Annotated in this window: 63 protein-coding genes and 3 pseudogenes; 33 read left to right on the forward strand and 33 right to left on the reverse strand. The window is 44.9% G+C overall.

The window, feature by feature from the left end:
• Positions 1–56: 56 nt before the first annotated feature.
• From ACOGW3_RS07985 to ACOGW3_RS07995, 3 genes and pseudogenes are all read left to right on the forward strand, one after another.
• Positions 57–191 (forward strand): hypothetical protein, encoded by a 135-nt coding sequence (locus ACOGW3_RS07985; RefSeq protein ID WP_419902484.1) that lies wholly within the window; start codon positions 57–59, stop codon positions 189–191.
• A pseudogene (locus ACOGW3_RS07990) lies at positions 154–861 on the forward strand (hypothetical protein); the annotation flags it as partial. The gene ACOGW3_RS07985 and the pseudogene ACOGW3_RS07990, both read left to right, overlap by 38 nt.
• On the forward strand, positions 858–1,286 hold the full coding sequence (locus ACOGW3_RS07995; RefSeq protein ID WP_419902485.1) for a hypothetical protein: 429 nt from the start codon (positions 858–860) through the stop codon (positions 1,284–1,286). The pseudogene ACOGW3_RS07990 and the gene ACOGW3_RS07995, both read left to right, overlap by 4 nt.
• 38 nt (positions 1,287–1,324) lie before the next feature.
• Here the strand turns inward: ACOGW3_RS07995 and ACOGW3_RS08000 are convergent, their stop codons facing one another.
• The 6 genes from ACOGW3_RS08000 to ACOGW3_RS08025 form a co-directional block, all read right to left on the reverse strand.
• Positions 1,325–2,638 (reverse strand): hypothetical protein, encoded by a 1,314-nt coding sequence (locus ACOGW3_RS08000; protein ID WP_419902486.1) that lies wholly within the window; start codon positions 2,636–2,638, stop codon positions 1,325–1,327.
• Between the two features lie 163 nt (positions 2,639–2,801).
• The gene (locus ACOGW3_RS08005) at positions 2,802–3,596 is read right to left on the reverse strand and encodes a MinD/ParA family protein (RefSeq protein WP_419902487.1); all 795 of its coding nucleotides are present in this window, start codon (positions 3,594–3,596) and stop codon (positions 2,802–2,804) included.
• Positions 3,596–4,576, reverse strand: a complete 981-nt coding sequence (locus ACOGW3_RS08010; protein ID WP_419902488.1) for a GTP-binding protein — start codon at positions 4,574–4,576, stop codon at positions 3,596–3,598. Before ACOGW3_RS08010 ends, ACOGW3_RS08005 begins: the two co-directional genes overlap by 1 nt.
• 61 nt (positions 4,577–4,637) lie before the next feature.
• Positions 4,638–6,755, reverse strand: coding sequence for a flagellar biosynthesis protein FlhA (gene flhA / locus ACOGW3_RS08015; RefSeq protein WP_419902489.1), 2,118 nt, complete (start codon positions 6,753–6,755; stop codon positions 4,638–4,640).
• A 35-nt stretch (positions 6,756–6,790) separates the two neighbouring features.
• Entirely contained in the window at positions 6,791–7,276 is a 486-nt protein-coding gene (locus ACOGW3_RS08020; RefSeq protein WP_419902490.1) for a helix-turn-helix domain-containing protein, read from the reverse strand.
• A 165-nt stretch (positions 7,277–7,441) separates the two neighbouring features.
• Complete coding sequence (locus tag ACOGW3_RS08025) at positions 7,442–8,674, reverse strand: ISL3 family transposase (protein WP_419901077.1); 1,233 nt, start codon at positions 8,672–8,674, stop codon at positions 7,442–7,444.
• Here ACOGW3_RS08025 and ACOGW3_RS08030 point away from each other — a divergent pair.
• A complete protein-coding gene (locus ACOGW3_RS08030) occupies positions 8,661–8,795 on the forward strand; it encodes a hypothetical protein (RefSeq protein WP_419902491.1) in 135 nt (44 codons plus the stop codon). The two genes, ACOGW3_RS08025 and ACOGW3_RS08030, sit on opposite strands and share 14 nt — an antisense overlap.
• A gap of 6 nt (positions 8,796–8,801) precedes the next feature.
• Here the strand turns inward: ACOGW3_RS08030 and ACOGW3_RS08035 are convergent, their stop codons facing one another.
• The gene (locus tag ACOGW3_RS08035; protein WP_419901077.1) at positions 8,802–10,034 is read right to left on the reverse strand and encodes an ISL3 family transposase; all 1,233 of its coding nucleotides are present in this window, start codon (positions 10,032–10,034) and stop codon (positions 8,802–8,804) included.
• On the opposite strand from ACOGW3_RS08035, the gene ACOGW3_RS08040 reads away from it, so the two are divergent.
• Positions 10,021–10,209, forward strand: coding sequence for a hypothetical protein (locus ACOGW3_RS08040; RefSeq protein WP_419902492.1), 189 nt, complete (start codon positions 10,021–10,023; stop codon positions 10,207–10,209). The genes ACOGW3_RS08035 and ACOGW3_RS08040 overlap by 14 nt on opposite strands.
• Positions 10,210–10,286: 77 nt before the next feature.
• Here the strand turns inward: ACOGW3_RS08040 and ACOGW3_RS08045 are convergent, their stop codons facing one another.
• Complete coding sequence (locus ACOGW3_RS08045) at positions 10,287–10,610, reverse strand: rod-binding protein (RefSeq protein WP_419902493.1); 324 nt, start codon at positions 10,608–10,610, stop codon at positions 10,287–10,289.
• Entirely contained in the window at positions 10,610–11,752 is a 1,143-nt protein-coding gene (locus tag ACOGW3_RS08050; protein WP_419902494.1) for a flagellar basal body P-ring protein FlgI, read from the reverse strand. The genes ACOGW3_RS08045 and ACOGW3_RS08050 overlap by 1 nt, the downstream gene beginning before the upstream one ends.
• A gap of 270 nt (positions 11,753–12,022) precedes the next feature.
• Between ACOGW3_RS08050 and ACOGW3_RS08055 the strand changes: the two genes are divergently transcribed.
• Both ACOGW3_RS08055 and dksA read left to right on the forward strand, forming a co-directional pair.
• Entirely contained in the window at positions 12,023–12,439 is a 417-nt protein-coding gene (locus tag ACOGW3_RS08055; protein WP_419902495.1) for a flagellar assembly protein FliX, read from the forward strand.
• A 115-nt stretch (positions 12,440–12,554) separates the two neighbouring features.
• A complete protein-coding gene (gene dksA, locus ACOGW3_RS08060; RefSeq protein ID WP_419902496.1) occupies positions 12,555–12,971 on the forward strand; it encodes an RNA polymerase-binding protein DksA in 417 nt (138 codons plus the stop codon).
• 125 nt (positions 12,972–13,096) lie between these two features.
• Here the strand turns inward: dksA and flgH are convergent, their stop codons facing one another.
• From flgH to ACOGW3_RS08080, 4 genes and pseudogenes are all read right to left on the reverse strand, one after another.
• Positions 13,097–13,849, reverse strand: a complete 753-nt coding sequence (gene flgH, locus ACOGW3_RS08065; RefSeq protein ID WP_419902497.1) for a flagellar basal body L-ring protein FlgH — start codon at positions 13,847–13,849, stop codon at positions 13,097–13,099.
• 11 nt (positions 13,850–13,860) lie between these two features.
• Positions 13,861–14,838, reverse strand: a complete 978-nt coding sequence (gene flgA / locus ACOGW3_RS08070; protein WP_419902498.1) for a flagellar basal body P-ring formation chaperone FlgA — start codon at positions 14,836–14,838, stop codon at positions 13,861–13,863.
• A gap of 22 nt (positions 14,839–14,860) precedes the next feature.
• Positions 14,861–15,118: pseudogene (locus ACOGW3_RS08075) on the reverse strand (flagellar hook-basal body complex protein); the annotation flags it as partial.
• Positions 15,094–15,228 (reverse strand): hypothetical protein, encoded by a 135-nt coding sequence (locus ACOGW3_RS08080; protein ID WP_419902560.1) that lies wholly within the window; start codon positions 15,226–15,228, stop codon positions 15,094–15,096. The pseudogene ACOGW3_RS08075 and the gene ACOGW3_RS08080, both read right to left, overlap by 25 nt.
• Here ACOGW3_RS08080 and ACOGW3_RS08085 point away from each other — a divergent pair.
• Positions 15,215–16,447, forward strand: a complete 1,233-nt coding sequence (locus ACOGW3_RS08085; protein WP_419901077.1) for an ISL3 family transposase — start codon at positions 15,215–15,217, stop codon at positions 16,445–16,447. The genes ACOGW3_RS08080 and ACOGW3_RS08085 overlap by 14 nt on opposite strands.
• 10 nt (positions 16,448–16,457) lie before the next feature.
• On the opposite strand, the pseudogene ACOGW3_RS08090 reads toward ACOGW3_RS08085, so the two are convergent.
• Positions 16,458–17,009 (reverse strand): annotated as a pseudogene (locus tag ACOGW3_RS08090) (flagellar hook-basal body complex protein); the annotation flags it as partial.
• 12 nt (positions 17,010–17,021) lie between these two features.
• Positions 17,022–17,750: a flagellar basal-body rod protein FlgF gene (gene flgF / locus ACOGW3_RS08095; protein WP_419902499.1), complete on the reverse strand. Its 729-nt coding sequence runs from the start codon at positions 17,748–17,750 to the stop codon at positions 17,022–17,024.
• Positions 17,751–18,255: 505 nt separating this feature from the next.
• Here flgF and ACOGW3_RS08100 point away from each other — a divergent pair.
• The 4 genes from ACOGW3_RS08100 to ACOGW3_RS08115 are packed head-to-tail and all read left to right on the forward strand — an operon-like array spanning position 18,256 to position 20,917.
• Complete coding sequence (locus ACOGW3_RS08100; RefSeq protein ID WP_419902500.1) at positions 18,256–18,783, forward strand: flagellar basal body-associated FliL family protein; 528 nt, start codon at positions 18,256–18,258, stop codon at positions 18,781–18,783.
• Between the two features lie 15 nt (positions 18,784–18,798).
• Entirely contained in the window at positions 18,799–19,887 is a 1,089-nt protein-coding gene (fliM, locus tag ACOGW3_RS08105; RefSeq protein ID WP_419902501.1) for a flagellar motor switch protein FliM, read from the forward strand.
• A 3-nt stretch (positions 19,888–19,890) separates the two neighbouring features.
• Positions 19,891–20,394, forward strand: a complete 504-nt coding sequence (locus ACOGW3_RS08110; RefSeq protein ID WP_419902502.1) for a DUF6468 domain-containing protein — start codon at positions 19,891–19,893, stop codon at positions 20,392–20,394.
• 13 nt (positions 20,395–20,407) lie between these two features.
• Positions 20,408–20,917 carry a hypothetical protein gene (locus ACOGW3_RS08115; protein WP_419902503.1) on the forward strand — a complete coding sequence of 170 codons (510 nt, stop codon included), beginning with the start codon at positions 20,408–20,410 and terminating at the stop codon, positions 20,915–20,917.
• Between the two features lie 26 nt (positions 20,918–20,943).
• Here the strand turns inward: ACOGW3_RS08115 and ACOGW3_RS08120 are convergent, their stop codons facing one another.
• Entirely contained in the window at positions 20,944–22,176 is a 1,233-nt protein-coding gene (locus ACOGW3_RS08120; protein WP_419901077.1) for an ISL3 family transposase, read from the reverse strand.
• A 110-nt stretch (positions 22,177–22,286) separates the two neighbouring features.
• On the opposite strand from ACOGW3_RS08120, the gene ACOGW3_RS08125 reads away from it, so the two are divergent.
• The 6 genes from ACOGW3_RS08125 to ACOGW3_RS08150 all read left to right on the forward strand — a co-directional run bounded on the left by ACOGW3_RS08125 (position 22,287) and on the right by ACOGW3_RS08150 (position 25,815).
• A complete protein-coding gene (locus ACOGW3_RS08125) occupies positions 22,287–22,469 on the forward strand; it encodes a magnesium transporter MgtE N-terminal domain-containing protein (protein ID WP_419902504.1) in 183 nt (60 codons plus the stop codon).
• Between the two features lie 239 nt (positions 22,470–22,708).
• Complete coding sequence (locus tag ACOGW3_RS08130; RefSeq protein ID WP_419902505.1) at positions 22,709–23,098, forward strand: response regulator; 390 nt, start codon at positions 22,709–22,711, stop codon at positions 23,096–23,098.
• Positions 23,099–23,109: 11 nt separating this feature from the next.
• Positions 23,110–23,757, forward strand: a complete 648-nt coding sequence (locus ACOGW3_RS08135) for a protein phosphatase CheZ (protein ID WP_419902506.1) — start codon at positions 23,110–23,112, stop codon at positions 23,755–23,757.
• Positions 23,758–23,762: 5 nt separating this feature from the next.
• Positions 23,763–24,452 (forward strand): flagellar motor protein MotB, encoded by a 690-nt coding sequence (locus ACOGW3_RS08140; RefSeq protein WP_419902507.1) that lies wholly within the window; start codon positions 23,763–23,765, stop codon positions 24,450–24,452.
• Complete coding sequence (locus tag ACOGW3_RS08145) at positions 24,452–25,354, forward strand: flagellar motor protein MotB (RefSeq protein WP_419902508.1); 903 nt, start codon at positions 24,452–24,454, stop codon at positions 25,352–25,354. Before ACOGW3_RS08140 ends, ACOGW3_RS08145 begins: the two co-directional genes overlap by 1 nt.
• Positions 25,351–25,815 (forward strand): hypothetical protein, encoded by a 465-nt coding sequence (locus ACOGW3_RS08150; protein ID WP_419902509.1) that lies wholly within the window; start codon positions 25,351–25,353, stop codon positions 25,813–25,815. Before ACOGW3_RS08145 ends, ACOGW3_RS08150 begins: the two co-directional genes overlap by 4 nt.
• A 177-nt stretch (positions 25,816–25,992) precedes the next feature.
• On the opposite strand, the gene ACOGW3_RS08155 is transcribed toward ACOGW3_RS08150, so the two are convergent.
• From ACOGW3_RS08155 to ACOGW3_RS08170, 4 genes are read right to left on the reverse strand one after another with little or no spacing between them, the layout of a single operon-like run.
• Positions 25,993–26,148: a hypothetical protein gene (locus ACOGW3_RS08155; protein ID WP_419902510.1), complete on the reverse strand. Its 156-nt coding sequence runs from the start codon at positions 26,146–26,148 to the stop codon at positions 25,993–25,995.
• Positions 26,148–26,663: a type II toxin-antitoxin system VapC family toxin gene (locus ACOGW3_RS08160; protein WP_419902511.1), complete on the reverse strand. Its 516-nt coding sequence runs from the start codon at positions 26,661–26,663 to the stop codon at positions 26,148–26,150. Before ACOGW3_RS08160 ends, ACOGW3_RS08155 begins: the two co-directional genes overlap by 1 nt.
• The gene (locus tag ACOGW3_RS08165; RefSeq protein WP_419902512.1) at positions 26,656–27,516 is read right to left on the reverse strand and encodes a hypothetical protein; all 861 of its coding nucleotides are present in this window, start codon (positions 27,514–27,516) and stop codon (positions 26,656–26,658) included. Before ACOGW3_RS08165 ends, ACOGW3_RS08160 begins: the two co-directional genes overlap by 8 nt.
• Positions 27,517–27,542: 26 nt before the next feature.
• A complete protein-coding gene (locus ACOGW3_RS08170) occupies positions 27,543–28,493 on the reverse strand; it encodes an IS1595 family transposase (RefSeq protein WP_419902513.1) in 951 nt (316 codons plus the stop codon).
• A gap of 199 nt (positions 28,494–28,692) precedes the next feature.
• On the opposite strand from ACOGW3_RS08170, the gene ACOGW3_RS08175 reads away from it, so the two are divergent.
• Positions 28,693–31,659 (forward strand): tetratricopeptide repeat protein, encoded by a 2,967-nt coding sequence (locus ACOGW3_RS08175; RefSeq protein ID WP_419902514.1) that lies wholly within the window; start codon positions 28,693–28,695, stop codon positions 31,657–31,659.
• A gap of 95 nt (positions 31,660–31,754) precedes the next feature.
• On the opposite strand, the gene fliP is transcribed toward ACOGW3_RS08175, so the two are convergent.
• Genes fliP through ACOGW3_RS08195 form a run of 4 tightly spaced genes read right to left on the reverse strand, consistent with a single transcriptional unit; the run spans position 31,755 to position 33,588 of the window.
• Positions 31,755–32,495, reverse strand: coding sequence for a flagellar type III secretion system pore protein FliP (gene fliP / locus ACOGW3_RS08180; RefSeq protein ID WP_419902515.1), 741 nt, complete (start codon positions 32,493–32,495; stop codon positions 31,755–31,757).
• A gap of 20 nt (positions 32,496–32,515) precedes the next feature.
• Positions 32,516–32,854: a FliO/MopB family protein gene (locus tag ACOGW3_RS08185; protein WP_419902516.1), complete on the reverse strand. Its 339-nt coding sequence runs from the start codon at positions 32,852–32,854 to the stop codon at positions 32,516–32,518.
• A gap of 3 nt (positions 32,855–32,857) precedes the next feature.
• Positions 32,858–33,187, reverse strand: a complete 330-nt coding sequence (locus ACOGW3_RS08190; protein ID WP_419902517.1) for a hypothetical protein — start codon at positions 33,185–33,187, stop codon at positions 32,858–32,860.
• A gap of 5 nt (positions 33,188–33,192) precedes the next feature.
• The gene (locus ACOGW3_RS08195; RefSeq protein WP_419902518.1) at positions 33,193–33,588 is read right to left on the reverse strand and encodes an EscU/YscU/HrcU family type III secretion system export apparatus switch protein; all 396 of its coding nucleotides are present in this window, start codon (positions 33,586–33,588) and stop codon (positions 33,193–33,195) included.
• Between the two features lie 228 nt (positions 33,589–33,816).
• On the opposite strand from ACOGW3_RS08195, the gene tnpA reads away from it, so the two are divergent.
• Positions 33,817–34,251 (forward strand): IS200/IS605 family transposase, encoded by a 435-nt coding sequence (tnpA, locus tag ACOGW3_RS08200; protein ID WP_419901154.1) that lies wholly within the window; start codon positions 33,817–33,819, stop codon positions 34,249–34,251.
• Between the two features lie 122 nt (positions 34,252–34,373).
• Here tnpA and csrA read toward each other — a convergent pair whose 3' ends face one another.
• Positions 34,374–34,619, reverse strand: coding sequence for a carbon storage regulator CsrA (gene csrA, locus ACOGW3_RS08205; RefSeq protein ID WP_419902519.1), 246 nt, complete (start codon positions 34,617–34,619; stop codon positions 34,374–34,376).
• A 220-nt stretch (positions 34,620–34,839) separates the two neighbouring features.
• Here csrA and flgB point away from each other — a divergent pair, with 220 nt between their 5' ends.
• The 7 genes from flgB to ACOGW3_RS08240 all read left to right on the forward strand — a co-directional run bounded on the left by flgB (position 34,840) and on the right by ACOGW3_RS08240 (position 39,695).
• On the forward strand, positions 34,840–35,247 hold the full coding sequence (flgB, locus tag ACOGW3_RS08210; protein WP_419902520.1) for a flagellar basal body rod protein FlgB: 408 nt from the start codon (positions 34,840–34,842) through the stop codon (positions 35,245–35,247).
• Between the two features lie 43 nt (positions 35,248–35,290).
• Positions 35,291–35,701, forward strand: a complete 411-nt coding sequence (gene flgC / locus ACOGW3_RS08215; protein WP_419902521.1) for a flagellar basal body rod protein FlgC — start codon at positions 35,291–35,293, stop codon at positions 35,699–35,701.
• A gap of 28 nt (positions 35,702–35,729) precedes the next feature.
• Complete coding sequence (gene fliE / locus ACOGW3_RS08220) at positions 35,730–36,038, forward strand: flagellar hook-basal body complex protein FliE (RefSeq protein WP_419902522.1); 309 nt, start codon at positions 35,730–35,732, stop codon at positions 36,036–36,038.
• A gap of 68 nt (positions 36,039–36,106) precedes the next feature.
• Positions 36,107–36,373, forward strand: coding sequence for a flagellar biosynthesis protein FliQ (fliQ, locus tag ACOGW3_RS08225; RefSeq protein ID WP_419902523.1), 267 nt, complete (start codon positions 36,107–36,109; stop codon positions 36,371–36,373).
• Between the two features lie 3 nt (positions 36,374–36,376).
• A complete protein-coding gene (fliR, locus tag ACOGW3_RS08230; protein WP_419902524.1) occupies positions 36,377–37,135 on the forward strand; it encodes a flagellar biosynthetic protein FliR in 759 nt (252 codons plus the stop codon).
• 39 nt (positions 37,136–37,174) lie between these two features.
• Entirely contained in the window at positions 37,175–38,239 is a 1,065-nt protein-coding gene (flhB, locus tag ACOGW3_RS08235; protein ID WP_419902525.1) for a flagellar biosynthesis protein FlhB, read from the forward strand.
• Between the two features lie 157 nt (positions 38,240–38,396).
• Entirely contained in the window at positions 38,397–39,695 is a 1,299-nt protein-coding gene (locus ACOGW3_RS08240; RefSeq protein ID WP_419902526.1) for a PAS domain S-box protein, read from the forward strand.
• Here the strand turns inward: ACOGW3_RS08240 and ACOGW3_RS08245 are convergent.
• Positions 39,661–39,783, reverse strand: a complete 123-nt coding sequence (locus ACOGW3_RS08245; RefSeq protein WP_419902527.1) for a hypothetical protein — start codon at positions 39,781–39,783, stop codon at positions 39,661–39,663. The genes ACOGW3_RS08240 and ACOGW3_RS08245 overlap by 35 nt on opposite strands.
• Between ACOGW3_RS08245 and ACOGW3_RS08250 the strand changes: the two genes are divergently transcribed.
• The 3 genes from ACOGW3_RS08250 to recA all read left to right on the forward strand — a co-directional run bounded on the left by ACOGW3_RS08250 (position 39,770) and on the right by recA (position 43,358).
• A complete protein-coding gene (locus ACOGW3_RS08250; RefSeq protein ID WP_419901077.1) occupies positions 39,770–41,002 on the forward strand; it encodes an ISL3 family transposase in 1,233 nt (410 codons plus the stop codon). The genes ACOGW3_RS08245 and ACOGW3_RS08250 overlap by 14 nt on opposite strands.
• A gap of 41 nt (positions 41,003–41,043) precedes the next feature.
• Entirely contained in the window at positions 41,044–42,111 is a 1,068-nt protein-coding gene (locus ACOGW3_RS08255) for a response regulator (protein WP_419902558.1), read from the forward strand.
• A gap of 173 nt (positions 42,112–42,284) precedes the next feature.
• On the forward strand, positions 42,285–43,358 hold the full coding sequence (recA, locus tag ACOGW3_RS08260) for a recombinase RecA (protein ID WP_419902528.1): 1,074 nt from the start codon (positions 42,285–42,287) through the stop codon (positions 43,356–43,358).
• A gap of 59 nt (positions 43,359–43,417) precedes the next feature.
• Here the strand turns inward: recA and ACOGW3_RS08265 are convergent, their stop codons facing one another.
• Positions 43,418–43,945 (reverse strand): invasion associated locus B family protein, encoded by a 528-nt coding sequence (locus ACOGW3_RS08265; RefSeq protein WP_419902529.1) that lies wholly within the window; start codon positions 43,943–43,945, stop codon positions 43,418–43,420.
• Between the two features lie 264 nt (positions 43,946–44,209).
• On the opposite strand from ACOGW3_RS08265, the gene alaS reads away from it, so the two are divergent.
• Complete coding sequence (gene alaS, locus ACOGW3_RS08270; protein WP_419902530.1) at positions 44,210–46,864, forward strand: alanine--tRNA ligase; 2,655 nt, start codon at positions 44,210–44,212, stop codon at positions 46,862–46,864.
• Between the two features lie 69 nt (positions 46,865–46,933).
• Here alaS and ACOGW3_RS08275 read toward each other — a convergent pair whose 3' ends face one another.
• Complete coding sequence (locus ACOGW3_RS08275) at positions 46,934–48,148, reverse strand: MFS transporter (protein ID WP_419902531.1); 1,215 nt, start codon at positions 48,146–48,148, stop codon at positions 46,934–46,936.
• Positions 48,149–48,280: 132 nt separating this feature from the next.
• On the opposite strand from ACOGW3_RS08275, the gene ACOGW3_RS08280 reads away from it, so the two are divergent.
• Positions 48,281–48,784 (forward strand): methylated-DNA--[protein]-cysteine S-methyltransferase, encoded by a 504-nt coding sequence (locus ACOGW3_RS08280; RefSeq protein WP_419902532.1) that lies wholly within the window; start codon positions 48,281–48,283, stop codon positions 48,782–48,784.
• A gap of 87 nt (positions 48,785–48,871) precedes the next feature.
• Here ACOGW3_RS08280 and ACOGW3_RS08285 read toward each other — a convergent pair whose 3' ends face one another.
• The 5 genes from ACOGW3_RS08285 to ACOGW3_RS08305 form a co-directional block, all read right to left on the reverse strand.
• Positions 48,872–49,711, reverse strand: a complete 840-nt coding sequence (locus ACOGW3_RS08285) for a mechanosensitive ion channel family protein (protein ID WP_419902533.1) — start codon at positions 49,709–49,711, stop codon at positions 48,872–48,874.
• A gap of 150 nt (positions 49,712–49,861) precedes the next feature.
• Positions 49,862–50,356, reverse strand: a complete 495-nt coding sequence (locus ACOGW3_RS08290; protein WP_419902534.1) for a peptidylprolyl isomerase — start codon at positions 50,354–50,356, stop codon at positions 49,862–49,864.
• A gap of 193 nt (positions 50,357–50,549) precedes the next feature.
• Entirely contained in the window at positions 50,550–51,095 is a 546-nt protein-coding gene (locus tag ACOGW3_RS08295) for a peptidylprolyl isomerase (RefSeq protein WP_419902535.1), read from the reverse strand.
• Positions 51,096–51,100: 5 nt separating this feature from the next.
• A complete protein-coding gene (locus tag ACOGW3_RS08300; RefSeq protein WP_419902536.1) occupies positions 51,101–52,315 on the reverse strand; it encodes an NADP-dependent isocitrate dehydrogenase in 1,215 nt (404 codons plus the stop codon).
• A 106-nt stretch (positions 52,316–52,421) separates the two neighbouring features.
• Entirely contained in the window at positions 52,422–53,006 is a 585-nt protein-coding gene (locus tag ACOGW3_RS08305; protein WP_419902537.1) for a TIGR00730 family Rossman fold protein, read from the reverse strand.
• A gap of 327 nt (positions 53,007–53,333) precedes the next feature.
• On the opposite strand from ACOGW3_RS08305, the gene ACOGW3_RS08310 reads away from it, so the two are divergent.
• Complete coding sequence (locus ACOGW3_RS08310; protein ID WP_419902538.1) at positions 53,334–54,560, forward strand: LysM peptidoglycan-binding domain-containing protein; 1,227 nt, start codon at positions 53,334–53,336, stop codon at positions 54,558–54,560.
• Positions 54,561–54,663 lie beyond the last annotated feature (103 nt).

The following is a 54,663-nucleotide window of genomic DNA, read 5'->3' on the forward strand; positions in this document are numbered from 1 at the left end:
CATCCAGTTTAATTTCATTTACACGTTGCCCTTTGAGGCCTAAAATATGCTGCGAGATGTTGATTGTCATATACCTGCTCTATGTAAAGTTATCAGAAACCATACATATCAACAGGTTACTTGGCGGTCGGCATCTTTTTCTACTCAACAAAGCGGAGAAGAGCCACGATGGCTTTATCAGAATACTTTAGAGACAACGGCCGTGATGTTCTCTGTTTGATGGATTCTGTGACCCGCTTTGCGATGTCGATGCGTGAAATTGGTTTATCAGCAGGTGAGCCCCCTGCCAGTAAAGGGTACACCCCATCCGTGTTTGCAGAGCTTCCTCAACTCTTGGAGAGAGCAGGCCCTGGGGTCAAACAACAGGGATCAATTACCGGATTGTTTACCGTATTGGTAGAAGGTGACGATCATAATGAGCCGATTGCAGATGCTGTACGCGGAATTCTTGATGGGCATATTATTCTTGATCGTGCGATAGCAGAACGAAATCGATTTCCGGCCATTAACTTACTAAGAAGTGTCTCTCGGACCATGCCAGGATGTAATAATGATCATGAAAATAATCTTGTTACCCGAGGAAGGCAGTTGTTGTCGACTTACGACAACATGGCGGAGTTAATTCGAATTGGTGCCTATAATGAAGGGTCCGATCCGCTTATCGACGAAGCGATTGCTCACAATGGATCCCTGGAGGATTTTCTTGCTCAAGGAAAATATGAGCAAAGCACACTTGCTCTTGGGTACGAACAACTCGCTGCTGCTATTGGAATAAACTGGGAGGAATTTACTTCAGAAGTGGATGACTCTCAGAACCAAACAGAAAATGTTGGTCCAGATAATGTAGGACTTGAACAATGAAAACTCCAATTGATAGTTTGGTTCGCGTACATAGTTGGAAGCTTGATGAAGCGCAGCAAAAGTTGTCAGATCTTGAGGCCTTATCGTTAAAATTAGAGCAAGACCTGGTCAAACTTGATCAAGAAGTATTGAAAGAGCAGACATTTGCTTCTCAACATCCGGACGTCGCGCAAACATATCCAGCATATGCTGAAGCAGCACGTGAACGTCGCAAGCGTCTTGAAACTTCAATCGAAGAGGTCATGACTTTAAAGGCAATTGCTCAACAAGAGTTACATGAAACATATCAGGCATTGAAAAAATACGAAGAAGCTCAAGCCAATGATATCAGGCGCCAACAAGACGTAATAAAGAAAAAAGAACAAGCCGCTGATGATGAAATGGGTATACAGCAATATCGTCGACGTAAAGCTTCCGAGAACTAATACCGCTATTTAAGGCAAAATTTAATACTGAAACCGGATCAAGCAACAGTACTGTTGTGGGTGCCTGCAATCAATTTGTCAGCAACAGTAGACAGCTTTTCCCAATCAAGAGATGCTTCAAATGAGAGGCGCCCGGAAAAGCCTGTTGCTTCGTTAGCACCATAAAATAAATCTGAAATTTTACTTTGCATTTGAGAAGGCAGGTTTCCCCGTGAACGAATGACGAGATCAAATCTGTTCCTTTTAACCAAACCATCGAATTGCATATCGCCATCTCGGCTCATTTCAACCTCTAGCTTGAAGCGGGTGGCATCTTCACGGTCGAGCTTGCCTTCTCCCTGTGAGCCAGCCTCTCTATCTCTTACAAACAGATTGGCTTTTTGTAGGGAACCCTCGTGAAGGATCGGTAATTGAGTCATCCGCCAATCACCTTGATTGGTTTCGACGGGTCTATTGAAAATTGCATTCTCATTGCTAAGCTGTTGCGCTAATTCAGAGTTTCCTGTTGCTCTTAAAATGGATAAAGTGTCTTGGCCTACCCAGGGCTTGTTTGATCCAGATTTAATAGCGTTTAAAAAAAGAAGTATACCGGATGTCAGGGCTGAGCCTTGATGAGGAATATGGTTTACGAGAGGATTCCCTTGCCCTTGCTGACTTAACGTACTGAGTGCGGATTGTAATGATAGGTTATAGTTTTCTGTCGAGCGAAGTGCCATCATAGGATTATTGCTATTGCGCAGGGGGCCATCTCCTGTCGCGATAACAGAATCATCCATGTTCATAGGTGAGAAGGTCAAAGTCATCTGAGTGCCAATTGGAATAGGGGCCTTTAAAGAGAGCTGTATATTTCCAAGTGATGTTTGCACAATTGGTTGTCCCTTGCTCAATCCTATTACGGTTGCGTTAAGGGTGTTTGCATTTAACGCAGGTGAAGTTACTGGGGCATTGCGGGTAGGTGCCACGGATTGAGTTGTGGGATTGGTCGGGCTCGTAGTCGTTTGCCCCTGAACGGGCTTTGAAGCCGTTTCCGGCCGCAGAGAAAGAGGGAGGATTTCAACTCTTAATTGGAAGCTTTTCCCAGCAGGTAATTTCAAAACGTCATTTGGGAGAGGGCTTTTACCTTGGTCTGAGGATTTATTCAGGAACATGCCCTGGATGTTGTGTCCTAAGCTAAGTTTGTCTTTTGGGTCGTGTGCTGTATGTGAAGCCTGGGTCTTTGATTGTTGATTGTGTTGGGGAACGAGCAGTACTTCAAATGGAGGGCGGTGAGTTCTGAATTGAATGAGAATTTCAGTGCCTGGTGACAATTTGATATTAGTATTTACAGCAATGTTACCCAGCAGGGTTTGCACGATTAACTGGCCAGTTTTATTTTGGCCTTGAATTGTACCCGGGATTTGCTCTTGGACTGGCCGAGAAGATACTGAGGAAGGATAACTTGAGAGTGTACTTACTTGTGCTGTCTGTGTCGTGCTTGTTTGCCCAGAGGGGGTCGTGGCTAAGGGGAGCCGAACTTTATTCATTTCTCGATAGCAAATTCCTCGCAATCTGTTCAACGCGTTCGGCTGCTGAAGAGGTGGGATACCTTACCAGCAGAGGCGTTTGATTGCGAATTGCTTCCTTTACTTTATTATCTCGAACAATAATTCCAGCGAGGGGTGGAGTGATCTTCAGGAAAGATTCACAGGCCTTTCTAATGGTATTGTAGGTTTTATGACCGTCATGTTCCGTCTCAGCCATATTTACTATGACACGTAAATCTGCATCAGGCCGTTGCATTTTAGTTAGTTTGATGAAGGCATAGGCATCGGTCAGTGAGGTGGGTTCATCTGTGGTAATCACCAGGCAAACTTGTGCCTGTGATGCGAGCTGTCGGACTGTGCGATCAATCCCAGCACCAAGATCTAAGATAATGCGGTCATACGAATCAGATAAAGCTGCAAGGTCTGTGGTCAGATTGTTTAAGCGTTGTGCTGGTAAGTTTGCAAGATTACCAGAGCCAGATCTGCCGGCAACAACATCAAAGCCACCATCAGGGTACCGTACGGCGGCATCTTTTAACGGGTAACGGCCCATTAAAACACCCCCCATGTCTTTGTTCGGTGCCAAGCCTAGTTGTATATCTACGTTAGCTAATCCTAAATCACCATCGAATAACAAGGTTCGGCATCCCAAGCTTGATAGCGCGTGGGAGAGTGTAATGGACAGCCAGGTTTTGCCTACTCCGCCTTTGCCAGAAGCAATCGCTATCATATTATGACAACGTAATTTGTTGTGTAGAGCCTGAACGTTGTTTTTGGCTTGGTTCATCAGCGTGTACCTGTTGCAAGAGTGTGCTGTTTGGGTTCTTCTAACCTTGTCGGTAGCAATAGTCGTGCCAGAGAGACTGGATTTATGGGCGATAGCCCATCCGCAATTTGCGGAGAGGTCCCCGCAGCCATGAAGGTTAGGTTGGCACTATGTGCTGCAGTTAGAAGTCCACCAAACCGTCGCGTCATATCCAGTTTTGTCGGTATGATATACTTAGGGCCAATTTCAAGGAATGCTGCCGCTTTATCTGCTGCTTCATAAACATCTCCACCAGCTGGGATGATTAGTGTGGATTCCGCATTCGATGCCTGGGCGAAATCGCCGAGATAATGTACGGCGTCTTCGTCAAAAGGATTTACCCCCATCGTGTCGATAAGGATCATTCTTTTTTTCGCTATCTTATCAATGCATTCACCGAGCTTTTCAGGTGTTTCAGCTATGTCGAGATCAATTTGTAAGCGATGACAGAAAGTAGAAATCTGTTCAACGCCACCCGTTTTTTCTGAATCAATGGTGATAACGGTGGTTGGTATATCTGAAATCCTTGCCTTTGCGCAAAGCTTAGCAATGGTAGATGTCTTTCCATCACCAGGTGACCCAATGAGCATCAGAGGTCTTGTCATTGGACCCGTGGGTATTTGAGCAAAGTGAAAATGGTTGTCGAGGGCACCGGCGAGAGAGATATGCCATTCTGAAGCAGGTATACCAATCGCATGTCCAACAAGAGTGTCGATCATTTGAGGCGGGAGGTGATGAAAATCCAAAACTTCGGTAATTTCATCGACAATATCGACGTCTTCACCTGGATCGGTGATGGAGAAATCTGTTGCGGGCTCGTCATCCAGACCGGCAGTTACACGTACGCCATCACCCGGGCCTAATTCATCAGTGGCCAGAATGATAGCGTCTTCACCCAAATCCTCTCGGACTTGATCCATTGCTTCTGGAAAGCTGTTAGCAATGTAATGCTTCAAGCGCATCTTAACTGCTCCCTAGCCTGATTTTTTGCTTCATATTCATCACATAAGCACGTCATTAACTCTAAATAACCCCCAGAGTCTTAATTTTTGCTTTGGGGTGTACTTCATTTTGAGACATCACAACTGTAGCCGGGCGGAAACGTTCGACGATTGAGCGAACATAAGGCCTTATTACGGGGCTGCTTAATAAAACCGGTGCCTCCCCCATCATCGCATGGCGTTCAAAAGTCTGTCTGACAGCAGTAATGAACTCCTGGAGTTGTGTGGGCGGCATTGAAAGTTGTTTTTCTTCACCTTCTCCAACAAGAGCTTGAGCAAAAGCCTGTTCCCATTGAGGGGAAAGGGTGATCATGGGAATGAACCCTTGTTCATTCTGATTGCTGTTGGAAATCTGTCTGGCTAACCGTGATCTAACATGTTCGGTGATAAATGTAGCGTTGCGGGTATAGGCACAAGCTTCCGAAATGCCTTCGAGGATTGTTGGCAGGTCTCGAATAGATATTCTCTCACCCAATAGATTTTGTAATACGCGTTGGAGTGCTCCGACTGAAATTTGAGCAGGAATTAGATCTGCAATTAGCTTTTGGTGCTCTTCAGATAGTTCATCCAGAAGTTTTTGAGTTTCTGAATAGGATAGCAATTCTGAAATATTATCTTTCACGACTTCAGTGATATGCGTGGTAATGACAGTAGAAGCATCGACCACCGTATAACCGCGGAACAAGGCTTCTTCTCTTTGGCTTTCATCCACCCACATAGCGGGAAGACCAAAGGTAGGTTCGATAGTTTCTTCACCGGAAAGCTGAATTTTATCGCCACGTGGATCCATGATCAAAAGCATATTGGGGCGAAGTTCCCCTTCACCTGCAGAGATTTCTTTGATCCGAATGATGTAGCTATTGGCACCAAGTTGAAGGTTGTCTTGTATGCGAACGGAAGGCAACACAAACCCTAGTTCCTGAGCAAGTTGGCGTCGTAACCCTTTAATTTGATCTGTAAGCCGTTCCCCACCTTGCCCATTGATCATGGGTAAGAGGGCGTAACCCAGTTCAAGTCGAAGGTTATCAATCTGCAGAGAAGAAGAGATTGGCTCTTCTGCTACAGGTGCTGGTTGAGCCTCTTCAATTTGCTTTTGTTCATCAATTTGGGATCGTTCCAATGATTTTTTGTTTGATAACCAAGCAAGCCCACCTGTCGTTCCTGCGAGAAGTAAGAAAGGAAAAGCAGGGGTTCCAGGAACAAGAGCAAGCCCTATCATTAAGGCTGATGATAAGCCTAGAGCACGAGGATAACCACCAAGTTGTGCAAAAATAGCTTTATCTGCAGATCCTGTCGTCGTCGTTTTAGATACGAGAATACCCGCTGCTGTCGAAACAATGATCGCGGGAATTTGAGATACCAACCCATCGCCAACCGTTAGTAGGGTATAAGAAGTTGCAGCATCGCCAATGGGCATGTCTCTTTGAGCGACACCAATGATAATACCGCCAATGACATTAATGAATGTGATCAAAAGCCCTGCGATAGCATCCCCACGGACGAATTTGGAAGCACCATCCATCGCGCCAAAAAAGTTACTTTCGTCTTCTAGGTTTTTACGGCGTTCGCGGGCATCTGTTTCATCGATGAGACCACTGGATAGGTCTGCATCAATCGCCATTTGCTTACCTGGCATGGCATCCAAACTGAAACGAGCTGATACTTCGGCAATCCTTCCGGCACCTTTGGTGATAACGATGAAGTTCACAATGACAAGGATACCAAAGACAATCATACCAATGACAAAGTTGCCGCCCATGACAAAGTTACCAAAAGATTCAATTACCTGTCCTGCTGCTCCTGATCCTTCATGTCCTTTGGCCAGTATAAGTCGGGTAGAAGCCAAGTTGAGAGACAACCGAAGCATCGTTGCAATCAGCAAAATGGTCGGAAAAGATCCAAATTCCAACGGTCCTTGGATGAAGAGGGCCGTCATAAGAATAAGTACGGATAATGTTATGGAAAGAGCCAATGAGATATCGAGTAACCAACTCGGCATCGGCAAGATCAGCACAACCAAAATAGCCATAACACCAAGTGCTAGTGCAATATCTCCACGCTTAAGAGCCTCTAAGGCCGAAGCCACAGAGGGGGGTAATCCCAGGTTTTTGCCTTCTTGTTGCGGGCTGGTGTCAGACATAAATTTACTACTGTTTTGTTATAATTAAACTGCTTTTATACGGAGGGGCTGAAATTTTCAGTGCCGCCACCAGGGCTTGTGACTTCTGTTCCATCATCGCTATATATTTTTAACTTATTGCGTAGTGTTCTAATTGAGATTCCAAGAATAGTTGCTGCGTGAGTTCTATTGCCGAGGCAATGTTGAAGGGTATTGAGGATGAGATCTTTTTCAACATCCGCAACAGTTCTCCCCACCAAAGCTTTATCAGGTTCATCTGCTCCGGGTGTTAATGGTTGAGCTGCCGGTTGAGCCGGTTGTTGTGGCGTTTGCGGCACAGGATACCCCCGAGCAATAGGAGCAGGCTTTGGTATCGGAGCAAAGCTTGCTCCTGTTAACAATATTGCTTCTGGCCCCACGACATTATCTCTGGATAGCAGAACCGCTCGATGCATTGTATTTTCCAATTCACGCACATTGCCGCGCCAATGGTGTTGCAGTAATTGTGTCATGGCTTCCGGTGTAATGGTTGGCTTCGCCATTGCATTAGATTCTGCATATTTCGTAAGGAAATGGTCTGCTAGTATTTCAATGTCGAGAGGTCTGTCTCGAAGGGAAGGGATGTCGATGGTGACAACATTCAGGCGAAAATAGAGATCTTCTCTAAAGTTCCCTTTTTTGGCTCTTCTCCGCTTTGTTGAGTAGATTTAGGATTTCAAATAGAGCATAGATTGATTATCTGGAATGGATGATTGTCTAATTTTGAGTTTGAAGTATTCGGTATCCTTGATGCCTCTGGCTCGCTTACGGATCATTCCTATACTGACATTACCAGCCTCTATCCTGGCGCTTGTGAGCTTGTGTTTGGCGTAGTTGCAGATGCCCACACAATGTTTCCGTAGGGATTTCGCGAACTTTTTTAGATAGAGCATCTGTGACTGATCTGCTATCAGGCACCAACGTTCCAGTTGCTCCGCCATCGCCTCAAATGAAGCGGCACTCCACAGCAGCTGAAGCTGTTCTTTCAAGACGTAAAGTGCATTCAGGTTGCTATTGCTCTCCAGCAACCTTTGCAGCTTGTCACTTTGTTTTTCACTCAACTTATCCGCATTTTTGAGCAACAGATAATGCGTCCCTTTCATCAACTCTTTACCACTTGGATCGGCCTTTCTGAACTCAAGTCGACGCTGATTATGGATAGCTTTGCTGTAGTTTTTCATGACGTGGAAACGGTCAAATACTATGTCGGCCAACGGCAAGGACTCTCTGACAGCCTTTTGGTAGGCAGGCCCCATATCCATCGCTACGGCCTTTATTTTGCAGGCTGTATCTGGTTGCAGTTGTTTCAAAAACCTTGAAAAAACCTCGGCAGTTCGGCCTGCTTCAACCCAGATCAGATGACCGCCAACCATATCGTAGACCACCGTCATGTAGTCATGACCTTTCGCCCGGGCAACTTCATCTACACCAATATATTCCAAGCCAGTTAGCTCTGCAGGATCAAGCGTAGGGAGAGTTTCAATAAGGTATGCCCTGTCGATATTCTTGACCGTTTCCCATCGTATATCCAAATGTCTGGAAACCGCTTGAATAGACATATGCCGACATAATCCACTGATCAGTCGGCAAAATCGGTGAGTGAAACGGCACCCTTTATCAACAAAATCACACCCCTCAATGCGGCGTTCGCCCTTGTTAATATAAACCTGCGCCAGCTCAATCTCGACCACACAAGGATACCCAAAAAGGGGGATGTCGTTTACTTGTCGGCGGACATGCTGGTTGATGCTTCCCTTCTGGCCTGTAGCAGGGTCTATAGCCCTCCTACGCGCGTCTCGGCTGCAGTGAATGACAATCTTAACACCGCCGTCATCCAGTTTAATTTCATTTACACGTTGCCCTTTGAGGCCTAAAATATGCTGCGAGATGTTGATTGTCATATACCTGCTCTATGTAAAGTTATCAGAAACCATACATATCAACAGGTTACTTGGCGGTCGGCATCTTTTTCTACTCAACAAAGCGGAGAAGAGCCCCTTTGGCACTTCTCCGCTTTGTTGAGTAGATTTAGGATTTCAAATAGAGCATAGATTGATTATCTGGAATGGATGATTGTCTAATTTTGAGTTTGAAGTATTCGGTATCCTTGATGCCTCTGGCTCGCTTACGGATCATTCCTATACTGACATTACCAGCCTCTATCCTGGCGCTTGTGAGCTTGTGTTTGGCGTAGTTGCAGATGCCCACACAATGTTTCCGTAGGGATTTCGCGAACTTTTTTAGATAGAGCATCTGTGACTGATCTGCTATCAGGCACCAACGTTCCAGTTGCTCCGCCATCGCCTCAAATGAAGCGGCACTCCACAGCAGCTGAAGCTGTTCTTTCAAGACGTAAAGTGCATTCAGGTTGCTATTGCTCTCCAGCAACCTTTGCAGCTTGTCACTTTGTTTTTCACTCAACTTATCCGCATTTTTGAGCAACAGATAATGTGTCCCTTTCATCAACTCTTTACCACTTGGATCGGCCTTTCTGAACTCAAGTCGACGCTGATTATGGATAGCTTTGCTGTAGTTTTTCATGACGTGGAAACGGTCAAATACTATGTCGGCCAACGGCAAGGACTCTCTGACAGCCTTTTGGTAGGCAGGCCCCATATCCATCGCTACGGCCTTTATTTTGCAGGCTGTATCTGGTTGCAGTTGTTTCAAAAACCTTGAAAAAACCTCGGCAGTTCGGCCTGCTTCAACCCAGATCAGATGACCGCCAACCATATCGTAGACCACCGTCATGTAGTCATGACCTTTCGCCCGGGCAACTTCATCTACACCAATATATTCCAAGCCAGTTAGCTCTGCAGGATCAAGCGTAGGGAGAGTTTCAATAAGGTATGCCCTGTCGATATTCTTGACCGTTTCCCATCGTATATCCAAATGTCTGGAAACCGCTTGAATAGACATATGCCGACATAATCCACTGATCAGTCGGCAAAATCGGTGAGTGAAACGGCACCCTTTATCAACAAAATCACACCCCTCAATGCGGCGTTCGCCCTTGTTAATATAAACCTGCGCCAGCTCAATCTCGACCACACAAGGATACCCAAAAAGGGGGATGTCGTTTACTTGTCGGCGGACATGCTGGTTGATGCTTCCCTTCTGGCCTGTAGCAGGGTCTATAGCCCTCCTACGCGCGTCTCGGCTGCAGTGAATGACAATCTTAACACCGCCGTCATCCAGTTTAATTTCATTTACACGTTGCCCTTTGAGGCCTAAAATATGCTGCGAGATGTTGATTGTCATATACCTGCTCTATGTAAAGTTATCAGAAACCATACATATCAACAGGTTACTTGGCGGTCGGCATCTTTTTCTACTCAACAAAGCGGAGAAGAGCCCTATTTTTGTTCTTTTGTTGCTGTACAGCTTCAACAACAGCTTGCATGAGGCGTTCATTACTCGTTTTCGCCGCAAGTAGAGCTGTCTCATTCTCTTTTACGGTTGCGTTGAGCAGTTGGATAACATCACGCAATTCGTTTTTAATGCTGTAGACATTTAAACCTCCTGCAGCTTGATAATTTCGCGATATACGGCATTGGATATTCCAATGCCACCTGATTCTGAGAGGGTTTTGCCGTACTCTTGAACCATGAGAGAGCGAAACATTCTCTCACCTTGTCCACCACCCATAGGACCATCGGTCGGGAGGCTTTCAAACATTGGGGAAAGCATTTGAGAAATGAAGACAGCTTCGAATTCTTTCGCTGCTGCCATTGCGGATTTCTCATCTTTTGGATTAACGCTTGCAAGAGAGCTCGCTTTAGCTGCAAGCGAATTGCCCAGGGCGCCGTCCATATATGTGCTTGAATCTACATTCATTATAGTAACTCGATATCAGCTTGAAGCGCGCCAGCTGCCTTTATGCTCTGCAGAATTGCAATCATGTCTCTAGGACCAACACCAAGTGCATTTAAACCACTTACAACTTCTTGAAGTGTTACGCCTGTTGGGAGAACCGCGAGGCGACGATCGCTGTCGTCTTCGACCTGAATGTCAGTTCGATCTACGACTTCTGTGTTACCTGTATTTGAGAAAGCATTGGGTTGGCTGACTTGAGGTGTCTCGGTAATACGAATAGTCAAATTGCCCTGGGCAATAGCCACGGTGCTGATCCGGACATCGTTACCAATAACAATGACACCGGATTTTTCATCAATGACGACCTTGGCTGGAGTATCTACGTTTATGGGGAGCAATTCGATATCTGCCAGCATTGCAACAGTATTGCCATTGTACCGTTCAGGCACGTCTACTTGAACGGTTGAAGGGTCTGTACTTACTGCAGGGTTGCCACCAAGTTGGGCGTTAATGGCCTGTGCAACACGACGGGCGGTTGTGAGGTCAGGGTTTTTCAAGGCAACCTTGATGCTTTGCAATTCTTTCAAATCGAAATCGATTTCTCTCTCGACGATGGCTCCATTTGAAATTCTGCCAACAGTAGGGACGCCGCGAGTAATGGTCTCTGCATTTCCTACTGCACTGAAACCGTTAATAGCGATTGCCCCTTGACCAACAGCGTAGACTTCTCCGTCAGCTCCCATAAGAGGGGTAACGAGTAGCGTTCCGCCTTGAAGGCTTTCTGCTGTGCCGATTGCAGATACGTTTAAGTCAATTCTTGTGCCTTGACGCGCAAACGCAGGTAAATTAGCGGTAATCATGACGGCAGCAACATTCTCTGTATCTAGATTGTCGTCACGTGCATTTACGCCAAGCCGTTGAAGAACACCAATCAGACTTTCTCGAGTGAATACCGCGTCATCAATGTCATCGCCTGTACCATTAAGGCCGACAACTAATCCGTAACCGACGAGATGGTTTTCTCTTATACCTTCAAAGTTTGTAATGTCTTTAATGCGTGATTGAGCAGATGCTTCCCCAGCCAAAACGACATGAACCAAAAACAGCGTGCTTATCAAAGCGACTGTTTGGGCCAAGGCGTTTAGGTTGTTGAATAAGCGCATTATACATCTCACTGTTCTGTTCGGCTTATGTGAAAAGACTTTTTTCGAAGCCATTACTAATGTTCTGTATACGTTATGCGAATTTCGTGCCAATATAGATATGACTTGACGAATGGCCTAGAACAGCCAATTTTTAAGCGAAATAGTTTTGCTTCTGTTTGCTAGCTGGGTAACAATGTATGGGCTGACTTGGTAAAACTTGCCGAGAGATAGTCACATTGTTCAGACAGTTGTCGCTTTTGCGAAAACGGAAAATAAAATGGACACAATATGAAGATAAGAACGGGTTCTTCCGTAACACCGACATCGGGTGCACGCTCAAAACGAAAAGCGAGTGGTGCCTCTGGTAGTTTTAGTGATGCCTTGGAAGCTGGCGCTGGTGAAGCAGCATCAGATACTGCCGGGGTCGCTTCTGCTACAGGATTAGGAGGCCTGTTATCTATCCAAGAAGTACCTGATGCCTTAACGGGGAAACAAAAAGCCAAACGCGATGCTGAAGATATTCTTGATGAATTAGAAGAATTGCGAATAGGACTTCTTATGGGATCAATCCCAGTTTGGCGATTGGAGAAAATCGAATCGCTCGTTGCCCGGAAAAAAGAGCAGATCCAGGATCCTCGACTCCTTGAAGTCTTAAATGAGGTCGAGGTCCGCGCCGCTGTAGAGCTGGCAAAACTTGGGCGCTAATCTGTTGTTTTTTAAATAATTAATCGTTAATTGAATTAATTTTGCAGGACAAACTTGTCGTTGCACTTAAATCGCCTATACTGCACCGCGAAATTGCCAATTTATGGGGGTTACCATGACTATACCTCTTCCGCTCGACTATCGCCCAAAAGAAGGCGAGGAGTTTATGAATCCAGTCATGCAGGAGTTTTTCAAACAAAAGCTTCTGGCCTGGAGGGAAGAACTACTTGTTGAATCTTCTGCAACGTTACAGACGCTTCAGAACGAAACGCTTCAAGAGCCCGATCTTGCAGATCGCGCTTCATCGGAAACAGAGCGAGCTCTCGAGCTCCGTACCCGTGACAGAGAGCGTAAGTTAATTGGGAAAATTGATGAAGCTTTACGCCGTATTGATGAGAATGAATACGGATTTTGTGAAATCACAGGAGATCCAATTAATATAAAAAGACTTGAAGCGCGTCCTATTGCAACGATGACGTTGGAAGCGCAAGAACAGCACGAACGTATGGAAAAAGTCCACAGAGACGATTAGTCTGATGGTGGGGCTTTCAATCGACTGAATACTGTTTGTTGTTGAGATCTTAATAAAGAAAAGGCCAGCTAAAAATACTAGCTGGCCTTTTCTTTATCTGTTCTGTCCCCATTGGAACGGTGTAATTAGAATGGGAAGATGATGTCGTAGAGCTGTTGGCCGTAACGTGGTTGTTGAACATCACTCAGTTGACCTCGGCCACCGTAGGCAATTCGGGCCTCTGCAATTTGATCGTAGCTGATTGTGTTGGTCGAGGTGATATCTTCCGGGCGGATCATGCCTGATACAAGAAGCTCTCGCATTTCAAAGTTCACACGAACTTCCTGACGTCCAGATATTATCAGATTTCCGTTCGGCATAACTTGAGTAACTAAGGCGGCAACCCGTAAATTAATCGTCTCTTCTCTATCTACTGTACCAACACCCTTGGAAGCACTGGTGCTTTCTCCATCTACAAGAGAGCCAACATCTAGGTTGTCATTGAAAATTCCACCAAGTTCGGTTTCGTAACCGAGAAAGTTCGTAAGGCCCGCACCTTCTGCATTGGCGCGTGTTCTCTCCGTTGTGTTTGAAACTTCTGCTTTGTCGTCAATCTGGATGACAACTGTGAGTAGGTCACCTATTTCATCAGCTCTTTGATCCTTTAGAAAGGCACGAGAGCCAGGTCGCCATAGTGAATTTGGTTTTCGTGTGGCTATCTGTGGAGCCGGCATCGGCAAGGCGATTGGTTGTGGTGGTGCCGGGCTTTCAATCTTACTTAATTGCGGAGCTTCCCCAATTTCAGAGATGCGGGTTATGGCATTACAGGCGGTTAGAGATAGACCCAAGAGGCCGACAATGGTGAACCTACTTATTGAAGATTTCAAAATATGTGACATACCCGAACTCCTTAATTGCCATTAATGGTTTTGCTAATGAGGGAAACTTTGACTAGTCCCGCCCCGGTTACCGTGCCATTGACGACGGTGTTTGACTGTGTGTTAACAAGACGTATTACTTCACCCATTGCACCATTTTCTAATGCTCTGCCTTGAGCTCTTAAAATAAGAGTGCCGCTGTGTAGCAACATGGTTACCAAACCATTTTTGGTTACGGCTTTTGGGGTGTCCAAATCACTTGTTCTTATTATAGCCTTGTCTTTGATAGAGTGTTTGGGGGTCATGCCTATCAATTCTTCAAGGTCAGTGATTGCATTTTTGTTCAGTTTTGATTCTTCGAGAGTAATCCAATGGATGTCTCTATTGGAAATCACATCACCTTTAGAAAGGCGCCGATTGAGTACTGGTACGTTAACCATCGCAATCAGGTTACCGGATATTGCTTTATTCATATAAGGCTTGCCGGTTGCCGGTATGACAATTTGAGCGGTAAAACGTTTTCTGCCAGGTCGATAACTGACGTTTTCGACACGCATCGTTGCATCAATTTCGGCAGGGATCTTTAGATCTCTATCTTTGCGATCAAATTCGATTTTCTTACCATCGGTAAGGCCGCGCTCGAGTAGGGCGCTTTCAATTGAATTACGCAAGTCGGTTGCACTAATGATTTGACTGGCGCGAGAAACAAATGCTGTGTCCAAATGAGAACTTGGTTGCCAATTGACTTCATACTGTCGCGCAAGAGCCCATAACCATCTAGCCGAAAGCTCTACATTTCTACCCAGTTCAGGTGAACGTGCAATTGGTTTTTGCTGTTCGTTGTTTATGCCGTTGAAGATATCGCTTAGATATACAATGTCGCCTTTGATAACGATATCTTTGTTTAAGTTCACGATAGATGGGATCGACGCAACCTCTGTTTCGGCATGACTGGCCTGCCCGATTATAGATAGGCTAGCAACGAGTAGAAGAGATTTTAATATATGCATTATTTTTCTCCTAATCCCGCGATTATCTAATGTTGGTGACAGAGCGCATCATTTCGTCAGATGCTGTGATGATTTTTGAATTCATCTCGTAGGCTCTTTGGGCCGTAATCAGGTTTGTGATTTCTGAAACAGCATTGACGTTGGATGATTCGAGAGATCCTTGAAGAATGCTACCAAACCCCGTTGAATCAGCGGAGCCCGTTGTCGCCGTTCCTGAAGCAGGGGTTTCTAGAAAATAGTTATCCCCAATTGCTTCTAAGCCAGCTTCGTTAGGAAATGTTGGCTCTTCTCCGCTTTGTTGAGTAGAAAAAGATGCCGACCGCCAAGTAACCTGTTGATATGTATGGTTTCTGATAACTTTACATAGAGCAGGTATATGACAATCAACATCTCGCAGCATATTTTAGGCCTCAAAGGGCAACGTGTAAATGAAATTAAACTGGATGACGGCGGTGTTAAGATTGTCATTCACTGCAGCCGAGACGCGCGTAGGAGGGCTATAGACCCTGCTACAGGCCAGAAGGGAAGCATCAACCAGCATGTCCGCCGACAAGTAAACGACATCCCCCTTTTTGGGTATCCTTGTGTGGTCGAGATTGAGCTGGCGCAGGTTTATATTAACAAGGGCGAACGCCGCATTGAGGGGTGTGATTTTGTTGATAAAGGGTGCCGTTTCACTCACCGATTTTGCCGACTGATCAGTGGATTATGTCGGCATATGTCTATTCAAGCGGTTTCCAGACATTTGGATATACGATGGGAAACGGTCAAGAATATCGACAGGGCATACCTTATTGAAACTCTCCCTACGCTTGATCCTGCAGAGCTAACTGGCTTGGAATATATTGGTGTAGATGAAGTTGCCCGGGCGAAAGGTCATGACTACATGACGGTGGTCTACGATATGGTTGGCGGTCATCTGATCTGGGTTGAAGCAGGCCGAACTGCCGAGGTTTTTTCAAGGTTTTTGAAACAACTGCAACCAGATACAGCCTGCAAAATAAAGGCCGTAGCGATGGATATGGGGCCTGCCTACCAAAAGGCTGTCAGAGAGTCCTTGCCGTTGGCCGACATAGTATTTGACCGTTTCCACGTCATGAAAAACTACAGCAAAGCTATCCATAATCAGCGTCGACTTGAGTTCAGAAAGGCCGATCCAAGTGGTAAAGAGTTGATGAAAGGGACACATTATCTGTTGCTCAAAAATGCGGATAAGTTGAGTGAAAAACAAAGTGACAAGCTGCAAAGGTTGCTGGAGAGCAATAGCAACCTGAATGCACTTTACGTCTTGAAAGAACAGCTTCAGCTGCTGTGGAGTGCCGCTTCATTTGAGGCGATGGCGGAGCAACTGGAACGTTGGTGCCTGATAGCAGATCAGTCACAGATGCTCTATCTAAAAAAGTTCGCGAAATCCCTACGGAAACATTGTGTGGGCATCTGCAACTACGCCAAACACAAGCTCACAAGCGCCAGGATAGAGGCTGGTAATGTCAGTATAGGAATGATCCGTAAGCGAGCCAGAGGCATCAAGGATACCGAATACTTCAAACTCAAAATTAGACAATCATCCATTCCAGATAATCAATCTATGCTCTATTTGAAATCCTAAATCTACTCAACAAAGCGGAGAAGTGCCGAAATGTTGCTAGGTCGAATTGGCCTGCGAGACTAGAGGTTACCTGTCCATCAAGTTTCACATACACTTCGCCCGAAGCATTGATCGAGACAGAAACTGCGTTTGTGGGAATATTAATGCCAGGCTGAACGGTATAACCATCTGGCGTTACAATGTCGCCATCTGGTGATAATTGGAACGCACCCGCACGGGTATAGCCCGTTTCACCACTTGGCAGCTCAATGTTAAAATAGCCTTCGCCATTAATCGCAACATCAAGAGAGTTGTCGGTAATCAGCATCGCACCTTGCCCAGTAATACGGTAGGTTGCCGTTGGCTTCACACCCAAACCGAGCTGAATCCCTGTTGGAACAATAGTTCCTGTATCAGAAGAGTTTGTCCCAACCCTGCGAAGGTTTTGATACAGGAGATCACTGAACTCTGCCCGTTGGCGTTTAAAGGCAGTTGTGTTCAAGTTGGCAATGTTGTTTGAAATAACTTCGACGTTTAGCTGTTGGGCCAGCATTCCAGTTGCGCCAATGCTTAAAGATCTCATTTTTCTGCTCCCTTAGCCTTTAACGTTTGCAAGGCTTTGGATCGCCTTCATTTGTCGTTCATGTTCTTGCTTGATAAATTTAGCTGTTGCTTCGTAGCCTCGAGTTGAATCTATCATTCGTGTGATTTCAATAATCCCCTGAACATTAGATCCCTCAATCGCTCCTTGGATAATTTCTCCCGGAGCCTCATCGAGTGCTTCTTGATCTTCTGCAGCGCTGAAGACGCCACCAGCTTCTTTGACGAGAAGCTGTTCGTTCTCAAAAGTAACCAGTTTTAATTTACCGGCAGTTCCGGCGCTGGATGTGATCGTTCCATCCCGGGTTATGGAGATATCTGTCGCATCAGCCGGAAAAGATATCGGTGCATCGCCATCACTCATGACGAGGAAACCTTCCGAGGTGATCAGCTCACCTTCTGTATTTAACTTAAAGGCCCCATTCCGGGTGTATTTGGTCGCGCCATCATTATCGACGACAAAATAGCCATCTCCGGTGATCGCTGTGTCGAGGGGATTGTTTGTTGTATGTAACTGACCTTCGGCAAGGTTGCGTACCATACGCAAATCCTGGGTGAAGCTAAGTCTTTCACCTGTTTTGGTTTTGCTTAAGTGCTCTACAAACATCATGCCTTCATTCTTGTAGGCATTTGTGTTCATGTTCGCGACATTATTGGCAATGATCGACATTTGCCGACCGAGGGCCATCTGCCTTGAGAGAGCTATATAACTGGGGTTTTCCATCCTGGATACATCCTTGCCATCTTGGTTTCCTCAGTATCATTGCAAGATAGATGCCAATATGGAATTCTTTGATTTTGTTGGGTTTTTCGCATTGTTCGTCGGAATTGAAAGGCGGAACTAGTAAACTATTACCTCACATAGGTAACTTTACATGGGTAACTTTTTCCGAGAAATTCCGGGCATGATTTCCAAACGGCATTCGTTATTCGTTTATATAATAGAATTTCAAGAGGGTACGAGTTCGTGTCTTGGTTTAGTCATGAGGTTTGCAATTAAGATTGTATATCTGAAGAAACAAAGGAGAGCGGAAGGAATTGAGTAGATATTAACACTTTTCGTCTAGACTGTATTCGGATACAAATCAGTTGGTTAGGGATCTATATTTTTACTTCGGGCTTTTTTACTCTTAAGTATCTGATTTACAGCGCTTACTGCTTAACGACTTTTTAACCATCTTGGCCCCTTATTAAGGGGGAATATACCAACTGGAGGCGTAAAATAATATATGGCTGATGAATCTGTCAGTGAAGAAGAAGAACTCGAGGTAGAGGCTCGCCCGAAAGGCGGGATGTCTGGGAAAAAGCTCGTTCTATTCTTCATCTTGCCTTTATTGCTTATTATTATAGCAGGAGCAGGTGCTTATTTTACCGGAATGTTGGACTCAGTTCTTGGCAAGGAAGAGGCTGAACAAGAAGCGGCCGTTGAAGAGGTCATTCCGGCGCACGGTCCTGCCGCTTTTTATGACGTGCCAGAATTACTTGTTAATTTGAATTCATCAGGTAACAAAAATCACTTCTTGAAAATTACGATTAGCCTGGAACTTGAGTTACAAACGGATATTCCTGCGATTGAGGCTGTCATGCCGCGTATTGTAGATAATTTCCAGGTGTATCTCAGAGAGTTGAGAATTGAAGATCTGAGTGGGTCTGCAGGGATCCAGCGTTTGAGAGAAGAGTTGTTGCTCAGGGTTAATGCTGCAGCAGCTCCAGTAAAGGTAAAGGATGTATTGTTCCAGGAAATGCTGGTGCAGTAACCCGTAAGGTAGGAAATGGCTGACGAAACGGAAGAAGAAGTCGATCAGGAAGCCATGATGGCCGAATGGGAGGCCATGGCAGATGAAGACGCTGATGAGGAGGAGGATGTTTTCGACGCTGTCGATGACAACCCCGGGGGAACCCGTGTCCTAGATCAGAATGAAATCGATAGTCTGCTCGGGGTTGATGCTGGCGATGATGACGGGGGCGATAATTCGGGAATTCAGGCAATTCTCAATTCGGCCCTTGTTTCTTATGAACGCTTACCCATGTTGGATATCGTCTTTGACCGATTGGTCAGGATGATGTCGACCTCCTTGCGTAACTTTACCTCGGACAATGTTGAAGTCAGTCTTGATAATATTACATCAGCTCGTTTTGGTGATTACCTAAACTCGATTCCCCTTCCGGCCATGTTGACTGTCTTTAAGGCCGAGGAATGGGATAACTATGGTCTTATGACCGTAGATTCTGCCTTAATTTACTCAATCGTGGATGTTCTGCTTGGTGGTCGTAGAGGCACTGCGGCCATGAGAATTGAAGGACGGCCTTATACCACGATTGAACGCAACTTAATTCAACGCCTTGCCCATGTTGTGCTGGCTGATCTTTCTAGTGCATTTGACCCTCTTTCGCCCGTAACTTTTAGATTTGATCGTCTGGAGACAAATCCTCGGTTCGCGACAATTGCCCGGCATGAAAATGCTGCGATTGTGATTACTCTTCGCGTGGATATGGAAGATCGTGGAGGGCGGATTGAGTTGCTCATACCTTATGCTACTCTCGAGCCTGTCCGCGAGTTGTTGCTTCAAATGTTCATGGGGGAGAAATTCGGCCGTGATTCCATTTGGGAGGGACACTTAACCGCGGAGTTATGGCAAACGGAGGTTTCTATTCTCGCAGTACTTGAACAAGTAAATATTTCCCTTGGGGATGTGATGAATTGGAAAGTTGGTGATACAATGGACCTTACGGTCACTCCTGAATCGCTAGTAGAGTTACGGTGTGGTGATGTGTCGATGTTCAAGGGAAACATGGGCCGGAAAAGCGGCAATATTGCAGTCAAAATAGCGAACAAAATTGTTCGTGATGATGGCGAGTAGAAAATGCTAGATCTATCCAATATTGAACTTGGCTTTAATATACTGGTTGCGATTTTACTGATTGCTACGATTGTTTATGCAGCCATTTTGAACAAGAAGCTGGATGCTCTTCGTGAAGCAAAGGCTGAAATGGAGGGGCTTATTCACTCTTTTGCCGAGACAACGATGAAGGCAGAACAGAGTTTGGCCGAATTTAAAGCTCACGCTTCTAATACGGGTGTCGGTTTAGAAAAAAATACTTCTAAGGCTGATGGAATATTATCTGACCTTAGCTATCTCGTCGATCGAGCCGAAGTCGTAGCAGATCGTCTTGAAGGTGACCTGGGATTAGCCCGCAAGCAATCACCCAATACCCTTTTACCTAAAGGGATCCAAAATAGTGATGCTAAACCTTCTAAAGAAAGTTCTTCGAATATCGAACAAAACATAGAAGAGAAAAGCAAAAAAACGAAAGAATTATCACCAGCTGCTGAAGATCTTCTCAAGACCCTAAAGGGCATGCGCTAAAGGAGAATATACTATGCGTTTATTACCAGTACTTATTGCCGTTTCTTCTATGGCACTGCTTGTAAAAGCTGGGGGAGTTTGGGAGGGGGTTAACCAATCTGGTGAAGCATTTGCGCAGGCTGCTGAAGAACCCAAGGTTGAAGACACTCAAGCAGAAAATGATGAGGGGGCAGAGGTTAAACCTACAGAAGATACCGCGGATTCTACTGCTCCTGGTACAGAGCAAACTGCTGCAGTTGATCAGGCTAATTCCGATATGCCTAAAGTTAAGGGACTTGAAGCTGATCCTTTCTCTATGACGGATGAAGAAGTTGAACTTTTACAGTCTCTTTCTGCTCGCCGGGAACAGCTTGAAGCAAGAGAGAGAGAGTTTGAGCAAAGAGAGGTTCTTCTTCTCGCTGCAGAACGACGGATAGATGAAAAAATCGTCGAACTTGGGAAATTGCAAAATACGATCGAGGGACTTATCGTTCAGCACGATGAACAAAGTGACAAGCAAATGACCAGCTTGGTGAAAATTTAGGCACTTCTCCGCTTTGTTGAGTAGATTTAGGATTTCAAATAGAGCATAGATTGATTATCTGGAATGGATGATTGTCTAATTTTGAGTTTGAAGTATTCGGTATCCTTGATGCCTCTGGCTCGCTTACGGATCATTCCTATACTGACATTACCAGCCTCTATCCTGGCGCTTGTGAGCTTGTGTTTGGCGTAGTTGCAGATGCCCACACAATGTTTCCGTAGGGATTTCGCGAACTTTTTTAGATAGAGCATCTGTGACTGATCTGCTATCAGGCACCAACGTTCCAGTTGCTCCGCCATCGCCTCAAATGAAGCGGCACTCCACAGCAGCTGAAGCTGTTCTTTCAAGACGTAAAGTGCATTCAGGTTGCTATTGCTCTCCAGCAACCTTTGCAGCTTGTCACTTTGTTTTTCACTCAACTTATCCGCATTTTTGAGCAACAGATAATGTGTCCCTTTCATCAACTCTTTACCACTTGGATCGGCCTTTCTGAACTCAAGTCGACGCTGATTATGGATAGCTTTGCTGTAGTTTTTCATGACGTGGAAACGGTCAAATACTATGTCGGCCAACGGCAAGGACTCTCTGACAGCCTTTTGGTAGGCAGGCCCCATATCCATCGCTACGGCCTTTATTTTGCAGGCTGTATCTGGTTGCAGTTGTTTCAAAAACCTTGAAAAAACCTCGGCAGTTCGGCCTGCTTCAACCCAGATCAGATGACCGCCAACCATATCGTAGACCACCGTCATGTAGTCATGACCTTTTGCCCGGGCAACTTCATCTACACCAATATATTCCAAGCCAGTTAGCTCTGCAGGATCAAGCGTAGGGAGAGTTTCAATAAGGTATGCCCTGTCGATATTCTTGACCGTTTCCCATCGTATATCCAAATGTCTGGAAACCGCTTGAATAGACATATGCCGACATAATCCACTGATCAGTCGGCAAAATCGGTGAGTGAAACGGCACCCTTTATCAACAAAATCACACCCCTCAATGCGGCGTTCGCCCTTGTTAATATAAACCTGCGCCAGCTCAATCTCGACCACACAAGGATACCCAAAAAGGGGGATGTCGTTTACTTGTCGGCGGACATGCTGGTTGATGCTTCCCTTCTGGCCTGTAGCAGGGTCTATAGCCCTCCTACGCGCGTCTCGGCTGCAGTGAATGACAATCTTAACACCGCCGTCATCCAGTTTAATTTCATTTACACGTTGCCCTTTGAGGCCTAAAATATGCTGCGAGATGTTGATTGTCATATACCTGCTCTATGTAAAGTTATCAGAAACCATACATATCAACAGGTTACTTGGCGGTCGGCATCTTTTTCTACTCAACAAAGCGGAGAAGAGCCAAAATTTATGAGAGTATGAAGCCAAAGGATGCGGCTAGAATTTTCGAAGAGTTGGATATGGTTGTTCTTCTGGATGTTGTCGAGAGAATGAAGGAGCGTAAAACGGCTCCAATATTGGCAAGTATGAATCCTAAGCGGGCTAAAGAAATTACTTTAGAGCTCGCACAAAGGCGTGATTTACCCCTATCAAAAGAATAACCGAATCCTATTTGGTATTTATGGTTAACAAACAGAAAAATAAAATGCCATACACTAATTAGCCCTGTAACCTTTGTGTTATAGGGCTTTTTTGTTTTTGAAGGACGAATAAACTTAAAGAAAAACTCTAAGATCTTGAAAAATGGCACTTTGTTTACACTGCGTTAATTCTATGCTGATAGCTTAAAATCACAATATTAGTGTTATCGTGTGTAAGAGAGATAGTTAAGGAGTTGCCGATGTCGGATGTCGACATGAATATGCCAATCCTCATCGTGGATGATTATAAAACCATGTTGCGTATTGTACGCAATTTGCTCAAACAACTTGGTTTCAACAATGTTGATGAAGCTACAGATGGGAGTAGTGCTCTACAAAAATTACGCGGCAAGCAGTACAGTCTTATCATCTCTGATTGGAATATGGAGCCGATGAGTGGGCTTCAGCTTCTGAAGGAATGTAGAGCTGATGCACATCTCAAAGACTTATCCTTTATTATGGTCACAGCTGAAAGCAAGACTGAAAATGTCATTGCTGCTAAACAGGCAGGTGTTAACAACTATATTGTTAAGCCTTTTAACGCTGCGACCCTCAAAAAGAAGTTGATTGCAGTATTAGGTAACTTCTAGAGGATAGTGGTATGGCCAACTTGGTCAGGGAAGAGTTACTCAACAAACTACAGGCTTTCGATAGCAGCAAAGAAAATGCTGATTTAGAAGGGCTTGTAGACAGTCTTATGCTAAATATCGGTGATGAAGCCGTTGAAACTAACCATAAAATCTTAACAGAGATTGGTTCAGTCGCGAGCTACATCCACGATACAAAAAGGCAACTTGCCTCGCTGAGGCCGGATGAGATCAAGAGTGACTATCTTCCAACTGCTGCAGACGAACTTGATGCTATTGTGGGGGCCACTGAACAGGCTACCCACAATATCCTCTCTGCAATGGAGTTGTTAGAGGAGCTTGCTGATACTTTAGATAACTCTTCTACGGCTGAAAAAATAAACGGTGCTGTTACACAGGTTTACGAAGCTTGTAGCTTTCAAGATATCACGGGGCAGAGAATATCACGGGTTGTGAATGCACTGCAGCATGTTGAGCAAAAAGTTGACAAGTTACTTCAAGCTTTTGGTGACGGTATTGCTTCTGATGCAGACCCAGAAAAACCAACTCCCAAACGCGCGGATGGGGTCAATCGACCTGACGAAGATCTATGTAATGGTCCGCAACTGGAAGGAGAGGGGGTGAGCCAAGATGATATCGATGCTCTTCTTGGGTTTGATTAGTTGAGATGCTTGGACCCTTATTTAAGCAACACCAGGACGGTGGTGACAGAAATTACGTTGCCCTATTAAGCCTTAAGCTATTGCTTTTGGCTTTTTTCATTATGCTCAATGCCATGTCATCGTTTGAAGAAGAAAAAGCTAGGGCTGTTCTTGATTCTGTAAACGATACTTTTAGAGGTGATGCGAACCAGCTTGAGCGCCATGCGACTTTTTCCAATTCACTTGGTGATCTTGATGATAAAGCTGAGCTGGTGGCTGAAATTGAACGTCTCTTTGAAAGCACCATTCCCGCAGTGGAGCGGGAAAAAGGGAGTACTCAAGACTATTTGCGTCTTCGGTTGCCAGTTGAAGCGATGTTTCTTGGAGAGGAAATTGATCTTGCTTCCGGCCGGGAACTATTGCTTAAGCGTATAGCTTCTTCTCTAAATGGTTATAGTGATGGGGGAGGGCATTATGAATTTGAATTTGCATATGGTGTGTCTCGAAATGATACTTCGAAAGTTATACCTAACCTCGAGATGATTCTTAAGAGAAGCGGGGTTGTCGCTCATGAAATGCAATCCGCTGGTTTACCACCAAATAAGGTCGTAATTGGATTACAGCCTGAATCCGAAGGTTTCGTTTATTTTGTCATCCGCATTTATGATTCAGCTATTCAGGACATCACTTTCGACACTTATCAGGAAGTCGAATGATGGCTGAAGAACGACGTGGAAAATTGCCAAAGTCTGAGGGTGAGAGCAGAGATGGTAAGGCGAAAAATGCGGATGAACTATATGATGAAAATGCCGTAGATATTAACGATGAACCTAACGAAGAAGCATCTGAGGATGATAAAGAGGCCGCTGTAGAAAAGCACTATTTTGAAAGATTATCCCGAGAGAATTCCCAAAAAGATACAGTAGTGGCCGTCAATTATGGTTCTAATTGGATGGTCACTTTTACGGACCTTGTCGCTCTTATGCTGACATTTTTTGTTCTCTTATATTCGATGTCAGTCATGGAAGAAAAAAAGTGGAGAAACCTTGTTGATTCACTATCCAGTTCTCTGAAAATTGAGAGAATGGTATTAGAGCCGAAGCCTATGAAAAGTCTTACGATGGAACCCGTTGATTTTATTCCGGGTGAGGATTTGGATTATTTGACAACATTAATAGGCGAGAAATTAAAAGATGACCCTGTACTTTCTAAGGCAATATTAACAAGGCTTGAGGATCGGTTGGTCATCTCTCTTCCTGGTGATTTGTTGTTTCTACCGGGTCAAGTGAAACCACTTGATAAAGCTGAGGCCATTCTCGTTCGTCTGGGCCGTGTATTAAGCTTTATCAGTAATAAGATTGAAATAGCCGGACACGCAGACCCCTCAGGTAAACAAAATGAGGGATCTTATTCTTCAAATTGGCCTTTATCATTGGCGAGAGCTGACTATGTCGCTGGTTTATTGGAAAAAACAGGATATAAAAATACAATTCTATCGCGTGGTTATGGTGATTCGCGTTATGATAAAATCACGGATAGATTGTCTGAAACTTTAAAGATTAAATTAGCTCGTCGTGTTGATATTGTTGTGCATCCTTATGCCGGAGAAAATGGTTGAATAAAACGTTGCGCCGAATTTTTCTGGCAGGAGCGTTATTGATATCCTTTCCCCTCGCTCTTACCGCTCAGGAAGTAGCCGTCCGATCCGGCATACACCCTGGCTATGGGCGCATTGTGTTCGATTGGACCAGGCAAGTTCCCTTTGAAGCTAAAATCGAAGGCCGTCAGTTGATTTTGGAATTTGACGAGCCTTCTAATTACAAGTTTGGCGCCATAAACAATGGTGTGAAGGGGTTTACCGAGAGGCCCGTATTGGACCAATCCCGCAAGCGAATCGTATTTCCTCTTCTCGATGATTTTGCATTAAAGAGTTCACGATCTGGAACAAAGATAATAGTCGACTTACTTGTTAAGGAAGAGAGTGCTTCATCAAGTTCTCAAATTCCTCCTCAAGCTTCGCCCCCTGTCGTTGGCTTTAGATATGCAGAGCATCAAAATTATAGGCGATTGTATACTTGACAAACCCACTTGTTGCCTGTCACCTGCTCTTGTCAATCCAGGCTATACAAGCAAGCGCAGCCAATACGGCACCGATTGATACAACAAACGTCGGTGCTCCAAAATACCCCGATATGAATCCCCCAAACGCCGCCGACCAGTAATATCATCACTGTATCAAGTGTCGCCTTTAGCCATTTACGCATTGTGACCCTCTATTATTTTTTTCTTATCCTTCGCCTTTTTCAAGTCCACCACACGCTTTAGCTTATCGTCAAACCGCGCTTCATCTTCGTTGCAGTCCAATTCTTTTGCGGCTTCTTTGAATTTGTCGTGTTGGGTTTTATTGGTCATTAGTTACCAGTCTCTCGAAACAAACCGCCTAGTGGTTCAGCTTCGCTTGGATTGCAAATTTTAATAGCTTTTCCATTTATCCCAGCGATCTTTCCGTCAAGATTTAATAAATCCACATCAAAGCTATGTATTTCAGCCACATTTGCCCTTTGCGCCGATGCAATATGTACAGCATCTGCTGGCTTTAGTCCGAATAGACCAGAAGTTTGTAGTGCCTGAGCCTTCAAGCCAATATCCTTATCAACTGGCATTACTAAGATATATTCATGGTCTAAAAATAACGGTAACTTAGACGGATTCTCACTTGTTGCAGTCCTACTCTTACAAACCTCTGCGAGAGTAAATGCTGATACGACTATTTCGTACTCATCTCTCTCCGCACCCTCTATAATTGATTGGCACATTGCAAAGCGGTTCTCATTGGGCTTTCCTTCGCCCATAGGCACGTCACGCTCCTCATTTACGATAGCAAGCCATGTACAAGCATCCCAATAAATTCGCATACGTTTAGACATCAGCTCTTGTCCGCTTCATATATTCGACGGAATCTAAGCCGCCTGTGAAACCATGATCAATCAAATCAAATAGTTTTGGAAGGGTAGACCAATCCTGAAATAATTCAGTTCGTTCAACATCAATATGATCTAAAACCATGGGGGATTTATAGTAAAGCATCCCATGCAATCGGACTCTCACCCCCTTTATGACGTGATTAACTTCCAAGTGACCTATTTTATCAAGGCCAGAATCATTGGATATACATTTGACATCGGCTTTATCTAAACGTGTTACTATGTGTATGATAGGCCTACCATAACCATCTCGACCAACAGTCTTCACATACCCTTCGATGCTCCCAAGCTCCCTATGGGGCTGCAACGCTGGTTTTTTGATAATTGCAATTTTGGTCAAGGTTGCTTGCGCTGTTACTGTATCAACATCAAATTCTGGGGAATTACCATAATTGGAAAAGTCAATCGTAGTTCCCGCTAAACCGTTTGTTACACGCTTATTAAATGTTTCAACTTTCTTTAAAACCTTATCTGTAAAGTGTATTGGTCTACTGCCGCCTTTTGCAATATCAGACAGTCCTTCGGCGGTAGCTTTCACAACAGTATTGGCTCTTATTTCAATGTCCATTCCGTAGTTTTTTGGGTAAGGCGTTATTTCAAAAGTAATCGGGGAGTTTTTTGTGACGTCAGTAACTCGCCATACCAATTGATTGTCACCATCGCTAGAAATAGCACCTTCAACTTCTTCTAATATTTCTACATGATCTTGAATTTGAGACAAAAGATCCTTTACCGTTGGGGCATCATCCCCACGGTTACTTGTGCCTTTTACTATAATTCGAATAGGCTTAGCCATCTTACTCTCTTCTCTATGGAAAGATGCTACGCCAGAGACGAGTCCCTGTACATAACTCTTTTTCCAACAATTCCGTGAAGTGCTTTATTTGCACGGGCTATATCATCAAATCCGTTACCAATCCGATAATTGTAACGAAACTCAAATTCAGTCGCATAACGATGTAAGTGTCTCTTATTGCAGTGTTGATAAACACCCTTCATGCCACGCTTAAAGATGCTGAAATATCCTTCAAGCGTGTTGGTGTGCACATCACCTTTCACGTATTGTCCTTTGCTGTGCGTTGTGAAATCATGTTCTGCAAACTCTGCACCAACCTTGGTGTATTGCTTGGCTTCATCCGTATATACGATTGCCTCTTTGGCGATATTTTCACGTAGGATAGGCAATAATGTAGATGCTTTGACATCCTCAACAACAAAAGACTTAGATTGGCCTGTCGTACGATCCACTAGAGAAAGCATTGCGTTTTTATGAGCATAACCCCGCGCGCCTTCTGCTTTCTTGTGTTTGTGACCAATGAATGTTTCGTCAACTTCAACAACGCCTCCGCCAGAACCGTAGTTCACAGCGTTGTCGTTACGCATAACTTCGCGGATACGATGAGATAAAAACCATGCAGATTTGTAGGTTATTTCAAGAACGCGGTGCAATTGGTGGCTGGAAATGCCTTTCTTGCTACTGGTCATAAGGTAAATGGCTTGTAACCACTTGTGCAGTGGAATGTGGCTTTCCTCAAAGATAGTGCCAATGCGTACTGTGAACTGCTTACGGCATTCAGCACACTTCTTGAGGCCATGACGCTCAATACCCTTTGGGTTCTTCTTGGAAGGCTTGGAACGTACACCCTTAAGAGCATACACTTTACCACAGTTGCCACAGTGTGGACATGTGGGGCCGTCTGCCCAAAGCATACCCTCAACGTGAGCAAAAGCAGCCGCTTCATCGTGCATGTATGGTTTGGACAGTACAGACATTGTGTTTTCCTTTAACTATATGAATTAAATATATGAAATTATCTTGGGTTTGTCAAGTATACAATCGCCAAATTATAACCGTCTGGTATTTGATTGGCCTGAAAAAGTTAATGGGGACATTAATCAGAGTGGGAATAAGCTGACGGTTAATTTTAACCGTCCAGCAGATGTGGATTTATCTAAATTTAATAGGCAGTCGATGCCTTTTGTTAAGGATGGGAAGGTTATCAAGAAAACGCCAGGTTTGAGCGTAGAATTTACGTTAAAACCTGGCATGAGTGCCCGATTGTTTTCGGTGGGGCCAAAGTCAGTTGTCGATGTCAAAGTTGCAGATAAAAAAGAACAACCGACTGTCGTCGAGGCTTCAAAAAGCAAACCAGCACCGGCGACACCAACAGTCACAACAAAACCCGCTCCACCAAAAGTGGCTCCTGGGGATCCTGTTGCAGATGAAAATAATACAGTTGCAGCCGTAAAGTTACCAAAGTTGGAAGAATTAGCAGGGCCTGGGCCCTTATCTCTTCTTCCCAAACCAGATGCGGATGAAAAAAAAGAATCAGCTTCAGTCAAAGGCCCGGTAGAAACGCAAAAAACTGAAAGCCAGGTAGAAAACAAGCCCCTTAAAAAGGAAAGTAAACCAGCGCGCAAAAAGCGGTTAGAAAAGATTTCTCGCTCAGGAGAAGGAGCGACGAGATTATCTGACTTTAAGTTGGTTGATGATGATGGAGTTGACAGTGGAGCTTCTACGAATGCTTTGGCACAAGATTTGGTAACTTTAACTGAACCAATTGAAATTCCAGCCTTAGTACCTCCACCTGGACGTTCCGCAGATTTGTTGCCGCCAACGATATTAAATTTTAATTGGAAAGAGCCCACTGGTGCTGTTGTCTTTCGGCGTGGTGAGTACCTGTGGCTTGTTTTTGATCGCGAAGGGCCAGAAAACCTTGCTAATGCGGTCGAGGCGATGGCTCCTCAATTCGCCCCGGTGAATACTCTTCCTCTCGCTGGAGGAACTGTTCTACGTTTATCTGCTCCTGTTACACAGGTCCCTCGTTTAAGCAAAGATGGCAATAAATGGATTGTGGATATCCGGCGGCGCTCCCCTTTACCTGTTCAGGTGATTTCGAATGTGCTTGGAAAGGGCAAAGATGGACCAGAAGTCCGGTTTCTAGTTAAGTCAGTTAGCCGACTTCTTTCCATATCCCATCCAGAACTTGGTGACAGGTTAATTGTTGCACCCATCAGAGAGCCTAACCTTGGTTCTGCAAAGATAGATGAGTTCCCGCAATTTAGAGCCCTGCCCTCTTTTCAAGGGGTTGTACTACAGCCTACTTCTGAAGGTTTGGTTGTTGCTTTGACCCCTCGAGCTGTAGTTGTTCGAAGCCGTGAAGAGCTAATCGTATCTGGTGATACTGAGCGTTCATTGCCAAGAGGGGTGGAGGGAGCTGCGATCCCCACAGTGGAGATGTTGGACCTGAATTCTGATCGCAGGGGAGGTGCAGATAGATATCTACAAAACCTGCAAGCGCTACAAAAATCTGTTGTCAATTCAACGGGATTACAACAAGGGCTAGCCCGATTTGATCTTGCGCGTTTCTTCTTTGCTCATGGGAGAATAACTGAAGCACTCGGAATTTTACACTTGATTGAGCAAGAGAACCGTCGCTTAAGTGATGGACCATCATTTAAGCTGTTGCTTGGTGCAAGCCAGTTCTTGAGTGACAATTTTATTGATGCTCAAAAAACATTATCAAACTCTGCACTGGCCGGAGAAAGAGAGGCAAATCTCTGGCAGGCTGCCCTGGCAGCTTCCGGTCAAGACTGGGGGCCTGCGGCTATAGGGTTTTCTGAAACCTCTTCTTTGATTGAGGATTTCCCCCAAAACGTTCGTAATAAGCTTTATCTTTTGGCCGCGGATGCAAGTCTACACGTGGGAGATACAGGAGCTGCGAGCCTTTATCTTGGAAAAATACTCGCGAGTGAAATGACAGATTTCGAAAAGGCACAGGCTGATTTTCTCGAAGGGCAAAGGTTGCTTCAAGATGGGCAGGTCGAAGAAGCTCGGGTTATATGGAAAGGGCTAAAGTATAACCGGCACCGTCCAACGAGCGCTCGTGCGCGTCATGCTTTGACAAAGTTGGGAATAGAGGAGGGAGCCTTTACCAAAGAAGAAGGAATTGAACAACTTGAACAGCTCAGATTTGCGTGGCGTGGAGATAAATTTGAATTTGCCATACTGAGCGAACTCGGTGATCGATATGCTGATGCCCTTGATTATCGCAATAGCTTACATTCCCTACGTCAAGCTGCATCTTATTTTCCCCATTCAGAGCGTGCAGATAATATTGCCCGGCGAATGAAGGAATTGTTCGAGAGCATGTATATCGAGGATGGTGGAAGAAAGATACCGCCCCTTTCTTCAATTGCTCTCTACGAGGAATTTAAGGAATTAACCCCTCTTGGTGATAAAGGGGATACGATGATTGCTAAGCTCGCGGATAGGTTGGTTGATGTCGATTTACTTGAGCAGGCAGGTAATCTGTTGGATGAGCAGGTTGAGTTTCGTTTAGAAGGCCAAGAGAAGGCTCGTGTCGGTAACCGACTGTCATTAATACGATTGTTGGATCGTGATCCAGAAGGAAGTCTTGCCGCGCTCGATAAGACAGAAGTTGAAGATATTCCGGAAGAGCTTAAGCAGCAACGTTTTCATTTAAGAGCCCGTGCTTTAGCAGAGTTAGGGCAAGAGGATGAAGCTCTCAAAATGCTTGAAGCTGATGTCAGTCTTGATGCGCTTCGATTGAAATCTGACATTTTGTGGGATCTGAGGCGGTGGAATGAAGCGGGTAAAATGCTTGAAAATTTGATCCCTGCATCCCCGCCAGAAGGACGGCTTCTGAATGAAGAAGAAAGCCAGGGTGTCATAAATTTAGCAATTGCTCAAACCATGAGTGGAGATAATGAGGGGCTAAAATTATTGCGTGACAGTTACGATGCAATTATGAGCGACGGCCCTCAAGGCGATACATTCAAACTGCTTACTGGTAATATTGATAGCGGAGCCGTTACCTCTATTTCAGATGAATTGAAGCAGGTCTCACAAGTTCAAGCATTTATGGACCAGTACAGGGATCGCCTGAAAACGACGCCGTTAAGTGAGATAAATTGACGTTTAACTCTTTTTATATTGTGGGCGTCTAACCGTAACCGATATTAAGGTATAGGAGCCGTGAGCCAGGATATATAACTTTTGTCTTTTATCTTTTATCCAAAGCTTCTGACGAGACTACCCGCGATCATATACCAGCCATCGACCATTACAAAAAAGATCAATTTAAAGGGCAGTGATATCATGATAGGGGGCAACATCATCATCCCCATAGACATGAGGATAGATGCCACAACCATATCAATGATCAGAAATGGTAGGAAAATCAAAAAGCCGATTTCAAAGGCGCGCCGAAGTTCACTGATCATAAATGCGGGTATCAGCGCTCGAAGAGGCGTGGCTTCAGGGGTTTCAACTTCTCCAATTTCAGCGAGATCAAGGAACAGTTGAAGATCTTGGTCCCTTACATGGTGGAGCATGAACTCTCTCACCGGAGCTGTGCCTCGTTCCCAGGCTTGAATTTCGTTTATCTCTTCCTCGATTAGAGGTTGGAGGGCATCGTTGTATATCTTCTCCATCGTTGGGGTCATGATGAAGGCGGTAAGAAACAGTGCAAGGCTGATCAAAACGGTGTTTGGTGGGGCCTGTTGAATACCCATTGCCGTCCTGATGAACGATAACACCACGATAATTCTGGTGAAAGATGTAACCATCATCAAGATTGCTGGCGCCAAGCTTAGGATGGTCAGTAGGGCCAGCATTTGTAATATACGACCGCTTCCAGACCCTAATACTTCATTGTTTAAATCAAGGGTGAGTGCTTGAGACCAGCTGGTTTCTGGGACAGAAACCGACAAAATCAAAACGAATGAAAATCCAAGAAAGAGTTTCAACATTGCAGGTTTCGTCAATGGATTTAGTCCCCTCCAGAACTTTGGGCAGTAGAACTTGGTGTGTGTTCGGTAATTGAGGTTATTACAGGAGTTGAAGCATTACAGCTAGAACTATGAATGTGTAAATCTTGAGTTCCGCCGATTAATAGGAGGTGTTCTTTATCATCACATTGAATAAGCACTATTTTGCGTCGAGCATCCAGAGGGCGAACTTCTTTAATTTCGATACGCTTATTCTTGTTGCCAGTCATTGCCGGTCCATGTCCAAAACCCAAACGCTTGGCAATAAAGGCAATGGCAAAAATTAAACCAATGACAAAAACAAGTGTGAGTACGAACTGAAGATAGCTTCCGTAGTCCATTGGTTATTTTTTTCCGGTAGTATTAGCAGATGTATAAGCTCTTGCAGCTCTATTGTGTGTGGTTGTTTCTTGCATCTCAACCTTAACTTTTTCAAGGCTAGAGCTTATTGTTATTGTCAGATTGTCTAGCTCCTCGACTAAAGAGAGAAGCTTCGTTGATACCTTTGATCTGTCAGATTTAGAAAGTTTGTTGATTTCTAGGCAGAGAAAATCAACAACCTTTGGGAGATCTGTCACGTTGACAATTTCGCCATTTCTTGCAGCTGCACTGGCGTTTGAAACTTGTTGAGAGAGAGTTTCAATGCTGTTCTCGATTTCAGTAAAGCTCATCATACTTTTTATACCGGCTCATCATTTGATTGCTTTTGTTCATCATAAACGTAATTTAAAATTGTGGCGACTGCTGTTAAGGCTTCTAAAGGTATCTCACTTTCCACATCTACAGTAGAAAGAATTTCGACTAAATCTGAATCTGTCCTAACTTTCACTCCGTGGTCAAAAGCTATTTGAAGTATTTGTTCTGCAAGCTCTCCTGAACCCTTGGCAACGACTTTATTTTGGCCCTGGTAATTTTGTTGTATCGCAACTGATAAAGTTGCTTTGTCGCTTTTAGATGTTGCCTCTATAGGTGAAGCATCGATATGGACCTGGGCGTTTTCCAGTAGAGGAGTGTCACTTTGTATAGAGGTGTCACGGGGCTCTGTTTTGTCTTTACCTGCTTCGCTAGCGCTCATAGCGCTTTCTCCAGTTGCCTGTACTAATCACTTAGTTTTGGTCAATCTCTCAATTTTGACGCTTTATGCTTAATGAAGTGTTAGGAAGCGAATAAAGTTAGTTTCCCAGGCTTTAAATAATTTAATCCGGTAAACCCCCGGCTATGCCGGGGGACTCTCAATGGTTTGACCGTTCCCACGGTCTTACATTTCTTTGTTTATTGACCAAAATAACAAAGGAATTAGCCGATGAGAGATTACAAAAGCCTTGCACATACGAGATGGGATTGTAAATACCACGTGGTTTTCATCCCTAAACGCAGGCAAAAAGTTATCTATGGCAACCTACGTCAGTATCTTGGTGAAATTTTCCATGAACTGGCCGGGCATCGCGAAAGTAAGATTGAGGAGGGCCATTTGATGCCGGATCACATTCACATGTGTATCAGCATACCGCCCAAACATGCTGTTTCAAAAGTCGTTGGATACCTAAAAGGAAAAAGCGCGATTGCCATAGCTCGAAAATTCAAAAATAAAGCACGGAATTTCAAGGGTGAAAATTTTTGGGCCCGTGGATATTTCGTCTCAACTGTAGGGCTCGATGAACAGATGGTGAGGGAGTATATCAGAACGCAAGAAGAGCGTGATAAGTACTTTGACCAAATGGATATATTCAATCCATAACCGCTTTAGCGGTTCCCAATTTGCCCCTTTAAGGGGCTCACCCGCTTAAGCCCCCGGCTTTGCCGGGGGTCATTTAACTTGTTTTCCCTACCGATATCTGTCTTACCAGGGGGGGCGGGGGGCTATTTGTCGGTTTCTGTCGTTGAGCTTAAATCCAGGTCAAGCGCATCAAGGGCATCGAGAGTGTGCGCTGCGGCTGCTTTGTTTTCTTCTTGAATTCGCTCGTGTAATTCCTGGCGGAGAACTGTTGCATCTTCTGGAAAGGTAAAACCAATTTTTACGGATTTACCACGTATATCAACAACTTTTACTTCAATGTTGTTGTTTATGATGACTGATTCACCAATTTTCCGGGTAAGATATAACATCGTGGTCTTTGGACTCCCTGTCCCTGACGCGAAATGCCGACTAGAGGATTGGACAAACTACTTGTTGGTTGTCATATTTATACGTGTATTTTTGGAATAGGTCGAGCATATCTTGTTAAATAACGATATTTTTTACTAGATTTGGCATTCATTAACAGGTTATTAAGTTCAAAAGGGTAGAATATTTTGGTTTAGTGTTCCTTTCTTTTGATAAGGAGAGATGGTTTTGTCAGACAAGCTACAAATTACGGATGTTATTGCCAGGAAAATGGAATGGCTAACCCGTCGTCAAGAAGTCTTGTCCAAAAACATTGCGAATGCCGATACGTTAAAATATGTGCCGCATGACCTAAAAGATAATCATTTCAAAGATTTGGTGAATAGGGCTGGGCCAGTGATGTCACAGCAAACATCACATAAAGGTCATATTTCGCACAATCCCCTTCAGGGGGACACTGCCAAGAGTACAAAATCAAAGGGTTTGTATGAAACGGCTCCTTCTGGAAACTCAGTCGTTCTCGAAGAACAGATGATCAAGATGTCTCAAACTCAATTAGATTATCAGGGAATGGTTCGGCTTTATAAAAAGCACCATGATATGTACAAAATGGTACTTCGGGGACCTTAAGCTCTGAAGCTCTTCGCGCCCTTTACCAAACAGGAATTAAGTAATGTCCGATTTATATAAATCTATGCAGGTGTCAGCTTCCGGGTTACGTGCTCAGGGAACGCGACTGCGAGTTATCTCGGAGAACATTGCGAATGCTGATTCAGTATCCCAAGAACCTGGAGGTGCTCCTTATCGCCGAAAAATGGTTACTTTTGGACATGAGTTAAGTCGGGAGCTGGGCGTAGAGAAGGTCGTCATCAAAGACGTTATCTCTGACAAAAGTAATTTTAGACGTGAGTATTTACCTGGGCATCCAGCTGCTGACGAAGACGGTTACATTCTCCGCCCTAATGTAAATTCATTGATTGAAATGACTGATATGCGGGAAGCACAAAGAAGCTACGAAGCCAATTTACAGGCGATTCAAGCTTCTAAAAGTATGTTACAACAAACTTTAGAAATACTGAGATAACAGTATCTGTATGCGAGAGGACTAAAAGATGGCCGTAAATTTTGCAGATGCTGTTAGCGCCTATAAGCAAGTCGCTGGACAAGCTCAAACGGGACTAGAAGATAAGAGTGATGTACTCGGAGATGATTTTGCGAGCACATTGCGCGGGGTCGCGACAGAGACGATCTCTACTATGCAGCAAGCCGAAAATAAAACGCTAATGGCTGCGGCGGGTAAAGCTGATGTAACCGAAGTTGTTACTGCTATGGCCGAAGCGGAAGTAACTCTGCAAACTGTTGTCGCTGTTCGCGATAAAGTTGTTCAAGCTTATCAAGAGATTTTGAGAATGCCTATCTAGTCACTTCTAAACTATTCAGTTATGAATAGTTACAGCTGAGCAATTTATCATAAGCGGAAAGCGGGGGCATGAACGAAGTAGAAGTTGTTGAGGTTGGCCGAGAAGCTGTTTGGGTTATGCTCAAAATGAGTTTGCCAGTTCTCATGGTTGCTTTGTTTGTCGGTTTAATCATTTCTTTGTTTCAAGCTTTGACTCAGTTGCAGGAAATGACTCTAACGTTTGTTCCCAAAATCATAATTATTAGTCTAACTCTGGTTGCAACTGCACCTTATATGTCCCAAACGTTGAGTACTTTTACGGAGTTGATTGTGGACCGCATCGTGTCTTTGGGCTAAGGCATGATATACGACCTTCTTCCCTCTAGTGTTTATATTGTACTGATCATTTTTGTACGGCTGGGTGGCGCTATAATGTTGTTGCCAGGCTTTGGGGAATCATATGTATCTCCAAAGGCACGACTTGGGTTGTCAATTCTGATTTGTTTGGTAATAGCACCCGTTTTAGCCTCAAAGATACCTCCGTTACCCGAAAAGGTTTCTGACCTGGGGTTACTCATTTTTGGTGAGGCGTTAATCGGTTTGTTTATGGGGACGGTGGCCAGGCTTTTTCTTAGTGCCACAGCTTCGGCAGGGATGATCGCGGCAAATTTATCATCATTGGCTAATGCACTGATTCAAGATCCGACCGCTGAACAACAAGCGTCGATTATGGGAACCTTTATGTCGGCGGTTGCCATTGTACTGATTTTTGTATTGGACATTCATCATCTATTTATCCAGGGACTGGTCGACAGTTATGATCTTTTTCTACCTGGCCAGGCTATACCCACGGGCGATTTTTCCAATATGATTTCCCGGGTGGTTGGTGATACTTTTCAGTTAGCGGCTCGGATGGCGGCGCCCTTTATCGTCATAGGGGTGATTTTCTTTATTGGTTTGGGGTTGTTGGCTAAATTGATGCCGCAGATGCAAGTGTTCTTTATCGCCATGCCTTTACAGGTTGCGATGGGTATTGTGGTGCTGGCGCTATCATTACCGGTTATGATTAGAGTATTCTTGGTTAGTCTAGAAGAACACTGGATGGTTTTCGTTCGGTAATTAGTTATCTAATGTTGTGTGGCTTGAGGAGAGCCAGTCGTGTCGTCACAAGATACAGATGAGTCCCAAAAAACAGAAGAACCCACGGCGAAAAAACTTGCAGATGCGCGAGAAAAAGGAGATGTGCCTAAATCCCAGGAGCTGAATTCCTGGTTCTCCTTTTTTGGCTTTTTGATCGGGGTTAGTTTCTTTGCTGTCTGGATTAGCAGGGGACTGAGTGGCAGTTTATCGGTCTTTATCGAACGACCGGATTTGATCAGATTAGAGTCTGGGCACATCAATGAAGCAGTGGTCGGTTTGCTCAGTGATATTGGAGTACTTTTTATTACCCCTGCGCTTATACTTATTGCTTTTGCGATAGCTTCGGGTCTCATGCAGCATGGGTTCTTAATTTCCTACCAATCCCTCGTTCCAAAGTTGGATAAGATATCCCCACTTTCGGGAATGAAGCGGCTTTTTTCCATTCAATCAGTTATGAATTTTGTGAAGGGAATGGCTAAGTTATTGATTATGGGTGGGATTATTGGTTTTGTGATTTGGCCGAAACGAACCATCGTTCCTCAGCTTTCCGAACTAACCGTTCAACAAATAATGTTAACGCTCCTGGACTGGACAACGCTTATCCTGGTCGCTGTCGTCGCTGTTATGGCGATTATCGCCGGGCTTGATTACTTGTTTCAATATTTTCAGTACATAAAAAAACTAAAAATGTCGAAACAAGAAGTCAAAGACGAGATGAAGCAAAGTGAGGGCGATCCGATGGTTAAAGGGCGTCTTCGTCAACTTCGTCTGGAGAAAGCGCGTCAGAGGATGATGGCTTCAGTGCCCAATGCCGATGTGGTCATCACCAATCCGACACACTTTGCCGTTGCTCTCGAGTACAACGGCATGATGATGGAAGCCCCGAAATTAACGGCAAAAGGTGTGGATGCTGTTGCGTTTCGAATTCGTAAGGTTGCAGAAGAAAACAACGTGACCATCATGGAAAACCCACCTTTGGCACGTGCATTATATGCAGGTGTCGAGATTGATCAGGAAATTCCTCCCGAGCATTATAAGGCCGTTGCAGAAGTCATTAGTTATATCATGAAGCTAAAGGGCTAGAAGCAATAACTTCATTTTGAACAACCCTTTGTGCTATCTCATTTGTTTTACTAACTAATTTGTTTTTAATGAATTTTAGGGTTAATCTTCTATTCACCAATTTCACTTTCTTTTCCTTTCGACGGAAAAGAAGACATTTCGTGGGGGAAGCAGGGGGATGTCACCTACTATTTGGCTAGCAATATGTGGCTTTTTTGCTCTCGTTATTGCTTTACTCACGTTCTTTGTACTCCGCTATCGCAGAATGCTGTCGTTACGGGAATTTGCTTTTGCGGCCGTTCCTCGCCCCCGCCAGATTGTTGACCCAGAGGGGAAGTGCCTCTTTGCCAACCCTGCTTTTGAAGATTTTTTCGGGGGTGACCTTAGGGCTGTTCCAGACTTGATTCTGGATGAAAGTAATGGTGATGAAGAAATCAGGCGTAAATTAGCGACCCTTCAACTTAATGCACGCAACGGGGTTTCTGGCCATGTTGAGATTGAACTACCGGGGATTGGCCCAGGGGATAATGATCTCCAGTGGAGACACGTAGCTGCTTATCCTTTACCCAATCGCCCGGGTTATGTCTTTTGGTTTGTTGATGACATTACGATGCGTCGGCAAATGGAAAAAGTTATCAATGATCAACAACAGCGCTTTGTCGATTTACTTGAAAATGCCCCAATTGGCTTCTTCTCTGTTGATGCTGATGGATGTTTTCTCTTCGCAAACCAAACCCTTACCGATTGGCTAGGTTACTCTTCATCCGAATTGGAGAGCGGACAGATAAAGCTTCATGATATTGTTGCCGATGCATCTCTTGAGGAGGTTCCGGCTTACCACCCGTTTGAAGATTCTGACAGTCGTTCCGGTGAAGTCTTCTTGAAGACTGTTGATGGTGAAAAGCGCATTTTAGCTGCGATTAGCCAACACATCGCCGAAGGAGGAGGTGGTAAGGGATTTAGGACCAGATCGGTTGTTCGAAATTTAACACTTGAACGTGAGATGGCCACCGCCCTTGAACAGTCTGAAAAGAGATTTCGGAAGTTCTTTAATGAAGCCCCGGTTGGTATCGTTCTGCTCAATGAGAGTGGCGTGATTACCGAGTGTAACAGGGCGTTTCAAGAACTTGTCTCTGAGAATGAAGACGTCAAAGGCAAGCCGCTATTATCTCTTATTGGTGAAGAAGAGAGAGAAAATGTACGTGAGGCATTAGTCTCGGCGACGACTTATGAGCGAAAGGCAATGGAAGTTCACCTTGCTGGAAATTCTGAGACCGTTTGTAATATGAACGTTACACACGTGGATGAGAAATCTGGTCTACCCAGTGGGTATATTTTGAACTTTACTGATACGACTGAGCAGAGAAGTCTCGAAGCTCAGTTCGCGCAATCGCAAAAGATGCAGGCAGTGGGGCAGTTAGCTGGTGGTATCGCGCACGATTTTAATAACCTATTGGGCTCTTCTCCGCTTTGTTGAGTAGAAAAAGATGCCGACCGCCAAGTAACCTGTTGATATGTATGGTTTCTGATAACTTTACATAGAGCAGGTATATGACAATCAACATCTCGCAGCATATTTTAGGCCTCAAAGGGCAACGTGTAAATGAAATTAAACTGGATGACGGCGGTGTTAAGATTGTCATTCACTGCAGCCGAGACGCGCGTAGGAGGGCTATAGACCCTGCTACAGGCCAGAAGGGAAGCATCAACCAGCATGTCCGCCGACAAGTAAACGACATCCCCCTTTTTGGGTATCCTTGTGTGGTCGAGATTGAGCTGGCGCAGGTTTATATTAACAAGGGCGAACGCCGCATTGAGGGGTGTGATTTTGTTGATAAAGGGTGCCGTTTCACTCACCGATTTTGCCGACTGATCAGTGGATTATGTCGGCATATGTCTATTCAAGCGGTTTCCAGACATTTGGATATACGATGGGAAACGGTCAAGAATATCGACAGGGCATACCTTATTGAAACTCTCCCTACGCTTGATCCTGCAGAGCTAACTGGCTTGGAATATATTGGTGTAGATGAAGTTGCCCGGGCGAAAGGTCATGACTACATGACGGTGGTCTACGATATGGTTGGCGGTCATCTGATCTGGGTTGAAGCAGGCCGAACTGCCGAGGTTTTTTCAAGGTTTTTGAAACAACTGCAACCAGATACAGCCTGCAAAATAAAGGCCGTAGCGATGGATATGGGGCCTGCCTACCAAAAGGCTGTCAGAGAGTCCTTGCCGTTGGCCGACATAGTATTTGACCGTTTCCACGTCATGAAAAACTACAGCAAAGCTATCCATAATCAGCGTCGACTTGAGTTCAGAAAGGCCGATCCAAGTGGTAAAGAGTTGATGAAAGGGACACATTATCTGTTGCTCAAAAATGCGGATAAGTTGAGTGAAAAACAAAGTGACAAGCTGCAAAGGTTGCTGGAGAGCAATAGCAACCTGAATGCACTTTACGTCTTGAAAGAACAGCTTCAGCTGCTGTGGAGTGCCGCTTCATTTGAGGCGATGGCGGAGCAACTGGAACGTTGGTGCCTGATAGCAGATCAGTCACAGATGCTCTATCTAAAAAAGTTCGCGAAATCCCTACGGAAACATTGTGTGGGCATCTGCAACTACGCCAAACACAAGCTCACAAGCGCCAGGATAGAGGCTGGTAATGTCAGTATAGGAATGATCCGTAAGCGAGCCAGAGGCATCAAGGATACCGAATACTTCAAACTCAAAATTAGACAATCATCCATTCCAGATAATCAATCTATGCTCTATTTGAAATCCTAAATCTACTCAACAAAGCGGAGAAGTGCCACCTATTGACTGCCATGATCGGGTTCTCAGATCTTCTGTTGTTGCGACACCGGCCTGGGGATCAATCGTTTGCTGACATCATGCAGATCAAACAAAATGCCAACAGGGCTGCAAACCTTGTTAGACAGTTACTTGCCTTCTCTCGTCAACAAACTCTTCAGCCAAGGCGCCTTAATGTAACTGATATTATTGCTGAATTGGCCCACCTTCTCCGAAGGCTTATCGGTGAAACCATAGAGCTTAGAATCACTCATGGCCGTGACCTGGGGGATGTGAAGGCGGATCAGGGGCAGTTAGAGCAGGTAATTATTAACTTGGCAGTGAATGCGCGAGACGCGATGGATCAGGGGGGAGTGCTTGAAATCATCACGTCTAATGTCATTGTTGATACGACTTATAAAGTCAAAGGTGAGGAAATCCCTCCTGGCGATTATGTTCTTGTGAAAGTCCAGGATTCTGGACATGGAATCCCTACTGAAATTATGGATCGAATTTTTGACCCTTTCTTCTCAACAAAGGAAGTTGGGGCGGGAACAGGGTTGGGCCTCTCAACCGTTTACGGTATCGTAAAGCAATCTGGAGGCTTCGTCTTTGTTGATTCTACGGCTGATGAAGGCACTGTTTTCTCCTTGTTATTACCGCATTACCGCGAGGAAGTAGGTGAGATAGAAGTTATCGCTGCCGACGTTCCTCAAGCTCAGGACTTAACGGGCCGTGGAAATATCCTACTTGTTGAAGACGAAGATGCGGTGCGATCATTTAGTGCTCGAGCACTTGAGAACAAAGGGTACAACGTTTTCGAAGCTAATTCAGGTGAAGCGGCTTTGGAAATATTGCAGCAAGACGACGTTACTGTTGATTTGGTGGTTACTGATGTGGTGATGCCGCGAATGGACGGACCAACACTCGTCAAAAAACTTTATGAAACTCATCCTGATGTAAAAGTTATCTTCATTTCGGGGTACACAGAAGATTCTTTCAGGAAAAGTCTCGATGTTAATTCCGCGATCGAGTTTTTACCAAAGCCCTTTAGTCTTAAACAATTAGCATCAAAGGTTAAAGAGGTTCTCGCGGCTAAATAAAGCCATTTCTTGTACTCATGGATCGGGCTTTTCTTTAACTTATTTTGATCAAAAAAATATATTGCCTACCTCGAATGTTCCTGTAATGTTCTTTTATCTTGTGTGGTGAGAACAAAAGAAGTACGTTGTTGTCGTTGCAGCAAGTCGAACCCTGTGGGATAAGGAAGGCAACGATGGCACAAAACGTCTTACAGTTAGTGGAGAATAGCACGGTGGACAAGCAAAAGGCATTGGATGCAGCGCTGGGGCAGATTGAACGCGCCTTTGGTAAAGGCTCAATCATGAAACTTGGAGAAGGCACCGCGGTTGAAACCGAAGTGATTTCCACAGGTTCCCTTGGATTAGATATCGGATTGGGCATTGGTGGCCTTCCGCGCGGCCGTATTGTAGAGGTCTATGGACCTGAAAGTTCTGGTAAAACGACATTGGCATTACATGTCGTTGCCGAGGCTCAGAAAGCTGGTGGAACCTGTGCCTTTATTGATGCTGAGCATGCACTTGATCCGGCTTATGCAAACAAACTTGGTGTTGATGTCAATGAGCTTTTGATCTCTCAGCCGGACGCTGGAGAACAGGCTTTGGAGATTACCGATACGCTTGTTCGTTCCGGTGCGCTAGATGTTCTTGTTGTCGATTCAGTTGCAGCATTGGTGCCAAAGGCAGAACTCGAAGGGGATATGGGAGATTCTCTACCTGGTCTCCAGGCCCGCTTGATGAGCCAGGCGATGCGCAAATTGACCAGTTCAATTTCCAAGTCAGGTACACTTGTTATCTTCATCAACCAGATTCGTATGAAAATTGGCGTGATGTTTGGTAATCCAGAAACGACGACTGGTGGTAATGCGCTTAAGTTTTATTCATCTGTACGTCTAGATATTCGCCGAATCGGTGCGATTAAAGACCGGGAAAATATCACGGGTAACCAAACCCGCGTGAAGGTCGTAAAAAATAAAATGGCGCCTCCTTTCCGGGTTATTGAATTTGATATCATGTACGGAGAAGGTATTTCCAAAACGGGTGAGATGCTTGATCTTGGCGTTCAATGCGGGATTGTTGAAAAGGCTGGAGCCTGGTTCTCCTGCGAAGGGCAGCGCATTGGTCAAGGACGGGAAAATGCTAAAAAATTCCTGACTGATAACCCTGAAGTGGCTGAAAAGATCGAACATGCAGTCCGTTTGAATGCAGGGATCGTCTCAAACGCTATGCTTGAGGGCAAGGCGGAAGACAAAGATAAAGAAGATGCCTAAGTTAGTTGCTTAGAAAAAAGGGCCCCTGAGTTGGGGCCCTTTTTTTATGTTATAAACCTTTAAGGTTGGACAACGCGGTTAAAAGCCTTGGTGAAACCTTTGAGAGAAAACGGCAGGGCGATCGGTTTTTTTGTTCCGTCCAAAAAGACAACCCGCCCTTCATTCATGGCTTTAAAGTTGTTCAACAATTCAGCATCGAGTGGAATTTCAGCCTGGCAGCCTGAAACAATACAGCGCTCAAAGCGGTATTGACGTTTGATCACAGTCCCAATCTCTATTGAAAAGCCTTCTGGAAGACGAATTCCCAAGGGAAGTGTCAGGATTAAGGTCGTTACCCCTGGACTGCTATTCACAAGTTTGCCGATGGCGAGATGTAACGCTGGTTTTTTACTATCTCCGATATAAATTCCTTGGACAATTGAGCAAGATTTGACCGTGTTTGTAGTGCAGATTGCAGTCCAATTGTCATATTTTTCGGCGGTGCGCTGAGGGGCTTGTTGAGCACTAGCAGAGGGCGCGAGAACAGCTAATGAAAAAAGAATGCCGAGTAATGCTTTTGGGGTGTGTAGCCGTTTTACAATTTTCATTAGATAAATAGTTATGATTGTTAAAAAATAGATCTTATCGATTGTATATTTATTAGGGAAGAAGATTTACCTGGAAAAGAGGTGATATTTAGGCAGTTTCCATAAAAGTAGGCAATCGAGGTTATGGAAAAACATATTTGAGCCAGAGAAGATTAAGCGAACCCTAGACAGTTGCTATGGGGCACGCTAAAAACGGAAATAAGATTTTCCGCTAGTTCTCATATGAGCATAGCGTCCTGTCCAGCTTTTAGGTAAGTGATTAAAATGATTACCGGCAATGAGATCCGTAGGGTCTTTCTCGATTATTTCGCAAAAAACGATCACACCACTGTTGAATCATCTCCCTTGGTACCAAGGAACGATCCGACACTGATGTTTACAAATGCGGGTATGGTTCAGTTCAAAAATGTCTTCACCGGTAGTGAGAAGAGACCTTACACAAAAGCAGCGACATCGCAGAAATGTGTACGTGCAGGCGGTAAACATAATGACCTGGAAAATGTAGGTTATACGACGCGTCACCACACCTTTTTCGAAATGATGGGGAATTTTTCCTTTGGTGATTATTTCAAAGACGTAGCCATTGAGCATGCGTGGAATTTGATCACGAAGGAATATGAAGTTCCTGAAGAAAAATTGCTGGTTACTGTATATTCAGAAGATGAAGAAGCTGCAGCCCTGTGGCGTAAAATCGCTGGAATAAGTGATGACCGGATTATTCGTATTCCAACGAGTGATAATTTCTGGTCAATGGGGCCAACCGGACCTTGTGGCCCTTGTTCTGAAATTTTCTATGATCACGGCGATAAAATCTTCGGCGGTCCTCCTGGGAGCCCGGACGAAGATGGTGATCGGTTTGTAGAAATCTGGAATCTTGTCTTTATGCAGTATGAGCAAATTGACAAAGACACACGTATTGATTTACCAAAACCGTCTATTGATACGGGGATGGGGCTGGAGCGTATTACCGCGATCCTCCAAGGCAAACATGACAACTATGATATTGACTTACTACGCACCATCATTGATGCCTCTGCCCACGAAACCGGGGTAGATGCTGACGGGGATCACGCAATTTCTCACCGTGTAATCGCGGACCATCTTCGCTCAACGGCCTTCTTGATTGCGGATGGAGTTCTGCCGTCAAACGAGGGGCGTGGGTATGTCCTGCGCCGCATCATGCGCCGTGCGATGCGTCACATGCACAAGATCGGTGTAAAAGATCCTACCGTATACAAACTCGTGCCGTCATTGGTGCAGATGATGGGAACAGCTTTCCCGGAATTGGCACGTGCAGAAGCACTTATTTCAGAAACATTGAAGTTGGAAGAGAACCGTTTTGGTCAAACTCTTGATCGCGGTATGCGTCTTCTTTCTGGAGAAACAGATAAGATTGGCGATAAGGGCACTCTGAATGGCGAAGTTGCCTTTAAGCTCTACGATACTTATGGCTTCCCGCTCGATTTAACGCAGGATGTTTTGCGTGGTCAGGGACAATCGGTTGATGTCGAAGGCTTTAACACTGCGATGGAGCAACAACGTGCCGCGGCCCGTAAGGCGTGGAGTGGATCTGGTGATGTTGCAACGGAGAAAGTCTGGTTTGAATTACAGGAGAAATTCGGGGGAACAGAGTTCCTTGGGTATGATACAGAAACTGCCGAGGGGCAAATTCTTACGATCTTGAAAGATGGCAAAGAGGTCCAAACAGCAAGTGCTGGTGATCAGGTGATGATTATTGCCAACCAAACACCATTCTATGGAGAAAGCGGTGGTCAGCAGGGGGATCACGGGCTGTTATTCTCGGCTGACGGTGCTGAAGTAGCCATTCGGGATACACAAAAGAAACTCGGTAATGTTTTTGTTCATATCGGCGAAGTTGTACGTGGTGAAATTACCCCTAATGCTGCGGTCGAAATGAAAGTAGACGGGCACCGTAGATCGGCAATACGTGCACATCACTCTGCGACCCACCTACTTCACGAAGCCTTGCGTCGACAACTCGGTACTCATGTGACCCAAAAAGGGTCCTTGGTTGCTAAAGAGCGTCTGCGTTTTGATGTCAGTCATCCAAAATCTCTTGAAGCAAATGACATCATTGTTGTTGAAACCGAAGTTAACGAACGCATTCGAGATAACGCTGAAGTTAAAACACGTCTTATGACACCGGATGAAGCAATTAAAGAGGGGGCAATGGCTCTCTTTGGCGAAAAATACGGTGAAGAAGTGCGTGTTGTTTCAATGGGTGGTGCGGATAGTTCTACGGGGAGTGGGTACTACTCGACCGAGTTGTGCGGTGGTACACACGTTCGTCGTACCGGTGATATTGGTTTCTTCAAAATCATATCTGAATCCGCTCTTGCATCAGGTGTTCGTCGCATCGAGGCCGTAACCGGGCAGGCTGCTCTCGAGCACGTTTCAACACAGGAAAGCCAACTTTCCGGAGCGGCTGCTGCAATCAAGGCCTCACCTGCGGAACTGGAGACACGTGTTTCTTCTTTGCTGGAAGAACGCAAACGTCTAGAGCGGGAGCTAACAGATGCACGCCGTAAATTAGCCGCAAGCGGGGGAAGTTCTTCAGCCGCGGAAGAATTTAAAGACGTAAATGGTATTAAATTCGCCCCGCGTATTCTAAATGATGTTTTGCCAAAAGACCTGAAGCCAACCGCTGATGAGCTGAAGAAACAAATTGGGAGCGGCGTAATTGTCCTTATTGCCGATACGGACGGTAAGGCTTCCATTGTTGTTGCGGTAACAGACGATCTTACGGATAAAATATCTGCTGTTGATCTCGTCCGGGCCGGCTCTGCCGCTCTTGGGGGGAAAGGCGGCGGAGGACGTCCAGATATGGCGCAGGCTGGTGGACCGGATGCATCAAAGGCCCCGGAAGCAATTACAGCTATTGAAGCCTTAATCGGTTAATATTATTGGTTTTATTATAGAAAAGCCCTGTAAAATTTGCAGGGCTTTTTTTGTTGAGTAATTACAGAGTTATTTTTTACCGCCAGCAAGTTTTATGGCATCCGGGTGCTGTCTTAACTTTAGCATGGCCCATACGCCCAAAAAGGGACCAATCGCCAAGGGGGCAAATGCATACTTCCAGCCCAACAAATCGACACCATAAGGCATCAAGTGAATGGTGATGAGGGTGAGAGTAAAGCCGATTGAAGTCTGTAAGGTTAGCATTGTGCCAACGATTTCAGGTTTGGCGAGTTCGGCAACGGAAGCTGAAAATTGGGCGGAATCTGAAATTATTGTCAGTCCCCATATTAGGCATAGGGTTGTCAGGAGCCACGGAGAGGCACCGAAGAGGAAGCCAACAGTAAGAGCGCAAGTGCCACTGATAAGCATAGACGCGATGGTTAGCGTGGTTCTGCCCATTCTATCGGCTAAATACCCCGCACCTAAACATCCTATGGCGCCAATTGCCATAGTTGCGAACGTGGCAAGTTTAGCGGTTTCATTCGCCTCTGTTGGGGCCATGGTTTGTGAGAAACTTGCAGTGAGGAAGAGGCCAATCCAGGCCCACATAGCATAGAGCTCCCACATGTGGCCGAGGTACCCCAGATTAGCAAGTCGAACCGATTTAATTTTCCAGGCAAAAAGTATTTGTTCGGGATGAAAACGAGGGGCCTTTGTGTAATTGGGGCCCATTTGGAAAAGAAGAATACCAAAGCCTGATAGCACAGCAAAACCAGAGGCTGCGACAATGGTAAATCGCCAATCGATACCGCCAATAGCATTAAAAAGGTGGGGCGAGGCTGATCCCAGTGTGAGTGCCCCAACCAATATCCCAACCAACAATCCCATATCGCCTTTTGCCCAAGTCGCTGCCATACGCATGCCGATGGGATATATACCCGCCATGCAGACGCCAGTGATGAACCTGAAAACAGGAACTGCGGGGTCTGTTGGTTCTATTACCAATAACGCCGCATTTGCCGTTGCCGCGACCAACGCCGATCCTAAAAATAACAATTTTGGTGGAAGGCGATCTGCTAAACCCAGGATGGCCGAACTCAAACTACCGACGACAAAGCCAATCTGGACGGTGCTGGTAAACAGGGCCTGTTGAAAGGAACTTAGGCTGTATTCCTCTATGAGGGATGGCAAAACAGCCGAGGCAGAAAACCATAACGCCATTGCCGATACCTGACAAAGAGCAAGAATGCTGAGAGAGAGCCATTTACCTGAAGTCTTTTCCATGCTGCCCTGATAGAAAGAAAAACTGGGATTAGAGATAGCGTATGTTGCAGATAAGTGTTTGTCGATCTCGAACTCTTTAATAGGATAACGATCTTGTGAATATAATTGGTAAAATTGAAAGATGAAGAGTTAATGGCAATTGATGACGTTACCTATTGTCGGCATGAATCGCCTATTGGAGAAATTCTCACATTTTACCGTGATAATGTTCTGTGCCATCTTGATTTTACTGATTGCGAACTCCGGTGGGAGAAGCTGTTAAAAAGGCGGTTTCCAAGTCTGATTTTAAATGAAGTTTCTACTAATTTTGAGCTGGATAACCGCTTAAGTGATTATTTTGGTCGGGATCACCATGCGTTTAGGGATATCACGATGGATACCGGCGGGACAGACTTTCAAAAAAAGGTCTGGAATACCCTCTGTGAAGTTCCCTTTGGGGAGACCGAAACTTACAGCTCAATGGCAGAAATGATTGGCAAACCAAAAGCGATCAGAGCGATGGCAGCTGCGAATGCCTTAAACCCGATTTCGATTGTCATACCCTGTCATCGTATCATCGGCAAAGATGGGAGTTTAACAGGTTACGGCGGTGGGCTCGAACGTAAAAGAGCATTGCTCGAGCATGAAATCCGGTAATTAAGCGGTTAAGAAAAAAAAGCCGCTTAAAGCGACCTTTCCTAGTAAGTGAAAGCTCTTAATAAAGAGGAGCTTTGATGTGGTGCCTTATGCTTTGGCTTTTACATCTGAGACGATATGCAAATCGCGTTGGGGGAAGGGAATTGAAATGCCTTCTTTATCAAATGCTTCTTTGATAGCGCGACGGTTGTCACTTAGCGCAGGCCAGTAATCACCGCTGTCCGTCCAATAACGGATGTTGAGATCGACGGAACTTTCGCCCAGACCCGTGATGATGACCTGTGCCGCGGGATCTTTATGAATTCGTGCATCGCCAGAGATAACAGCCAGTGCAACCTTTTCGGCTTTGCCTATGTCGTCTCCGTAGCCGATACCAATGGAAAGGTCGGTACGGCGTTTTGAATTTCTGCTGTAATTGGTGACCGTTGCCGACCAAAGTTTAGAGTTCGGTACTGACAGGTAGATGCCATCGACCGTGGTCATATGGGTTACAAACAGGCTGATCTCTTCGACTGTGCCAGCGATGCCATCTGCATCAACAAATTCACCGACTTTAAAGGGGCGTAAGAACAGCAGCATAAAACCGGCAGCAATATTCTGCATGGTGCCTTGAAGAGCAAGGCCAATGGCGAGGCCTGCAGCACCGAGAATGGCGATAATACTTGTTGTCTCAACCCCGAATTGGGCAAGGACGGCAACGATTACAAAAATCATAATCGCGTAACGGGTAATTTTTACAATAACGGGTTGTAGCGTGCGATCTACTTTTCCCGATTTTGCCAGTAGTTTTTCAACATAACCACTGACGCGTTTGGCCACAAATCGACCAATGGTGAGAATGGCCAGAGCCGCGAGAATTTCGAGTGCGAAATCAACGGCCGTTAGGCTTAATTGTTCGATAAGCTGTTTATATTCTTCGGTGATCATGACAACCAAAGTTCCTCTGATTTTGAGTTACAGGCTGCCCCCAAAGACAAAGCCCTCACTGCGGATCATACAGTGAGGGCTTAAAAAATACACCTAGTAAAATTACCAAGTGTAATAATCTGGAAAGTAGAAAATATCCCAGATTTGGTATTACGCTTCGATGTCCGCTTGGACTTTTACAGATACCATGCGATCAGGATCATCAACAGACCCGCTACCAGGGGCACCTTTTTTGATTCCATCAACGAGTTCCATACCTTCTGTTACACGACCCCATACAGTATATTGGCCGTTCAGTGAAGGTGCGCTATCGAACATGATGAAGAATTGACTATCGCCGGAGTGTGGGTTCTGAGCACGCGCCATGCCAACAACGCCTCGTTCAAATGGCTCCTGTGTAAATTCAGAACGCAATTTTTTGCCTGAACCACTGGTACCTGTACCGGTTGGGTCACCAGTTTGTGCCATAAAGCCATCGATCACACGGTGGAAGACGATACCGTCGTAAAAGCCATCACGTGCAAGTTCTTTAATACGGGCTACGTGGGTTGGAGCGAGGTCCGGAAGCATTTCAATAGTAACGTTTCCTGTTTCCAGTTCGATTACCAGTGTGTTTTCTGGATCAAGTTGTGTTGCTTCAGTCATGGCAGAGGCCTTAAAATCTAAAGAGGGTAAGAAAAACTATCTGCAAAATAAGTATCCCGAAGTGTTTTTGCAAGGCGGGATATTTGTTTGCGATATTCTTTGTTTTTAAGTCTTATTCGATTTCTCAAAAGCAAAAAGCGCCAGATCCAAAGATCTGACGCTTTTTGTCTATCATTTCGGGTATAAAGTAATTTTACTGAATATCAGCAAGTACTTTAACTGAAATCATTTTATCAGGATTATCTACTTTACCTGAGCCTGGAGCACCTTTTTTGATGCCATCTACATGTTCCATGCCCTGAATGACCTGCCCCCAAACGGTGTATTTACCATCGAGAGAAGGTGTTCTTCTGAACATGATAAAGAATTGGCTGTCAGCTGAATTGATTTGGCCGGAACGGGCCATGCCAACAGTACCCCGGACATAAGGCTCGCGGGAAAACTCAGCATTGAGTTTTTGGCCGGAGCCACTGGTCCCCGTACCGGTAGGATCGCCTGTCTGTGCCATAAATCCAGAAATGACACGATGGAAAACGATGCCGTCATAAAATCCTTTGCGAGCCAGCTCTTTAATCCGCGCAACGTGTGTTGGAGCAAGATTTGGGAGCATTTCAACGACGACATTGCCCGTTTTTAATTCGATGACGAGAGTATTTTCAGGATCGGCTGCCAAAGCATTTACAGATGTAGCTGCTAGGGCAAAAAGTCCTACGAGAATATTGCGAAGGATCTTATGCATATTTATTAACCCATTACTTTTTGAAGATTGGCATCAATAGCATCTAGGAATTGGTCGGTTGTCAACCAATCCTGATTAGGACTGATCAAAAGAGCCAAATCTTTGGTCATTTTTCCAGATTCAACAGTATCGATACAAACCTGCTCAAGTGTCTCTGCAAATTTGACAACTTCTGGAGTTTCATCGAACTGACCGCGGAATTTAAGGCCACGAGACCAAGCAAAGATAGATGCAATTGGGTTTGTAGAAGTGTCCTTACCCTGCTGGTGCAGACGGTAGTGACGCGTCACAGTACCATGTGCTGCTTCAGCTTCTACGGTTTGTCCATCCGGGGTCATCAAAACAGATGTCATAAGACCGAGTGAGCCAAAGCCCTGGGCAACGGTATCAGACTGAACATCACCATCGTAGTTCTTACAAGCCCAAACAAATCCGCCAGACCATTTCATTGCTGCTGCAACCATGTCGTCGATCAAACGATGCTCGTAAGAAATGCCAGCTGCGGCAAACTTATCGGCAAACTCAGCTTGGTAGACTTCTTCGAAAAGATCTTTGAAGCGACCATCATAAGCTTTAAGAATAGTGTTCTTGGTTGAAAGATAGACAGGCCATCCAAGGTCAAGACCATAGTTCATGCATGCACGAGCAAAACCACGGATGGATTCATCCAGGTTGTACATCCCCATGGCTACACCAGCTTCAGGGAAATCAAAGATTTCACGTGTGATTGGCTCACCACCATCTTCCGGTTGGAAAGTCATGGTTAGTTTACCAGCACCTGGAACCAGGAAGTCAGTTGCCTTGTACTGATCACCAAAAGCGTGACGGCCGATAACAATTGGCTGGGTCCAACCTGGAACAAGACGCGGCACGTTTTCCATGATGATTGGCTGACGGAATACGGTACCACCAAGAATGTTACGGATCGTACCGTTTGGCGAACGCCACATTTTCTTAAGGTCGAACTCTTCTACGCGTGCTTCGTCAGGTGTGATGGTGGCACACTTAACACCGACACGGTGCTCTTTGATCGCATTTGCAGCATCGACAGTAATCTGATCGTCAGTTGCATCGCGGCTTTCGATGGAAAGATCGTAGTATTTCAAATCCACGTCTAGATAAGGAAGGATGAATTTCTCTTTGATCTTTTCCCAGATGATCCGGGTCATCTCATCACCGTCGAGTTCTACGATCGGATTTTTTACCTTAATTTTGGCCATGTTCGCCTCCTTGTGTGTCGGCTTGTTAGATATGATTTGGGGAACTAACTGTGGAAAATAGCAGTCTTTCGCTGCAGTGCAAGATAAGTGAGGTAATCAATTGTATTCAAAGGAGGGAGATGTCGGGTTTAATATGAGATTCTGGTAAGCTCGTAAGCTTGTCAAAAATTTCCTCTATGCTATTGACAACGCTAAATATATCGTCGGGATTCTGGCGAAGGTATCCACCTTGAATTTGGTGTTTAATCAAGTCCAGAAGAGGGGTCCAAAAATTTTCTAAGTTTACCAAAATAATTGGTTTGTCATGCATGCCGAGCTGTTTCCAGGTGGCAATTTCAAAAAACTCATCCATAGTTCCAAGCCCACCGGGCAGTATGCAAAAAGCATCAGAGCGTTCAAACATCATCATTTTTCTAGAATGCATAGAATCAACGACCAGAAGTTCACTGACATCGTTGTGGCCGACCTCGAATTTTTGGAGATATTCAGGAATGATCCCGGTAACTTTACCATTATTGGCAAGAGCACCATCTGCAACTCGACCCATTGATCCAACACGCCCACCACCGTAAACGATTTCAATGTTATGTTCTGCGGCAAGTTTCCCAACAAGGCCGGCCTTATCGAGGTGATCTTCACTAACAGAATTGGAAGAGCCACAGTAAACGCAGATGGAACTGATTTTGGTCATTCGTTAATTTCCCGGATAGATTTTTATTATTGTGCAGAGGTGCAAAAGGCGCCAAAGAATTAAAACAAACTCTGGCCCTCTACTCCGTTGATGAACATCATATAGGGGCAAGTATCTTTATGCACTGTAGAAAAGATACGTTTGTCATTAAACAGAGGGAAGAAATACGAATTCTGAATATTAAAACATATGGGACAGTCTTGTGCTTTTTAGAGAAGTGATTACCCTTATGTAAGAACAATGATAGTCTACGGGAATAATTTCCCATAGAGTGGCATCCGTTAGGACGCTAAGTCTTACTTTTTTGAAGTCCCGAGGAGATATCCTTTGAGCCGCGTGTTTGTTATTGCTCTTTCCGTTGTTATAGCCATCGCTATCGCTTCTGTGAGTGTTTGGTATGTCGTAGATGATGATGACGTAACGGTTGCGACTGACACGGATACTAGCGGTGGTGCGAATACTGCTCCAAAGAAGGTCATAAAGACCCTAACAGGAGAAGCAATTGCGACAGAGGAACAGGCTCCAGAGGAGAGTGAGATTGCCTCAGAAACGATCGTGGCAAATAGTACGGCAGACGAAACTCAACCTGAAGCCATAAATTCAGATGAAAGTTCCGAATCTACAGCTGAGGGATCTACTGTTGAGGAAGCTGTAGAAACTGCATCTATAGAAAGTGAAGATGCGACAGCATCCCCTGCGAGTAACGTGACAGGTTCTGAAATTACAATAGATCCAGCCTTATCTTTCGATGTGATTCGGGTTGAGAAATCAGGAGATACTGTGCTTGCCGGGCGTGCGCCAGCTGGAAGTGATGTACGCATTCTTGACGGGACGACCATACTTGGAACCATTGAGTCTGATAATAATGGTCAATGGGTGTATGTACTCGAGACGCCTTTACAGCCTGGAGCTCACGAACTCGGCTTACAGGTCAATAACGAAGACGGAACTAAGATAAAGTCTAAAGATGTTGCCATTGTTGATGTGCCAAAAGGTGACAAATCTGCGCTTGCAGTTCTTGTTCCAGATGAAGAGCCGGGTGGAACGCCAAGTGTCTCAAAAGTAATTCAACTGCCTGCGAATAGCGGTGAAGATGGCATTCGCGATGTCGAGTTGGCACTGGATAGCGTTGATTATGATGACGATGGGCAAACCGTCATTGGTGGAACTTCCCAGCCGGGTCAAAAAGTGGTTGGTTATTTGAATAATGAATTCGTAGGACAGGGAGTTGCCGATAACGAGGGTCGCTGGATTGTTGAGCCTGAGAAAAAAGTTGATGAGGGGTTGCACCAACTGCGTATCGATCAAGTTGATGATGGAGGCAAAGTCATTGCCCGGGTAGAGATTCCTTTTTCTCGATCAGGGAAAGTTGAGACATTACCCGATGAACGTATTGTAACGGTTCAACCAGGCAATAGCCTTTGGCGTATCTCTCGAGCAATATACGGCCAAGGCGGCAGATATGCTGTGATTTATGAACGTAATCAAGATCAAATCAGAAACCCGGATTTGATTTATCCAGGGCAAATTTTTGTGTTACCAAAGGCAAATTGAAGCTGCAAATTCCCCGACCAATGACAGAGTTATGGAAAAGTCCTTACATTTGAGGCTGTAATACAGTATTACACACGAAATGTTATGCGATGATTACGTAAGT

Source organism: Kiloniella sp., from assembly GCF_965205715.1.
In the GTDB taxonomy this organism is placed as follows: domain Bacteria; phylum Pseudomonadota; class Alphaproteobacteria; order Kiloniellales; family Kiloniellaceae; genus Kiloniella.

Excerpts from the sequence above, each read along its gene's own strand:
- ACOGW3_RS07985 (WP_419902484.1), top strand. The coding sequence starts at position 57 with ATGTTGATTGTCATATACCTGCTCTATGTAAAGTTATCAGAAACCATA.
- ACOGW3_RS07995 (WP_419902485.1), top strand. The coding sequence starts at position 858 with ATGAAAACTCCAATTGATAGTTTGGTTCGCGTACATAGTTGGAAGCTT.
- ACOGW3_RS08005 (WP_419902487.1), bottom strand. The coding sequence starts at position 3,596 with ATGAACCAAGCCAAAAACAACGTTCAGGCTCTACACAACAAATTACGT.
- ACOGW3_RS08010 (WP_419902488.1), bottom strand. The coding sequence starts at position 4,576 with ATGCGCTTGAAGCATTACATTGCTAACAGCTTTCCAGAAGCAATGGAT.
- flhA (WP_419902489.1), bottom strand. The coding sequence starts at position 6,755 with ATGTCTGACACCAGCCCGCAACAAGAAGGCAAAAACCTGGGATTACCC.
- ACOGW3_RS08020 (WP_419902490.1), bottom strand. The coding sequence starts at position 7,276 with ATGGCGAAGCCAACCATTACACCGGAAGCCATGACACAATTACTGCAA.
- ACOGW3_RS08030 (WP_419902491.1), top strand. The coding sequence starts at position 8,661 with ATGTTGATTGTCATATACCTGCTCTATGTAAAGTTATCAGAAACCATA.
- ACOGW3_RS08025 (WP_419901077.1), bottom strand. The coding sequence starts at position 8,674 with ATGACAATCAACATCTCGCAGCATATTTTAGGCCTCAAAGGGCAACGT.
- ACOGW3_RS08040 (WP_419902492.1), top strand. The coding sequence starts at position 10,021 with ATGTTGATTGTCATATACCTGCTCTATGTAAAGTTATCAGAAACCATA.
- ACOGW3_RS08035 (WP_419901077.1), bottom strand. The coding sequence starts at position 10,034 with ATGACAATCAACATCTCGCAGCATATTTTAGGCCTCAAAGGGCAACGT.
- ACOGW3_RS08045 (WP_419902493.1), bottom strand. The coding sequence starts at position 10,610 with ATGAATGTAGATTCAAGCACATATATGGACGGCGCCCTGGGCAATTCG.
- ACOGW3_RS08050 (WP_419902494.1), bottom strand. The coding sequence starts at position 11,752 with ATGCGCTTATTCAACAACCTAAACGCCTTGGCCCAAACAGTCGCTTTG.
- ACOGW3_RS08055 (WP_419902495.1), top strand. The coding sequence starts at position 12,023 with ATGAAGATAAGAACGGGTTCTTCCGTAACACCGACATCGGGTGCACGC.
- dksA (WP_419902496.1), top strand. The coding sequence starts at position 12,555 with ATGACTATACCTCTTCCGCTCGACTATCGCCCAAAAGAAGGCGAGGAG.
- flgH (WP_419902497.1), bottom strand. The coding sequence starts at position 13,849 with ATGTCACATATTTTGAAATCTTCAATAAGTAGGTTCACCATTGTCGGC.
- flgA (WP_419902498.1), bottom strand. The coding sequence starts at position 14,838 with ATGCATATATTAAAATCTCTTCTACTCGTTGCTAGCCTATCTATAATC.
- ACOGW3_RS08085 (WP_419901077.1), top strand. The coding sequence starts at position 15,215 with ATGACAATCAACATCTCGCAGCATATTTTAGGCCTCAAAGGGCAACGT.
- ACOGW3_RS08080 (WP_419902560.1), bottom strand. The coding sequence starts at position 15,228 with ATGTTGATTGTCATATACCTGCTCTATGTAAAGTTATCAGAAACCATA.
- flgF (WP_419902499.1), bottom strand. The coding sequence starts at position 17,750 with ATGGAAAACCCCAGTTATATAGCTCTCTCAAGGCAGATGGCCCTCGGT.
- ACOGW3_RS08100 (WP_419902500.1), top strand. The coding sequence starts at position 18,256 with ATGGCTGATGAATCTGTCAGTGAAGAAGAAGAACTCGAGGTAGAGGCT.
- fliM (WP_419902501.1), top strand. The coding sequence starts at position 18,799 with ATGGCTGACGAAACGGAAGAAGAAGTCGATCAGGAAGCCATGATGGCC.
- ACOGW3_RS08110 (WP_419902502.1), top strand. The coding sequence starts at position 19,891 with ATGCTAGATCTATCCAATATTGAACTTGGCTTTAATATACTGGTTGCG.
- ACOGW3_RS08115 (WP_419902503.1), top strand. The coding sequence starts at position 20,408 with ATGCGTTTATTACCAGTACTTATTGCCGTTTCTTCTATGGCACTGCTT.
- ACOGW3_RS08120 (WP_419901077.1), bottom strand. The coding sequence starts at position 22,176 with ATGACAATCAACATCTCGCAGCATATTTTAGGCCTCAAAGGGCAACGT.
- ACOGW3_RS08125 (WP_419902504.1), top strand. The coding sequence starts at position 22,287 with ATGAAGCCAAAGGATGCGGCTAGAATTTTCGAAGAGTTGGATATGGTT.
- ACOGW3_RS08130 (WP_419902505.1), top strand. The coding sequence starts at position 22,709 with ATGTCGGATGTCGACATGAATATGCCAATCCTCATCGTGGATGATTAT.
- ACOGW3_RS08135 (WP_419902506.1), top strand. The coding sequence starts at position 23,110 with ATGGCCAACTTGGTCAGGGAAGAGTTACTCAACAAACTACAGGCTTTC.
- ACOGW3_RS08140 (WP_419902507.1), top strand. The coding sequence starts at position 23,763 with ATGCTTGGACCCTTATTTAAGCAACACCAGGACGGTGGTGACAGAAAT.
- ACOGW3_RS08145 (WP_419902508.1), top strand. The coding sequence starts at position 24,452 with ATGGCTGAAGAACGACGTGGAAAATTGCCAAAGTCTGAGGGTGAGAGC.
- ACOGW3_RS08155 (WP_419902510.1), bottom strand. The coding sequence starts at position 26,148 with ATGACCAATAAAACCCAACACGACAAATTCAAAGAAGCCGCAAAAGAA.
- ACOGW3_RS08160 (WP_419902511.1), bottom strand. The coding sequence starts at position 26,663 with ATGTCTAAACGTATGCGAATTTATTGGGATGCTTGTACATGGCTTGCT.
- ACOGW3_RS08165 (WP_419902512.1), bottom strand. The coding sequence starts at position 27,516 with ATGGCTAAGCCTATTCGAATTATAGTAAAAGGCACAAGTAACCGTGGG.
- ACOGW3_RS08170 (WP_419902513.1), bottom strand. The coding sequence starts at position 28,493 with ATGTCTGTACTGTCCAAACCATACATGCACGATGAAGCGGCTGCTTTT.
- ACOGW3_RS08175 (WP_419902514.1), top strand. The coding sequence starts at position 28,693 with ATGCCTTTTGTTAAGGATGGGAAGGTTATCAAGAAAACGCCAGGTTTG.
- fliP (WP_419902515.1), bottom strand. The coding sequence starts at position 32,495 with ATGTTGAAACTCTTTCTTGGATTTTCATTCGTTTTGATTTTGTCGGTT.
- ACOGW3_RS08185 (WP_419902516.1), bottom strand. The coding sequence starts at position 32,854 with ATGGACTACGGAAGCTATCTTCAGTTCGTACTCACACTTGTTTTTGTC.
- ACOGW3_RS08190 (WP_419902517.1), bottom strand. The coding sequence starts at position 33,187 with ATGATGAGCTTTACTGAAATCGAGAACAGCATTGAAACTCTCTCTCAA.
- ACOGW3_RS08195 (WP_419902518.1), bottom strand. The coding sequence starts at position 33,588 with ATGAGCGCTAGCGAAGCAGGTAAAGACAAAACAGAGCCCCGTGACACC.
- tnpA (WP_419901154.1), top strand. The coding sequence starts at position 33,817 with ATGAGAGATTACAAAAGCCTTGCACATACGAGATGGGATTGTAAATAC.
- csrA (WP_419902519.1), bottom strand. The coding sequence starts at position 34,619 with ATGTTATATCTTACCCGGAAAATTGGTGAATCAGTCATCATAAACAAC.
- flgB (WP_419902520.1), top strand. The coding sequence starts at position 34,840 with ATGGTTTTGTCAGACAAGCTACAAATTACGGATGTTATTGCCAGGAAA.
- flgC (WP_419902521.1), top strand. The coding sequence starts at position 35,291 with ATGTCCGATTTATATAAATCTATGCAGGTGTCAGCTTCCGGGTTACGT.
- fliE (WP_419902522.1), top strand. The coding sequence starts at position 35,730 with ATGGCCGTAAATTTTGCAGATGCTGTTAGCGCCTATAAGCAAGTCGCT.
- fliQ (WP_419902523.1), top strand. The coding sequence starts at position 36,107 with ATGAACGAAGTAGAAGTTGTTGAGGTTGGCCGAGAAGCTGTTTGGGTT.
- fliR (WP_419902524.1), top strand. The coding sequence starts at position 36,377 with ATGATATACGACCTTCTTCCCTCTAGTGTTTATATTGTACTGATCATT.
- ACOGW3_RS08240 (WP_419902526.1), top strand. The coding sequence starts at position 38,397 with ATGTCACCTACTATTTGGCTAGCAATATGTGGCTTTTTTGCTCTCGTT.
- ACOGW3_RS08250 (WP_419901077.1), top strand. The coding sequence starts at position 39,770 with ATGACAATCAACATCTCGCAGCATATTTTAGGCCTCAAAGGGCAACGT.
- ACOGW3_RS08245 (WP_419902527.1), bottom strand. The coding sequence starts at position 39,783 with ATGTTGATTGTCATATACCTGCTCTATGTAAAGTTATCAGAAACCATA.
- ACOGW3_RS08255 (WP_419902558.1), top strand. The coding sequence starts at position 41,044 with ATGATCGGGTTCTCAGATCTTCTGTTGTTGCGACACCGGCCTGGGGAT.
- recA (WP_419902528.1), top strand. The coding sequence starts at position 42,285 with ATGGCACAAAACGTCTTACAGTTAGTGGAGAATAGCACGGTGGACAAG.
- ACOGW3_RS08265 (WP_419902529.1), bottom strand. The coding sequence starts at position 43,945 with ATGAAAATTGTAAAACGGCTACACACCCCAAAAGCATTACTCGGCATT.
- alaS (WP_419902530.1), top strand. The coding sequence starts at position 44,210 with ATGATTACCGGCAATGAGATCCGTAGGGTCTTTCTCGATTATTTCGCA.
- ACOGW3_RS08275 (WP_419902531.1), bottom strand. The coding sequence starts at position 48,148 with ATGGAAAAGACTTCAGGTAAATGGCTCTCTCTCAGCATTCTTGCTCTT.
- ACOGW3_RS08280 (WP_419902532.1), top strand. The coding sequence starts at position 48,281 with ATGGCAATTGATGACGTTACCTATTGTCGGCATGAATCGCCTATTGGA.
- ACOGW3_RS08285 (WP_419902533.1), bottom strand. The coding sequence starts at position 49,711 with ATGATCACCGAAGAATATAAACAGCTTATCGAACAATTAAGCCTAACG.
- ACOGW3_RS08290 (WP_419902534.1), bottom strand. The coding sequence starts at position 50,356 with ATGACTGAAGCAACACAACTTGATCCAGAAAACACACTGGTAATCGAA.
- ACOGW3_RS08295 (WP_419902535.1), bottom strand. The coding sequence starts at position 51,095 with ATGCATAAGATCCTTCGCAATATTCTCGTAGGACTTTTTGCCCTAGCA.
- ACOGW3_RS08300 (WP_419902536.1), bottom strand. The coding sequence starts at position 52,315 with ATGGCCAAAATTAAGGTAAAAAATCCGATCGTAGAACTCGACGGTGAT.
- ACOGW3_RS08305 (WP_419902537.1), bottom strand. The coding sequence starts at position 53,006 with ATGACCAAAATCAGTTCCATCTGCGTTTACTGTGGCTCTTCCAATTCT.